The organism is Nocardia sp. NPDC050710, assembly GCF_040654375.1.
Lineage (GTDB): Bacteria > Actinomycetota > Actinomycetes > Mycobacteriales > Mycobacteriaceae > Nocardia.
Genome location: NZ_JBFAHV010000001.1, coordinates 1,256,038 through 1,299,818, shown reverse-complemented (window position 1 = coordinate 1,299,818; position 43,781 = coordinate 1,256,038). Strand labels below are relative to the sequence as shown.

Sequence of the window (43,781 nt, the reverse complement as noted above, 5' to 3'; positions counted from 1 at the left end):
CACATCCGTCGAAGATGATTTCGATCAGGGGCTGCGCATGCTGCTCGACGGGATCGCCGCGCGCGGTGTCAGGCGGCGCCGTCGTTAGCTCACGGTGTGACCGCGCCTTTCTTCCTGGTTGCGGTAATCGTCGGCCATCGGCGAAACCATGGCCCACCGTGGTGCCGAGCGCGATCAGCCGAAGCTCGCTGACTGGGAGACCTACCGCACCGGTGTGCTGGACTCGGAGCTCGCCCACAACGGCCCGCGCGTCGTCGACTACCTCGTCTCGAGCTGAGTCAGTTCTGACCGGCGATCCGGTCCTACCTCCGATGGCGGTATGGCTGGACGACGTCGGTGAGTTTCGGCGACGAACCCTGGAGTCCTTGCCCGCCGCGCAAGCGCGGAAGGCGCGAACCCTCGGCGCCGGTCGTTTCGAGCGGATTCCTGGCCTCTGAACCGCCGATCCAGGAATATCGATTGGTGATACACGTGTTGAGGATCCTGGGTAAATCGTAGAAAAATCGTAGAAAGCAGGGGTGTACCCGAAAAATGCCCAGGTCAGCGGTGGTATAGGCTTTGTCGGTCATGAAGTCGGCTTATTCGGGTCCGGTCAACGGTGCTGCGCCCCAGACGGTCTACCTCGATCATGCGGCTACCACACCGATGCTGCCCGCCGCTGTCGAGGCGATGACCGCTGCATTCCTGCGGCCGGGCAATGCCTCTTCGCTGCACGGATCCGGGCGGGCGGCCAGGCGGTTGTTGGAAGAGGCGCGCGAATCCGTCGCCGCGAATCTGGGTGCGCGACCCTCGGAGGTCCTCTTCACCTCGGGCGGTACCGAGAGCGACAATCTGGCGGTCAAGGGAATCTTCTGGGCGCGTCGCGATGCCGACCCGCGCCGTACCCGGATCGTGGCGAGTGCGGTCGAACATCACGCGGTCATCGACGCGGTGGAGTGGCTGGAGCAGCACGAGGGCGCCCGGGTGACCTGGTTGCCGGTGGACGCCGACGGTGTGGTGTCGCCGCGCACACTGCGCGAAGCGCTGGCCGAGGATCCCGACGAGGTGGCGCTGGTCACCATCATGTGGGCCAATAACGAGGTCGGCACCATCCAGCCGATCGACGAGTTGGTCGCGGTGGCGCAGGAGTTCGGTGTGCCCATGCACAGCGATGCCGTCCAGGCGGCCGCGCAGCTACCGATCGATTTCGGCGCGAGCGGACTGTCGGCGGCCAGCTTCGCCGCGCACAAGGTCGGCGGTCCGCACGGGGTCGGCGTGCTGTTGCTGGGTAGGCAGGTGCCGTGCGTACCGCTGCTGCACGGCGGCGGACACGAACGCGACCTGCGTTCGGGAACCTCCGATACCGCGGGCGCGGTCGGACTGGCGGCCGCATTGCGCCAGACCGTGGCCGAATTGCCCGCGCGCACTATCGAATTGAGTGCGTTGCGCGACGAAATGATCGCGCGGATCCAGGACGCCGTGCCCGATACCGTGCTCAACGGCCCGCTCGGCGCGCGACGGCTGCCCGGGAATGTGCACTTCACATTCCCCGGCTGCGAAGGCGATTCGCTGCTGATGCTGCTGGACGCCGCCGGTATCGAATGCTCGACCGGGTCGGCCTGCAACGCGGGTGTGGCCTCGCCGAGCCATGTACTGATCGCCATGGGCGTCGAGCCGTGGCAGGCGCGGGGTTCACTGCGCTTCTCCTTGGGGCATACGTCGACCCGCGCCGACGTGGACGCCCTGTTGCAGGTCCTACCCCAGGTGGTCGAGCGGGCCAGGGCCGCTGGTCTTGCCGGAGCGAAAGGTGGTGTGTGATGCGGGTACTCGCGGCGATGAGCGGTGGAGTGGATTCCGCCGTGGCGGCGGCCCGCGCCGTCGACGCAGGTCATGAGGTGGTCGGCGTCCATCTCGCGCTGTCCGCGACCCCGGGCACGCTGCGCACGGGTTCGCGCGGCTGCTGCTCGAAGGAGGATGCGGGCGATGCCCGGCGCGCCGCCGACGTGCTCGGAATCCCCTTCTACGTCTGGGATTTCGCGGATCGCTTCAAGGAAGATGTGATCGACGATTTCGTCGCGGCCTATGCGGCGGGCGAGACGCCGAACCCGTGTCTGCGCTGCAACGAGAAGATCAAGTTCTCGGCGCTTGCCGACCGGGCGGTGGCGCTCGGCTTCGACGCCGTGGTCACCGGGCATTACGCGCGGCTGTCGGACGGGGTGCTGCGTCGCGCGGTGGACGCCGACAAGGATCAGTCCTATGTGCTCGCGGTGCTGACCGCGCAACAGCTTTCGCGCGCCATGTTCCCGGTGGGCGATACCCCGAAGCCGGATATTCGCGCCGAGGCCGCCGAACGCGGTCTCGCGGTCGCGAACAAGCCGGACAGCCACGACATCTGCTTCATCCCCTCCGGGGATACCCGCGCCTTCCTCGGCGCGAAGATCGGCATCCGGCCGGGCGCGGTGGTCGACTCCGGCGGTCAGGTGCTCGGGCAGCACGAGGGTGTGCACGGCTTCACCATCGGTCAGCGCAAGGGGCTCGGCCTGCCCGGGCCCGCCGCCGACGGCAAGCCTCGCTATGTGACCGGTATCGACCCGGACTCCGGCACCGTGCGCGTCGGCTCGGCCGAGGACTTGCAGGTGTGGACCATTACGGCGGAGCGCGCGATCTGGACCTCGGGTGTCGCACCCGAAGGGCCGATCGACTGTGTGGCGCAGGTGCGCGCGCACGGCGGCACCGCGCCCGCGGTCGCCGAGGCGGTGGGCGACGGCCTGTCCGTCCGGTTGCGCGAACCGCTGACCGGGGTGGCCCGCGGCCAGGCCGTGGTGCTCTACCGGCCGGACGAGGCGGGCGACGAGGTGATCGGCAGCGGAACGATCAGCGGCACCGGCCGCGAGGTCGACACCGTCGGCAGTGATGTCACCGCCGACACCGCGCACTGAAATCCGCGCGCGAGCCGCGGGGGTCGGGCCTGCCGCGTATCGGCTCGGCCTCCCTCGGCGAGAATCGAGCCGGAATGCTCGAATCGCCGGGCGACCGACCCGCCCGGTCCGGTCCGAACCCGATCAGATGCATGAGCATCCGGTGCTGACCGGCGCGGCCGGGCGAACCGGCACGAGCGAGGAGACCGATAGGGGTTGGACGTGGTGAGCGAAACCGGAACCGACGCGGAGGGCGCCGCCGAAGCGGGCCCGTCGACTCTGTTGCCCGGCGGCATCGCGACGGCCGTCGGATCGTGGCCGGGAGCCGACCCGCGTGAGGCCGCGGGGACCGTCATCGGGGAATTGACCGAGCTGGCGCATCTGGTGGAACTGCCGGGTCGCGGTGCGGGCGCCGATATGATCGGCCGGGTCTCGGCGCTGCTGGTCGATATGCGATTCGACACCACCACCCGCGGATACCGGCTCGCGCCGCGACCGGGTGCGCTGTCGCGGCGCGCCCGAGATCTGCTGCGCGCCGACCTGGATGCCCTCGAAGAAGCCTGGGAGACATCGGGTTCGGCGGGCACCGGACGCGTCGTCAAGGTGCAGGCCACCGGACCGCTCACCCTCGCCGCCCAGGTGGAACTTCCCGGTGGACATCGCATACTCACCGATCGCGGTGCACTACGCGATATTTCGGAGTCGCTGGCCGAGGGACTTGCCCAGCACATCGCCGAGGTGCGCAGGCGTCTCGGCACGGAAGTCGTTCTCCAACTGGACGAACCGTCGCTCACCCGGGTACTCGACGGCTCGCTGCGCGGTGTCAGCGTGCTCGATACGGTGCGCGCGATGCCCGCCCCCGAGGCGCTGGCGGTATTGGACGCGGTGATCGCCGCGCAATCCGCCCCGGTGTTGGTGCACAGCTGCGCCGAACCGCCCGCGCTGGACTTCCTGCGCGGCAGCGCGGCCGCCGCCATCGGCTTCGATATCACCGCCATCGGTACGGCGGATCTCGACAGCATCGGCGAAACCTTGGACTCCGGAAAGCAATTGGTTCTCGGGCTGGTGCCGACCAGCGCCCCGGCGATTCCGGTGACCTGGCGCGAGATCGCCGAACCCGGTGTGCGCCTGATCGATCGACTCGGCTTCCCGCGCGCCGCGCTGGCCGCCGCCGTCCTCGTGAGCCCCGCGTGCGGTCTCGGCTCGGCTCCGCTGGAGTGGGCGCGCAGATCGCTCGGCTTGGCGAACGAGGTGGCTCGCGCCTTCGCCGAGGAGCCGGAGTCGCTGACGTTCGAGTAGCCGCCGCGTCGATGCGGGTGCGGACCGGCACGCGTGGAATCCGCCCGGAATACGGCGGCGACGTGCGGGAACGTCCCGGAAGGTGTCGGTGGGCTGGACTAATGTGCGTGTGGTGAGTGACAGCGAGAGTGCAACGATTCCGGCGACGGCAGAGCAGCGGGTGCGGTGGCAGCAGCTTGCGGACGAGGTTCGCGAGCACCAGTTCCGCTACTACGTGCGGGACGCGCCGATCATCTCCGACGGGGAGTTCGACACGCTGCTGCGACGGCTGGAGGCGATGGAGGAGGAGCATCCGGATCTGCGCACGCCGGATTCACCGACCCAGCTGGTCGGTGGCGGTTTCGCCACCGACTTCACCGCCGTCGACCATCTGGAGCGGATGCTCTCGCTGGACAATGTCTTCGACTTCGACGAGCTACGCACCTGGGCGAGCCGGGTCGAGGCCGAGACCGGGTCGAATCTGCACTACCTGTGCGAGGTGAAGATCGACGGTGTCGCGCTGAATCTCGTCTACGAGAACGGCAAGCTGGTGCGCGGCGCCACCCGCGGCGACGGGCGCACCGGTGAGGACGTCACCCTCAACGCGCGCACCATTGAGGACATCCCCGGTGAACTGACGCCGAACGCCGACTTCCCGATTCCGGCGCTGCTCGAGGTGCGCGGCGAGGTCTACTTCCGGCTGGAGGATTTCGAAACCCTCAACGCCGCCATCGTCGCGGAAGGCAAACCGCCCTACGCGAATCCGCGCAATACCGCGGCGGGTTCGCTGCGGCAGAAGGATCCCGCGGTGACCGCGCGGCGCAGGCTGCGGATGATCTGCCACGGCTTCGGGCGCATCGAGGGCTACACCCCGACCTCGCAGTACGAGGCGTACCAGGCCTTGGCCGCGTGGGGCCTGCCCGTCTCCGAACACACCCGCCGGGTGCAGGGCATCGACGCGGTGATCGAACGGGTCGCCTACTGGGGCGAGCACCGCCACGATATCGAGCACGAGATCGACGGCCAGGTGATCAAGGTCGACGAGATGGCGCTGCAACGCCGCCTCGGCTCCACCTCCCGGGCCCCGCGCTGGGCCATCGCCTACAAATACCCGCCGGAAGAGGCGACCACCAAACTGCTGAATATCGAGGTGAATGTCGGGCGCACCGGCCGGGTCACCCCGTTCGCGGTGATGGAACCGGTCTCCATCGCGGGCTCCACGGTCGCGATGGCGACGCTGCACAACGCCTCGGAGGTCAAGCGCAAGGGCGTGCTCATCGGCGACACCGTCACCATCCGCAAAGCCGGTGACGTGATCCCCGAGGTGCTCGGACCGGTGGTGGACGCGCGCACCGGCGACGAACGCGAATTCGTGATGCCGACGCACTGTCCCGAGTGCGCCACCGAGCTCGCGCCGGAGAAGGAGGGCGACGCCGATATCCGCTGTCCGAATCAGCAGTACTGCCCCGCGCAGCTGCGCGAGCGGGTGTATCACGTCGCGGGCCGTGGCGCGTTCGATATCGAATCGCTCGGCTACGAGGGCGCGATCGATCTGCTGAAATCCGGTGCGATCACGGACGAGGGCGATCTCTTCGACCTCGACGAGGCGCGGTTGCTGACCACATCGCTGTATTCGAACAAGGACGGCAACCTATCGGCCAACGGCAAGCGCTTGCTGGAGAATCTGCGGACCGTCAAGGACCGTCCGCTCTGGCGGGTCCTGGTCGGCCTGTCCATCCGGCACGTCGGCCCGACCGCGGCCCGTGCGCTGGCCGCCGAATTCGGCAGTATGGAACGCATCGAGGCGGCCACCGCGGAGGAATTGGGCGCCGCCGACGGCGTCGGCCCGACCATCGCCGCCGCGGCCGCCGAATGGTTCACCGTCGACTGGCACCGCGCGATCGTGGACAAATGGCGTGCCGCGGGTGTGCGCATGGAGGACGAGCGCGACGAGTCGATCGAGCGCAATCTCGAGGGCCTCTCGATCGTGGTCACCGGTTCCTTGCAGGGCTTCACCCGCGACGGCGCCAAGGAGGCGATCCTGGTACGCGGCGGTAAGGCATCGGGTTCGGTTTCGAAGAAGACCGCGTTCGTAGTGATCGGCGACGCGCCGGGTTCCAAGGCGGCCAAGGCCGAGGAACTCGGTGTGCCGATCCTGGACGAAGACGGTTTCCGACTGCTGCTGGAGGGCGGTCCCGACGCGGTGACTCCGGAAGCGGCGGCCGACGACGCCGCGGAGGATGCGGCCGCGCAGGAGTAGCAGCGTCCGCGATCCCCTCGCCGGTCGAGGGGATCGCTGCCCGAGTCGCGGTAGGCGGCAATCGGTTCGGTCGTCCCGGCGAGGGAATTCGGTGCGACGGATCGGGGGCACGGTGGGATCGGCGGCCGTCCGGGCCCGAAAATTCTCCTTGACCTCAACCTCACTTCAGGTACCACGATCGGTCTTGTAGGCGACTGTCTCGTGGTCCGGTGGGTTGCGGGCGACGGCGGTGGTCGCACCACGGGCGACTATCAGGAGATCGACATGACGCACCGCCGCACCGCCGTGATCACCGGTGCCTCGGCCGGATTCGGCCGGGCCCTCAGCCGCGCGCTGGTCCAGCGCGGCTGGCGGGTGATCGGTACCGCGCGCCGCGCCGACCGGCTCGAGCAGGTACACGCCGAACTCGGCGCGGCCTTTTTGGCCGTCCCCGGCGACATCACCGATCCGGAGCATCGCGCCCGGCTGGCCGCGATCGCACGCGATACCGGATCACTCGACCTGGTCGTGAATAACGCCAGCCGCCTCGGACCGAGTCCGCTGCCGCGACTCGCCGACTATCCGCTCGACGAACTCGAGCGCGTGTACCGCACCAATGTCATTGCGCCACTGGCGGTGCTACAGCGAGTACTGCCGGTGCTGGCACCCGACGGCGTGGTGGTGAATATCAGTTCCGACGCCGGTGTCGAACCCTATCCGCAATGGGGCGGCTACGGCTCGTCCAAGGCCGCACTCGATCAGCTCACCGCCATCCTCGGCGCCGAGCATCCTGACTTGTCGATCTACGCGTTCGACCCCGGGGATATGCGCACCGAGATGCATCAGGCCGCATTCCCGGACGAGGACATCTCCGACCGCCCCGAACCGGAGACCGTCGTCCCCGCGCTGCTCCGGCTGATCGAAGAAAGACCCAAGAACGCCCGCTACACCGCGGCCGACTTCGCCACCCGGATCATGCGATGACCGTTGTCATGGCCGACCGGTCCTTCACCCTGCCGCCGGAGCGCAATGCGACGGCCCCGCCCGAGGCGCGTGGACTGGCGCGCGACGAGGTGCGTCTGCTGGTGGCGGACGAGGGGCTGACGCACGCGCGATTCCGCGAGCTACCGCGGCACCTGCGTGCGGGCGACCTTGTGGTGGTCAACAATTCGGCCACACTGTCGGCGGCGGTGGACGGCCGGATCGGCGAACTGCCCGTCGCGGTGCACTTCTCGACCTGGTTGGACGACGGGAGTTGGGTGGTCGAGGTGCGATCGCCCGGGCGCACGCCCTTCCCGGACCGGGCGCTCGCGCCTGGTACGGTGCTGCGGCTGCCGGACGGCGCGCGAGTCGTCCTGCGTGCACCCTGGCTGCCGCGGGCGCGGCGCCTGTGGATCGCGGATGCGAACATCGACCCGCGTGTGTTGATGACGGCGCACGGCCATCCGATCACCTATTCGTATGTGCCGCACCGTTGGTCGGAGTCGTACTACACCACGGTCTTCGGGCGCATTCCGGGCAGCGCGGAGATGCCGAGCGCCGCACGCCCGTTCACCGATCGTCTGGTGCTGGACCTGCTCACCTCCGGTGTCGGCGTCGCCCCGATCACCCTGCATACCGGTGTCTCCTCACCGGAGGCGGGCGAACCACCGAGTCCAGAACGTTTCGCCGTTCCGGCCGCTACCGCCCGCTCGGTGAACGACACCAGGGCCGCGGGCGGGCGGGTTATCGCCGTCGGCACCACCGTCACCCGGGCGCTGGAGTCCGCCGCGGACCCGTCCGGCCGGATTCGGCCTGCCTCGGGTTGGACCGAACTCGTTCTCGGCGCCGATCACCCCGCCCGCGTGGTCGACGGCTTGATCACCGGCTGGCACGCGCCCGGGGCATCGCACCTGGACCTGCTGGTCGCGGTCGCCGGGGCCGATACCGTGTGCGCGGCCTACGCCGCCGCACTCGACACGGGCTATCTCTGGCACGAATTCGGCGACAGCGCGCTACTGCTGAACCCGCACTGACCCGGATCGACGGCCCGGCTCCTCGTTTCGGCGCGACAGGACCGCCTCGACAGCGCCGCTAGACGGGAATGACCTGGACGGTGGCGCTCTGCTGGCCGTCGAGCTCCAGGCGGGTGCAGTGGCCGGGGTCCAGCTCGATGTGCTTCTTATTGATCCGGCGCTTGCCGGTGGTGTCGATGACGACCTTGGCCGAGCCCATCGAACAGATCTTGCTGGCCCAGGGCTGCGAGTACTCGACGGTGCCCGCGCTCTGGCAGGTATTGGTGGAGTCGTTCAGGAAGACCCGCGCGGTCCCGTCCGGGCAGGGCGCCTCGGCGATCGCCTGCGGCGCGAGGAAAACCACCGAACCCGCGCCGAGTGCGGCAAGGGAGCCGCGGACCACTAGACGACGAACCGTATTTCCCATCGCTACCCTCATCCATTCGACATTCGCGGACCGCGCGGCAAACCTGCCGCGCCCAGCATGCTAACGCTCATCGAAACGCTTGTCCCAGCGTATGGCCGACTCGGCGGTCGGGAGGGGGTGATGTCGCTATCGCGCACCGCAGCCGGAAGTATGGCGGCATGCTGCGGAGTTTTCAGGTGACCAACCACAGATCGCTGGCCGAACGGCAGGAGCTGCGGCTGTACCGGGGGAGTGGGCCGGTCGCGGTACCGGTGACGGCGATTCACGGCGGGCCTGCCGCGGGGAAGACGAGCCTGATCGACGCGCTCGCGCAGATGCGCGACGCGGTGCTGCATTCGGTCACCGGATGGGATCCGTATGCCGGGCCGGTGCGTGCCCCACATCTCGGGTTCCCGGATCGGCCAACGGAATTCGTAGCCGGTTTCGTGGCCGAGGGGGTGCCGTACACCTACGGATTCTCGGTGGACAACGCCGATGTGACGGCGGAATGGCTGCATACGCATCCGCGCTCGCGCAAGCGGATCGTCTTCGAGCGGATCGGCGAACAGATCAAGGTCGGGCCGATGTTCGAGGCCGCGCGCTACGGCATTACCGCGCTGGTTCCGCTGGTACGCCCGAATGCGTTGCTGCTCAGCCTCGCCGGGCAGATGTACGCCGAGGCGCTGGTGCCCGCCTACCGGTGGTTCTCGTCCATGCTCGAGGTGCAGCGAGGCGCGCCGGAGCCGACCGAAGTCGCGCGCCGCCTCGGCGGTCACATCTCTCGTTCGCCGGAGAACGCCGCGCGGCTGTTGCTCTTGCTGCGGGCCGCGGAATTGGGCATCACCGATGTGCTGATCGCCGAGCACGATCCGATGTACGCCGACTATCTGCGCGAACTCGACGCCGATATCGCCGGGACCGCCGAACAGGTCGAGCTGTGCGCCGGTTCGCCCGCCCACGCGGACCGGCTGCTGCGGGACAACGGCCTCACCCCGCTGGTGCTCGAACGCGAGCTCGCCAACCTCCGCGCCGCCCGCGACGCGCTCTACTCCCGCATGGTCGCCCGCCGCGGTGTCGGGCTGAACCTGGTGCATACGGGCATCGACACACCATTCGATATCGCCGACGAGTCCGCCGCCACCGTCGCGCTGCTGCGCCTGCTGCCGACCATGTTGGACGCGCTCGATCAGGGTCTGGTGCTGGTGATCGACGATATCGGCGCGCAACTCCAGGCCGAGCAGACCGATCGCCTGATCCAGCTCTTCCAGAATCCGGAAACCAATACCCATGGCGCCCAACTGGTCTTCACCACCGACAATCGGGCCCTGATCGATCGCGGCAACGGTCGCTCGCAGCGCACCCGCACCGCGGTCTGGCAGGTCCGCCGCACCGAGGCGGGTGTCAGCGAACTCGCGGCGCTGTAGTCCCGGCGCCGCCCAATACAGTGGTGGGCATGCTGGAAATCGCAATGTTGGTGATCATGTCCATGGCGCTGGTCGCCTGGCTCGTGATCTACCTGCGCGGTCGCGGGCTCGGCGGATTCCGGACCGCGCAGCCGGAGAACGGTTCGCTCTACGTCACCGGTGTCAGCCCGCGGCCCGACGCCGAGGGCGAGCAGTACGTGACGATCACCGGAAATCTGACCGGGCCGTCGGTGCCGGGCCAGGTCGTGTACGGCCGCTTCGCGTGGGATGTGAACCAGTGGCCCACCATTGGCGACTACATCCCGGTGATCTATCCCGCGGGTAAACCGGATCGCTGGCAGATCATGCACCCGGGCGGCCGGCCCGGCCTCGGATCCTGATGTCGCACGCCGGGCGAATTGTCGGCCCGGGTCGCCGACCGATATTGGGCTGTGGCGTACGGCTCATCGGCTCTGGGCGCACGGCGAGCGGCGGTGCGGTGGGTGGCAGGATGCGGACATGGGTGAAATGGACTCCGCGGTCGTTGTCCGGACGGCCCGTCCCGAGGAATACGACGCGGTCGGCGAACTGACCGTCGACGTCTACGTGGGCGAAGGATATGTCCGGTCCGGCAGTCCGTACGCGGCGCAACTGGCCGACACCGTGCACCGTGCTTCCGCCGCGCAGGTGCTGGTGGCGGTGCAGGCGGACCGGATTGTCGGGTCGCTCACGGTGGCCCGCGCGGGCGCGCCGTATGCCGAGATCGCCCGCCCCGGTGAGCTCGAATTCCGGATGCTCGCGGTCTCGAAGCGGGCACGCGGTTTCGGCGCCGGAACCACATTGGTGCGCACCGTGATCGAGATGGCCGTTGCCGAAGGGCGCGATGCGGTCGTCCTCACGACGATGTCCGCCATGGTCGATGCCCGCCGCATCTACGACCGCTACGGTTTCGTCCCCGCACCGGACCGCGATTGGATTACCGATGCGGGCGAACTCCTCACCGTGCTGCGCCTGGAGCTGCCGCGCGGCTGACAGGCATGCGAGCTGTCCGATGCGACAACTGATATCGACAGCGCGGCGGTCGGGGCGGGCGCGGTGTTCTCAGCCGAGGACGGTGGCGACGATCCCCGCCAGATAACCCAGGCGCGCCACCTCGGAGGGGCGGAAATCGGGTCCGCCGGGTCGGCCGAGCAAGAGCACCTTGCCGGTGTTGCCGAGGGGTGCGGCGGCGAGCTTGGTGTCCATATCGCGCCAGATCTGCGGGACCCAGTCGGCCTCGGGGTCGAGTACGACGGGCTTCTCGAGCGGCATCCACGGAGCCGAACCGGCCTGGGTCTGCGGGGCGCTCTGACTGCCGACCAACCGGTAGGCGCCCTGCGGACCCATATCGATGACCGTGCTCCAGCCGACACGCAGCACCCGGGGCACGCCATCCACGAGCACCTGTAGGCGGTCGTCACGGGCGCTGGCGACGTGGTCGATCAATTCGAGTTCGCGGTGGGTGTCCAGCACGCCGGAATACGGGCGGATGGAGTCCACATGCACATCACCGAGCGATTCCGCGGCGGTGATCAGGGTATCCGGCAATGCGTTGGGTGGCACCTCCACGACGAGATCGTCGACCGCGAAGCCTGCCCCGCGCTCCACCACATCCAGCGAAAGGATGTCTGCGCCGACGGAGCCCAATGCGAGCGCGAGTGCGCCGAGGCTTCCCGGGCGATCCGGAAGTTGCACGCGGAGCAGGTATGACACGCGCGTTCCTTTCCTCTGGCCGGCCGAGCCTGGTGAACGGATACCCGGGTCTGGCAATATTTACACCCCCCAGCGTCCGTTATCGACTCGAAGGGCGTCCAGTGACGAACGCCACGCGGCGATTTCGCTTCGAAGCGGCGTGTCGCTCTAGTTGCGGGGGTGTGTCGTCGGATTCCGAGCGCGATCGAGGTCGGTCGGGCGTCGCCCGCTAGGCTGTCCGGTGGCCGATTTCTTTACGCTCAACCATGCCGAAAGGGGTCCCGCGGTGCCCGCCATCTCCCGCGACGAGGTCGCACACCTCGCCCGGCTGTCCCGGCTCGCGCTGTCCGATGCCGAACTGGATCAGTTCGCCGGTCAGCTGGATTCGATCCTGAGCCACGTGCGGACCATCTCCGAGGTCGCCGCCGCGGATGTCCCACCCACCTCGTCGCCGAATCCGGCGACCAATGTCACCCGCGCCGACGACGTGCAGCCGTGCTTGACCCCGCGGGAGGCGCTGTCCGGTGCGCCCGCGGTGGACGAACAGCGGTTCATGGTTCCGCAGATCCTGGGAGAGGGCGAATGAGCGCGGCATCGGGTAGTGATTCGACGGGTGGGCAGGACCTGACGCTGCGCACCGCGGCCGAACTCGCCGACCGGATCCATGCCCGCGAGATCTCCTCCGTGGAGGTCACCCAGGCGCATCTGGATCGGATCGCCGAGGCGGATGGCGAGATCCACGCGTTCCTGCACATCTCCGGTGAGCAGGCGCTGTCGGCCGCCGCCGCGGTCGACGCCGCGCTGGCCGCGGGCGAGGCGCCCGCCTCGCCGCTGGCCGGAGTTCCGTTGGCGCTCAAGGACGTCTTCACCACGACGGACGCGCCGACCACCTGCGCTTCGAAAATCCTCGAGGGCTGGGTCTCGCCGTACGACGCCACCGTCACCGCGCGTCTGCGCGCCGCGGGCATCCCGATTCTCGGTAAGACCAATATGGACGAGTTCGCCATGGGCTCCTCCACCGAGAACTCGGCCTACGGCCCCACCCGCAACCCGTGGGACACCAGCCGGATCCCGGGCGGCTCGGGCGGTGGTTCGGCGGCCGCGTTGGCCTCGCACCAGGCGCCGCTGGCCATCGGCACCGATACCGGTGGCTCCATCCGTCAGCCCGCCGCGGTGACGGCGACTGTCGGCACCAAGCCGACCTACGGCACGGTGTCGCGTTTCGGTCTGGTCGCCTGCGCGTCCTCGCTGGATCAGGGTGGTCCGTGCGGTCGCACCGTGCTGGACACCGCGCTGCTGCACGAGGTGATCGCGGGCTACGACCCGCGCGACTCGACCTCCCGCAATGTGCCGGTGCCCCCGGTGGTGGCCGCCGCGCGCTCGGGAGCCGAGGGCGATCTTCGTGGAGTGAAAGTCGGTGTGGTCAAGGAACTGCACTCCGACAGCTATCAGCCGGGCGTGATCGCCTCCTTCGACGCCGCGGTCGCGGTGCTACAGGAGCTGGGCGCCGAGGTGGTCGAGGTCTCCTGCCCGCACTTCGAATACGCGTTGTCGGCGTACTACCTGGTGATGCCGAGCGAGGTGTCCTCGAACCTGGCCCGCTTCGACGCGATGCGCTACGGCCTGCGCGTCGACGACGACGGTCGGCACAGCGCCGAGCAGGTCATGGCGGCCACCCGCGCCGCCGGATTCGGCCCCGAGGTCAAGCGCCGCATCATGATCGGCACCTACGCGCTGTCGGCGGGCTACTACGACGCCTACTACGGCCAGGCGCTCAAGGTCCGCACGCTCATCACCCGGGACTTCGACAAGGCCTACGAGCAGGTCGACGTGCTGGTCTCGCCGACCAGCCCGTTCACCCCGTGGAAGCTGGGTGAGAAGGTCGACGATCCGCTGGCCATGTACCTGTCGGATCTGTGCACCCTGCCCACCAACCTGGCCGGTCATCCGGCCATGTCGGTGCCGTCCGGGCTGAGCGAGGACGACGGTATGCCGGTCGGCTTCCAGATCATGGCCCCCGCGTTGGCGGATGACCGCCTGTACCGGGTGGGCGCGGCCTACGAAGCGGCCCGCGGCGCCATCGCCTGACGCGACGTGCCCACCTGCCCGCGGTGCCGCGGGCAGGTGGGCATACCGGCCGACTCGCCGCGGATATGTCAGTCGGTCGCCGACGCCGCACCCGGGTCCGGCTCGAGGTCGCGGGGAGTCGAACCGGGCCAGGTGAATTCGGGATCGGTCAGATAGTCCTGGCGACGCTGGTCGAGTGCCATGGCCACCATCTGGTGCGCGCCGGGACCGATCACCTTGCGCAGCGGTGGATTCGGCATCTCGATCAGTGCGATCAGGCCCTGGGCCGCGACTTCCGGGGCCGCCTCCTGCCATTCCGGCTCCGCCTCGGTGGATTCGGTGGTGTCCTCGGTGGATTCGAGTAGCGCGGCGAGAATCTCCGGGGTCGGGTAGTCCGGCATGCCGAGGATGGCGGACCGCTGTGGCTCGTAGGCGGGTAATCCGGCGCCGAATTTCATACTCGATTTCGCCCAATCGGTATCGAATCCGCCCATCTGGGCGAGGGTGACGTGGATACCGAAGGGTCGCAGTTCATCCGCGAGTGAGGCACTGAAGCCCTCCAGCGCCCACTTACTCGCGTTGTACATGCCGAACAGCGGCAGGCTGCCGACCGCCCCGACCGTCGAGATCTGCACGATATGCCCCGTGCCCTGCTTGCGCAGATGCGGTGTCGCGGCCTGCGAGACCCAGAGGGCCCCATAGAAATTGGTCTCCATCTGATCGCGGATCTGGGCCTCGGTGAGCTCTTCGATGGCGCCGACCATGCCGTAGCCGGCATTGTTGACGATCACATCGATCGTGCCGGCCTTCTCGAAAGCCGTATTCACGGTGGCGAATGCCTGATCGCGGTCGCGGACATCCAACGGCAGCACCGTCAGCCGGTCGTCGACCAGGTCGGCCATGGTCCGGGGGTCACGGGCCGTCGCGACGACCCGGTCGCCCTGCGCCAGAGCGGCGGTGGTGAAGGCGCGGCCGAGGCCGCGGTTGGCTCCGGTGATGAACCAGGTTCGGGTCATTGCGATGTCCTTTCGTCGCGAGACGCTGCGTCTCGTTTGAAGATGCTGCCAAGCCGTTGCCCTCTTGTCAAGACGAGACGTTTCGTCTTGTTTAAGGTACTGTCGGGATATGCCCGAAACACCCAGCGCGGCCCGGCGCAGCGAACGCGCCCGCGCCGCGATCCTGACCGCCACCGCCGAACTCATTCGCGAGCTTCCGTACGGCAAGCTGAGCGTCGAGGCGATCGCCGCCCGCGCCGGGGTCGGCAAGCAGACGATCTACCGCTGGTGGCCGTCCAAGGGTGCGGTGGTATTCGACGCGATGCTCGAACTCGATTCCGGCCCCGACGGTTTGGCGCTGCCGGATACCGGCGATATCCGCGCCGACCTCCGCGACCTGATGCGTGGTTCGGTCGCCGCGGTCACCGATCCCGGCTTCGAAAGCTTTCTGCGCGCCATGTACATCGAGATCCAGCAGGACCCCGACCTCGGCGCCGCCTACCGGGAACGCCTGCTGCTCCCGCAGCGCGCCGCCATCGCCGAGCGTCTGGCCGCCGGAGTGCGATCCGGCGAGCTGCGCGCGGATCTGGATCTGGAACTGGCTCTGGATCTACTACTGAGCCCGATCCAGAGCCGCTGGTCGCTGGGCCTCGGTGGACTCACCGAGGCCTACGCCGACGCGGCCCTGGATGCCGCACTGGACTACCTGCGTGCCCGGCCCGGGTCGATCAGCGGAGATCGCTGAGGTTCACCGCGGCCGCCATCGCGTGATATCCGGCATCGCTGGGGTGCAGGTGGTCGCCGCTGTCGAAGGCGGGGGCCAAGCTGCGGGGGTCGACGGGGTCGGCCAGTGCGGCGGCGAGGTCGACTACGGCGTCGTATGCGCCGGAGGTGCGGATCCATTCGTTGAGCGCGTCGCGTTTGGCCTCGGCCTCTTCGGAGTAGTAGGGCGAACCCTGGAACGGCAGCAGGGTCGCGCCGATGACGCGCAGACCCTTGGCGCGGGCGCGCTCGATCAGGCTGCGGTGCGCGGCGATGAGCTGCTCGGCCGAAACCGGCACCGCGGGCTCATCCATTTCCGGCGCGCCCGCGCTGAGGCCGATGTCATTGGTGCCCTCCAGGATGATCACCGTGCCGACGCCCGGCTGATCGAGTACGTCGCGCTGGAAGCGGCGCAGTGCGCTCTCACCCAGCCAATCGGAGTCCACGGTCACCCGGTTGCCGCCGATGCCCTGGTTCAGCACCGCGCGGGGGTTGCCGCTCGCGGCCAATCGCTCGGCCAATTCGTCGGGGAATCGGTTGTCGGCGTTGGTCGTCGATCCGACGCCGTCGGTGATGGAGTCGCCGAAGGTCACTACGCTCCGGCGGCGCGGCACCAGATTCAAGACGTCGACACCGGCCAGGTAGTACCACGTCTGGGTGGTCTCGGTGAAGGCGTCGGCGGTCGGGTCCGCGCGGTGATCGCCCTCGGCGCGATAGGTGGTCGCGATGGCCTGTGCGTGCTGGGTGGCCGGGCCGGTCGGCTCGGCCAGGTACAGGGTGATGGTCACCGATTCCATCGGGGCCAGTGCGAGTGCTACCGGATCGGTGGCGATATCGGCGCCGGGTGCGATCCGGAATGTCGGTGACAGCCTGACCGTCAGGTTCCGCACGGACTCCGGACGAATACCGCCGTCCGCGACACTGCGCGCGATGGTCGCGCCCGCCACCGCCAGCGGAGTGGTTCCGTAGCGGTTGGTCAGGCGCACCCGGACGGCGGCGCCCGTCTCGGCGACTCGGATGACCTGCCGCAGTGTCTGATTCGCGAATCCGGTCTGGGACCAGTTCGGGGCGAAACTCTTGCTCGGCAGGTGCGGGGAGGTGGTCCATGCCGCGCTCCATCCGGGCGGCTCCGGTGGGTTCACACCGGCCGTCGCGATGGTGGTGGGCAGCAGGACGAGCAGCAGTGCCAGGAGGGCGCGAAGAGTGCGCACGGCGAAATCCGTTCTCTAGCGGTCGAACCGATCCGGTTGGCACCGGACTCACTCGCCAACCTCGCCGCTGGCTCTCGCATTCCCGGTCGAAGCTGGCTCCTGCCAGGGTTCACCGTCACACGAGATTCGGCTGTTGTCGAGGTCGAAGCGAACAGATCCTGCTCGGCCACTGGCGGTGAGTACCACCCCGTCCTGGAAGACATCCGGACTCATGCTTGTCACTATGGATGTACGGATTTCGCCCAAGACGATGTCGAACTGGTCCGCCAGGCGCTGATAACCGGCAACTTTCTGATCACGCTGCCACCGATCCGATTCGTGCGTCGTTCATTCCCACTGTGGGACTGCGTGGATGCCCATGAGGTACTCGTATTCGAGCCGGTGGTGGGTAATGAATCGCTATGCGTGGGGAGTATCGGGTGCGAACCGATCTTGCCGATGGCCATTCGCCGGATGCGGCGGTTGAGTGTGCTCGACGCTTTCGTTATCGCTGGCCAGTCCCAGGCGGAAGGTTCACCGAGTCGGGGGAGGGTTGCCGCCCATTTCGCGGCACGTGTGGCCGTGTTGTGATCCGTGTGGGTCTGGCACAGCCCTGCTGGCCGCCGTACGGGAGCTGTGTCGGTCCCCAGCCCTCGCAGACGTAGCGAAATTTGGCGTCGCTGATCGTATCCGAGGTGAAATCCATTCGCCTCGCCACGGGTTGCGCCGACCGCTCATGCGCCGCTACGCATCGCCCTGGGCGTCGGTATGCAGAAGCTTGGCGGCGTACGCGGTAGTGATGTCGTCGTCCTCGGCCAGGCCGAGAACTCGCGCTGCGGCGGCGAAGTCCCAGTCGGTCAGGCGCCTCTGCACATCGACGCGGCCGAACATGTTGTGGCGCTCGAAATCGACGAGCACACCCCCGCTGTAGGTCTGTGCGCGCGAGGAATAGTCGTTGTTCCAGAACAGAAAGGTCCCGGGGCATCGGATGGCTTCCACGGCAAGCACCTCGCCCGGGGTCACTCCGTCGCGACAGGCGATGTCGCGGGCGCCGATCATCGAGTAATCCGCCCCTTCGGCAACGAGCGAGCCGGTCACGGTCAGGCGGCCGAGCACGAACACCATGGCCTGGTCCTCCAGGATCAGGTCCCCGTCGATGTGCACGTCGCCGGCGATGACGGGGGCGCCCGATGCGGGCACCACTACACGACCGGCGAGCTGAAGCGCCTCGGTGGACATCGGCTCGTAGGCGTCGACGAGCACGGACAGTGCCGCCCACCGATACTGGTCGGGGCCGTCGAGCCAGGCCCACAGCGACTCGCCGTCGAGGCTGTCGGGTGCGTTGGCCATCCGCCGGTCGAGGTCGTCGAAGGAGAAGCCGACCTCAGCCGCGTCCGTGACGAGCAGCGGACTGCCGGCGAGGGTATCTCTCACGCGCCGATACGCTTCGGTCACCAACGTCCGGTCCAGCGCGAAGTTCGCCTCCGGCCATCGACTCATTTCGGCCTCCAAAGTTGACCAACGGCGTCGCGGCAGCGTACCTGTCGTCAGCAAACGAACGACAACCTTCGGGTACCCGTGGGTGAATCCCGTCGCGACCGAAAAGTGTGCGCTCAGGCCGGAAATGGACGCGGCCTCACCGCGTGCGCAGTGCCTCCGCCTGTCGCTGAATCCCCGCGGTCATCCCTTCGAAGCCGCGGCGCAGGTTCGTGCCGAGGACCGCTGCGACCACCGGATGGAACCATCCGTTCAGTTCGAAATGCGACTCGTACCGCGTGCGGTTGTCATTGACGGGTGTGACGGTGTGTGAGCGCAGACTGTGCAGGGTGCCCAGCGGTACCGGCTTCATCGAGTAGCTGAGTTCCCGCCCCGGGGTGTGGCTGCGGATCCATTCCCGTTGCTTGCGCGGACCGGAGCCGGAGACATTGACGAGCATGTCGATCGGCTCGCCCGGCACCAGGCTGCTCTTACATTCCGGCACGAAGGGGTTCCACTCGCCGTAGCGCGGGAAATCCGTGATCACCTGCCACACCAGGTCGGCGGGGGCGTCGATGTAGACCGCCGCGTCGATGACAAAGCCCATGAGAGCAAACTAGAACAAGTTCTATCCGCGGGCAAGGTGTCAGCAGCCGCCGAGTGCGCTGCCCTGATCGGTGCCGTAGCGATGGCCATGGCCCGGCGGCGCATTCAACGCGGCGAGCAGATCGGCGGTGGTCTGCACGAAGCTCACGACCGGCAGCCACCGGGGGACCGGGGCGTCTACCCGAACGCCGGTCGGATCGGGTGCGCGCCACAGCAGGGCGGGGGACCAATGCACCACTGGGTCGGAGCTATTGGCCAGTACGGTCGCGCCCGCGCGGTGCACCCGGCCCGCGGGCGGTCCCGCCCAGAGCACGGCGCAGGTACGGCGATCCTGGTCCGCGTCGTCGGTGAAGATCGAACTGCCGCCGAGTGCGCCGAGGCTCTGGCCGTAGACGAAGAGCCGGGGCCGATGGTCGAGGGTGGCGATACGGGCCTCGACGGCGGTGAACAGGGCGCGCGCGGCGGCGACCGCGTCATCGCGCCCGAAAACGAAGGTGACCCAGCTGGGCGCGTACGAGTATTGCAGGCCGACCAGTGCGACATCGTCACCGAAGCGTTCCCCGAATCCGATCGCCGCGTCACCGTCGATCCAGCCCGACCCGGTCGGCACCGCGACGACGATATTCGATCGTTCGAAGCCGCCCGAGCGCTCCATCTCTCGGATGGCCAGTGCGACACGGGAATTCAGATCGGGTGCGGAATCCAGCCCGACGTAGACCCGCACCTGGCCCACGGGCGTGCCCGCGATGAACTTGCGGCCCTGCGCGCCCAGCGAGGACCAGCTGACCGCGGACTCCGGACTACCCGATCTGGCATCCGAAACAGGCTGTACCAGACCGGGATCCAGCTGCGCGTTGGCCGCCGCGTAGGCGTTCTGCCGCCAGCCGGTCACGGCGGGCACCAGCACCAGATAGCCCGCCGCCGCGGCCGTCACGGTCAGCGCGACCCCGCGCGTCCGGCCGATCTTGCGACAGATCCACCGCGCGCTCCTGGCCACCCCGGTGCCGCAAGCGAGGATCAACGCGGCGCCGAACGCGCAGCGCAACCAGTACCCCGGACCGATCGGCGGGGTGCCCATGGCGGCGCGCAGCCCGTTCTGCCAGTGGCCCGCCTGCGCGGCCGCGCCGATGATCAGCAGTGCGGTGACCGCCAGCAACGGGCGCCGGTAGGTCGCGAAGCGGTGGTTGACCTCGAAACTCCGGCGTCGCAACACATATCGGAGAATTCCCGCGATCCCCAGCGACACCGCGACGAGCAGACCGGTCAGAATCGCCTGGGCGCCCGCGGTGCGCGGAAGCAGACTCGGCGCCAACGAGATCAGCGCGCCGATGCCGATCGAGAGTGTGGTTCCGATGCGTGGACGCACCGAATCGGCCGGCCAGGTCGACGCCCGTCCGGCTCGCATCGGCTCACGCCGGACGGCGCGGGCGGAATCCGTGGCGGCATCGAGCCGTTCGAGGGCGGTGGTCATCGCGCGCCGCTGGTCTACCGTCGCCTCGCTCATGCCCGGGCCTCGCAGACGCTCGGCTTCGGCGTGCGCGCGGCGCGCTGGGACGTGATTCGTTCACTCATGCCCGGGCTCCGGCCACGCGTGGGGAATTCGGGGTGATACTCCAGCGCCACGTGCCGGTCGCCGCTTGCGCCCCGGGGCCGCGGCGGAGCGATCCGAGCAGGAATGCCAGCAGTGTGGCGAGCCCGGTCACGCCGAGCCCGATGCTGCCGATCAACCATCCGCTCACGCCGGAATCGGCTGCGCCGAAAAGTGATTCGGCCACCGGTGTGCCGTAGTGCTGGCGCCGGGAATTCAGATCCACCACCGTATCGGCGATAGCGGCCATGGTGAAGCAGCCTGCCCGATGGAAGGCGTCGCCGCGAGCGACGCAAGCCTCCTGCATCCGGCGGTCCAAGGTGGCGTCGATGGCTTGGCGGGCCCACGGACCCAGCGGCTCGCCCCGGCGGTCCGCGTAGCGCAGCAGGTCGTAGCCGAGATCGTGCGCCTTGCATGGGGTATCGAACTCGGCGGGTAGCGGCACCGGTGAGGAGCAGTCACCACTCGGATTCACCAGTAGTCCGTCGACGGTGCCGGGCCGGTACCCGAGCACGTCGGCGAAGTCGGCGGGCAGCACCGCGGCCGCACCGGGAACATCCGCGGTGAGCGCGGCGACCGCGCTTGCGGCCGAGGGATTCTCGACACCCGGCTGCTCGACGGTCGCCGCCCGGGTCGTCGGCGCCAGCGTGACGGTAGCCGTCATCACGGTCAACGCCACCGCCGTCGCCGCGGCACAGCGGCGCAGCATCGCGATCCGGGGCGTGGCGGAGGTGGGGCGAACGGGGGAATGCGCGGCCGCTGATCCGGCGCCGGCCTGCCGTGCGGTGATCGGGGTGCTCATGATCGTCGACGCTAGGAATCGGCCGCGCCCACCCGCCTCCCGCCGAGGTCCGGTTTACCCCGCCGTGCCACCGGGGGAGCGGTGGCACGGCCTCACCCCGGGGTACGGGGTGCGAATTCATCCGTGGGTATGAGTGCCGAGACCGACGGGGGTTTCTACTGTCGTAGGCATGGAGCAGAAGAGGCGTGCCTGGTACAGGCGGATGACCGTACGCATGTGGATCGATGTGCTCACGGTGATCACGGCCACAGTGTTCTACTCCGTCGCCTGGCCGACCCTGCATGTCACCCACGTGGTTCCGCCACCGGTGCAGCCGTTCATCGCCGCGCTGGCCGCGTTCCCGATCCTGCTCATCCGGGTCAACCCGGCGCTGGGCTGGGCCATCTCGGCGGGATCGGCGCTGGTCATCGCGCTGGCCATCCCGCATCAGCCGGGCAGCGACCTGCCGTTCCAGGTGGTGCACATCCTGTCGCTGATCGCCCTGCTGTTCGCGGTCGGACTACGCGCCTCGATGCAGATCGTCGCGGTCGCCTGGGTCGCCACCTCGCTGCTGTTCGCCACCACCATCGCGGGTGACGGTGTGAGCGCGGCCTGGGGCTGGCCGATCGGGTTGGCCGCGGTGGTGCTGTTCGCGCTGCTGGTGCGCTGGCTGGTCTCCTCGCGCGTGCAATTGCTGCGCCAGGAGGAGGAGAACGAGCTGGAGCGGGCCCGCCGCGCGATCCTCGAGGAGAAGGCGCGCATCGCCCGCGACCTGCACGATGTGGTGGCCCACCACATGTCGCTGGTGGTCGTGCAGGCGCAGACCGCGCCCTACCGGGTCGACGGCGTCACCCCGGCGGCCCGCGCCGAATTCGACTCCATCGGCGCGACCGCCAGGGAGGCGTTGAACGAGATCCGCGGCATGCTCGGCGTGCTGCGCAGCGACGGGCAGTTGCCCGAGCACGCGCCGCAGCCGAAGGCCGCCGACATATTCGGCCTGTTCGAGGGTGCGCGCCGGGCCGGTGTCGCGATCGAATGGACCGTCGACGGTGATCTCGCCGCCATCCCGGAGACCACCGGCCTCGCCCTGTACCGCATCGCCCAGGAATCCCTGTCGAACGCCTCCCGCCACGCACCCGGTGCACCCGTGCGGGTCCACATCACCTGCGGAATCGAACTGCACCTGCGCGTCGTCAACGGCCCCGGCGCCACCCCCGCCCGGCCCGTCGGCAACGGCGGTCACGGCATCGCGGGCATGCGTGCCCGCGCCCTCGCGGCGGGCGGCGAGGTCACCGCCGATCCGAGCCCCGACGGCGGTTTCGAGGTGCGGGCCCGCCTGCCCCGCACCCCTGGAACACTGGACCCGCTGCTCGCGGCCGGCGACGACGGGCTGCCCGCGGCTCCGCGGTAACCCGGGGCGCGGGGGAGATTACCCTGGGCGCGTGGCTATTACGGTTTTGATCGCCGACGACCAGGCGATGGTGCGCCAGGGGTTCGGCGCGCTGCTCGCCGCCCAACCGGATATCAGCGTGGTAGGGGACGCGCCGGACGGGAAGATCGCGGTGGCGGAAGCCAAGCGGCTGCGCCCGGATGTGGTGCTGATGGATGTCCGGATGCCGGAGATGAACGGACTCGACGCGGCCCGCGCCATCCTGGCCGCCGGATTCGACCCGCCGGTGCGGGTGCTCATGCTCACCACCTTCGATATCGACGACTACGTCTACGAGGCGCTGAGTCTCGGCGCGAGCGGATTCCTGTTGAAGGACGCGCCCGCCGAAGAACTGGTGCGCGCGGTCCGCGTGGTCGCCGACGGGCAGGCGCTACTGGCGCCCACCGTCACCCGTAGGCTCATCGCCGACGTCACCCGCCGCCGCACCGCGACGCGGGCGAAACCCGCACCGGCCCTTGCCTCGTTGACGCCGAGGGAGCGGGAGGTGCTGGAGTTGATCGCCAAGGGCATGTCCAACACCGAAATCGCCGAATCCCTGTTCGTCGCCGAGCAGACCGTGAAAACCCATGTGTCCAAGGTCTTCTCGAAACTCGAGCTGCGTGATCGGGCGCAGGCGGTGGTGCTCGCCTACGAATCCGGGCTCGTCACACCGGGCTGATCGTTGGCGCCGCCGGGCGCCGCGGCGGGCGGATCAGTGCGGGCACTTGCCGCCGCGCAGCTCGTCCAGATGCCGATCCAGCAGCCGGGCCAGCCGGTTCAGCAGCACCGTGGCGTCGTCGTAGGTGCCCGAATCCGCCTGCGCGGCAAGGGCGATGGCGACCTGACCGGAATTGGTCGGCACCAGGCCGAACTGGCGCACCAGGTAGTCGCCGGTCTCATCGTCCGGCCCCCAGCCGCCTTTGAACTCGGCGCCGGAGATGGTGCCCAGGCCCCAGCCCTGTTCCGGTGTGATCTCACCCATCAGCCTGGTCACGGTGTCGGTCTGCGCCAGGCACGGCAGCTTCGAGGCGAACCGGACCTGTTCGGTGAGCGTCCACACGGTCTCGCCGAACGAGTTGTAGTCCAATCGCGTTCGCGGCCCGGCCACACCGGTACTGAGGTCACCGGCCTCGTCCAGCACATCCTGGACCGCCTGCGCCGCTTCGAGGCCGTTGCCCAGCGACTGCCACAGCGCCGCCGCCGCACCATTGTCGGAGACGGTGATCGCCGCCTCCGCATCGCCCATCGCGCCCTCCGGGTCGTGCCGCAGCGCGGCGATGGCCAGCGGCACCTTGATGGTGGACCACGCGATGCCGGTGGTCCAGTCACCGAAAACGGTCATCCGGCCGCCGCCGACCGGCATGATCGCCATACCGACCTGGCCGGGCAGATTAGGCTGCAGCTGGGTGAAGTCGGCCGCCAGCGAATCGGGACGGGCGACCGTCCAGCCCGAACGCCACTTCCCGCCGGTGGCGACGGTGACCGTCGGCGCGCTGGACGGTTCGTGCCGTTGCGGCAGCAGCGCACAGGAGGCCAGCGCGAACAGCGCCACGACGGCGACACCGCGCATCATCGATCTGTACCCCGGAACCGCACCCACAGACTTCACCACCGCGTCCTCCCCACCACCAGCACGTGATCCGCTGCCCGTCGGCGGTGCAAAACTACCTGTTACGCCGATCCGGGCGAACGCCGGGCGGCGGAGACAACCCTCGGTCGCGTCATGGACGGTGGCGCGAGGATGGACGTCTCGGAGATAGTTTCGCCGATTTTCGCGGAGAATTCGAAATCCGGTGGCCAGACGGCCACCGAGTAGGCTCGGAGATGCTGTTGGAGTCGATGAGGAGGCATTGTGCGTGCACCTCACTCGCTAGGCTCATTCCGGGTGCTGGTTCACGGAAGGGGGCGGCGTTGCTGAACAGCGGTGAGGTGTTCGCGGGGTACACCGTCGAGCGCCTGCTCGGGCAGGGCGGCATGGGCTCGGTGTACCTGGCCCGGCATCCGCGCTTCTCCCGGCAGACCGCACTCAAACTGCTGAATCGGGAGCTGTTCGCGGACGCCGAGGTGCGGGCCCGATTCGAGCGGGAGGCCGATCTCGCCGCGCACCTCGACCACCCGAATATCGTCACCGTGTACGACCGCGGCTCCGAACACGATCAGCTGTGGATTGCCATGCAGTACATCGACGGCGTCGACGCGGCGGCCGTGAACCCGATGACGCTGCCGCCGGAGCGGGCCGTGCAGATCATCGAAGGAGTCGCGGAAGCGCTGGATTACGCCCACGGCCAGGGTGTGCTGCACCGCGATGTCAAACCGGCCAACATCATGCTGGCCCGTTCGGTCGGCGGGCAGGGCGAACGCGTCTTCCTCACCGACTTCGGCATCGCACGGCTGCGTGAGGACTCGACCCACCTCACCCAGACCGGCATGTTCACCGCCACCCTGGCCTACGCCTCGCCGGAGCAGATGACCGGCGCCCACCTCGACCACCGCTCCGACCAGTACTCCCTGGCCTGCGCGCTGTACTGGCTGCTCGCCGGTGTCGGGCCGTTCGATGCCGACAACCCCGCCGACATCATCCGCGGCCATCTGCAACTGGCCCTGCCGCCATTGGCCGTCCGCCGCCCCGGCCTGAACCCGGCCCTCGACGCGGTGCTCGCCGCGGGTATGGCCAAGCGCCCCGAACACCGATACAACACCTGCTCCGAGTTCGCCGCGGCCGCCAAACATGCGCTGACCACCACATCCGGCCCGCGCCTACCCGTCCCGCCGCCCCAACCTCCGGCCGCGACGATGGCAGTCAATCCCGCCTATCCGCCGCCGCAAACCGCTCCTTACCCGGGCCCGATTCCACCACCCGCACAACACATTCCGCCGCCTCAGCCCATCCCGGTGCACCCGGTGCCCGGATACGCCGCGCCACACGGACCGGTACCGGTGTCGGCGGCCCCCGGCTACCCCGGGGCAGTTCCGCACGGCCAGGTGGCCGCACAACCCGCATCGGGGTATGCCGGAGGTACGCCGCAGAATCCACCGGTGCGGGGTTATGCCGGTGGCGTACCGGCGAATCCGGTGGCCGCCGGGCACGGAACCGCCGGACCCGACGTGGGACAGCAGGACCCGATCGCCGCGGCCGAACCCGGATCGGGTGGTCCCGATCTCGTGGACGAGCCCGCTCCCGGTCCGGGCGTCGGGCAGCGGCCGTCCGCGGGCGCGGGGACACCCGCGCCTTCACCGCCCGATGCCGTACCCGCGGTCGAGGCCGGTTCGGCGGTCGGCTCGTCCCCGCCGGCTCGGCCCGCCGATGCTCCTCCACTACCGGTCCCCGTCGGGGCGGGGCAACCGCCGGTGGTGCCGCCGCCGGGGTATCCACCGCAGTACGGCCCCAATCACGGTGCGCCGGCACCGAGGCCGTCCCGTGGATACTCGGGGCTGATCGCGGTACTGGTCGTCGGGCTGACCGTCATGGTTGTCGTCGCGGTGGGTTTGATCGCGGTGCTGGTGATCGACTCCGAGCCATCGGCCGATACCGCCGCCTCGCCCGCGACATCGATGCCGCCGGCGGCTTCGCCCGTACCGGACGCGGATTCGTTGGCGGCGAGCCGGCGCGCGTTCCCGAACTTGCTGCCGCAGGATTCCGGGCTCTGGGGCGAGGGGTATCAGGACTCCGAATGCACCGCGCGGCGGCCCGCGGACGGTATCCGGCTGAAAGATGAACCGCTGCGGTCGAGTTCGTGGGTCGTCGCCTGGGAGTGCGAGCGTGAGGTGAACGATGCCGACCACATGAGCTACACCATCCTCGGCTACGAGTCACCGGCCGCCGCACGGGCCGTCGTCGCGAGGCTGCCGCTGAGCACCGCGACCCAGGGCCACAAGGCCGGGGCGCCGCACACACAGCACACCTGGATCGTGGCGGATCCGCTCGGCCCCCTGCAGCCCTATTACTACACGGCGAAGATGGTCGTCAGTTTCGAGAACGACCCCACCCGCGCCAACTATCTGCTCTACGTCAGCCACGCGGGCACCTCGAAGCACCCGCAAGCCGCCCAACCCTCCGCCGATGTCCGGCTCGCGGACTGGTGGTCCCTCGCACCGTTATAAGGTCCACCGCCGCAACCACACTCGAGTTCGTGGGTGCGTCGTTCGGCCCGCGCACCACGCGATGTACGGGCCGAGCGGGCGCTCAGTCGACGGCCAGCGCCTCTACGATCGGCATGCGGGCCGCGCGGAGGGCGGGTGGAATGGATCCGAGCAGTGCCAATCCGAGGGCGGCGGTGCCGTAGATCAGTAGCAGCGGGCCGGGCTCGTAGACGATGTCGATTGTCATGGCGTGGCCGATGGCGACGGTGGCCAGGTATTGGACCGCCGCGCCGATGACGAGACCTATTGCGGCGCCGACGAATCCGATACCCGCGGCCTCGGCGAGCACCGAACGGAGCAGGAATTTGCGGCCGGTGCCCATGGCGCGCAGCACGCCCAGCTCGCGTCGCCGCTCGAGTACCGACAGCATCAGCGTGTTCAGCAAGGCCACGGTGGCCACCAGCACCACGATCCACAGGATGGAGGCGCTCATCGCCGAACCCTGCCGCATGCTGGAGGAGATCGCGACGACCGCGTCCCGCCCGGTGTCGACGTGCATCTCCGGGGGTGAGATCGCGCGAATCGCCGCCTGTACCGTGCTCAGGTCGGCACCCGGTTGGATATCGATCGCGAGGATCGTCTCGCCCGGCCGCTCGTACCACGAGCGCATCAGATTCAGGTCCATGATGACCACACCGGCGATCGCGGTGAAATACGGAATCACTTGCAGCACTTCCACCTTGTGGTCGCCGGTGGGAGTGGGCAGCGTAACCGTCGAGCCAGGGCCGACGTTCAGCGAGCGCGCCACATCGCGGGATATGACCACGCCCTCACCCGCCGCCACGCGCGGCAGCAGCGCGCGGTCCACCGCCTCCAGCCGGACATCACCCTGCGCGGCGGGGAAGCCCTGCACCATCACCCGTCCGGTGCCGAGGGTGGCGAACGCCATCTGCGCGGGGTTGACGCGGGCGACCCCGGGAACCGCGGCGATCTTGTCCGCGAGTCCGGTGGGCAGCAGCGGACCGGTCGGGAACTGCGCCATCGAACTGGGACCGACGTAGATATCGGTCTTGGCCAGATCTTCGAAGGTGACGGTGGCCGAATCGACCATGTTCCGGGACGCGCCGCCCATCGCGACGGTGGCGGCCACCCCGATCATGACGGTCATGGCGGTCGCCCACACCCGCCGTGGCGCTCGTTCCAGGGTGGTGGCGCCGAGCGCGCCGGGTGCGCCGAACCGGCGGGCGATGGCCGCGGCGGTCCGCACGATCGGCCCGGTGGCGGCATAGCAGATCAGTACCGACGCGGTAAAGGACATCGAGATGGCGGCCAGCGATATCCGCCCCAGATCGGCTTCGGCGACGACGATCGCCGCGCCCGTCAGCCCGATGCCGAGCACCACGGCCACCCAGCGCAGGACCGGATTGGCGGCATCGGTGCTGCCCACCCCGACCGGAACCAGTGCCTCGATGGGTTCGACCTTGTACACCTGCCGTGCGGCGATGGCGGCGGCCGCGACGCTGGCCAGCACGCAGGCCGCGATCGCGACCGGAATCGCGTAGCCGGGCACCAGATATTCGGTGCGCGCCTCCACCGACTGCATGATGGCGGCGGGTAGCCGGTCGATCGCGATCTTGCCCATGAAGACACCGATCACCGCGCCCACCGCGCCACCGAGCACACCGAGCAGCGCGGCTTCGGCCAGGAGATCACGCACCATCGGCCCGCGTTTACCGCCGATCGCGCGCAGTAGCGACAGCATCGGTCTGCGCTGGGCGACGGCCATACTCATCGCGTTATAGATGAGAAATCCCGAAACAATCAGCGCCGCGGCCGAAGACATCAGGGTCGAGTACCGCACGATCTGGACCGCGCCGCCGGCCTGTGCGGTGCGCAGATCGGGATCGGCGACCACGGCGCGGCCCTCGACCGCGCTCGTCAACGCCGCACGCAGCGCGGCGATATCGGTGCCTCGGGACGGGATGATCTGCACCGAGTCCAACCGTCCGACGCGATCGGTGAGCTTCTGCGCCAGACCCAGCGGCGCCGCGACGATATGCCCGCCGTTGAGCTTCTCGGAGGTCTGTTCATCGAGAACACCCGCCACGGTGACGGTTCCGGAACCGAGCTGGAACCGCTCGCCTTCGGCGCGCCCCATCGCACTGCCGACGAGCACGCCGTTCGGCACCGTGATCAGCTTGCCGGTCTGCGCGGCCATCGGTCCGGCCAATTCGCTGCCGAGCGCGGCCATGCTCGCGTCGGCGCCGATCAGCAGTGCGCGGTCGGCGCCGCTGCCGAGTTGGGCGCGCAACATCGGCACCGCCTTGTCGACCCCCGATGTGGTCGCGATGCGTTGCAGCAGTTGCTGATCGAAGCCGGCATCGGTGATGCCGGTGATCTCCAGCTCGGCCTTGCCGCCGAGCCCCTTGGTCAGCCGGTCCACCGACCCGGTGACCGAACCGGAGATGCTGAGCACCGCGACCAGCAGAGCGGCCGAGATGCCCATGACGGTGAGGGACATGAGGGAGCGGCCGCGATGGGCGAGAACTTCGCCGATATTGAACAGCCGCAGCCGATCCCAGGCTGCGCCGATCATGCCCGCACCGTCCCCTTGTCGAGCCCGGCCTTGCGGTCGACGGTGTCGTTGGAACCGATCTTCCCGTCGCGCAGGGTGATCACCCGGTCGCAGTACTCCACCGCGCCCATATCGTGGGTCACCATGACCACCGAATTGCCGTTGCCCGCAATGCCGCCGAGCAGTTCGAGGATCGACGCGCCGGTCTTGGAATCGAGATTTCCGGTGGGCTCGTCGGCCAGGATCAGCGGGGGATCCATGATCAGCGCCCGCGCCACCGCGACCCGCTGCATCTGCCCGCCGGAGAGTTCGGCGGGCCGGTGCTCGGCCCGGTCGGCGAGTCCGACCCGTTCCAGCAGTTCCAGGGCGCGCGGCTTGGCCTTGCGTAATCCGGTGCCGTCCAGAAGTTTCGGGATGGCGACGTTCTCCCACGCGGACAGCGTCGGCAGCAGGTTGAAGAACTGGAAGACGAAACCGACACGGTGCCGCCGGAATTCGGACTGCCGCTCCTCGTCCAGCGCGCCGATCTCCTCGCCACGGAAGCGGATCGAACCCGCGTCGGGGCTGTCCAGCGCGCCGAGCAGATGCAGAAGGGTGCTCTTGCCGGACCCGGACGGCCCGATGATCGAGGTGAATTCACCCGCCTCGATCCGCAGATCTATCCCGTCGAGCGCGCGCACCGTCTGGCCCCCGACCCGATACTGCTTGACAATGTCCGACAGTTCCAGCATGGCCGGATCCGACATATATAGTCCCCCACTCTCTTTCATCAGGTGTCAGCGCGCCAGTACCTCGACCGCCGAGTTGCGGTGACGATAATGGGCATCGAGCAGCGCGCGCAGCGCTGGTTGCTCGGCGGCGAGTTCGAGGTAGGCCTCGATACCGGACTGGCCCTGCACCAGCGCCTGATCCATCTTGGCGGCGAGGTGGTTGTTCCAGCGGTAGCGCAGCGCGAGCAATAGTCCTTCGGGTCCGCCGAACAGCCGTTCCAGTTCCGGGATCCCCGAAAAGAGGTCCGGACGGTTCGGGTCGGCTGCCGCACGGGTGAGCACGGTATGCACGATTTCGGTACGAATGTGCTGATCTTCCCAGGACATGGCGTCGGTCCTTCCGTGATACGTCCGCGGCGCCGCCGGTCGTACCGGGGCGGGGCGAGGAGTGCTGCCCACGCTACGTCCGGGCCGGGGGCGGTGTCTTCGTTCCTGGGGCGCGAATCGATCTCCTACCGGGGTAGGAGACCCGGCCCGCTTCCGGGACGATGTGGCCCACTGGACCCGGCGTCTAGCCTTACATCATGGATGTGATCCACGCCATCCCGTCGCCGGTGGGCGCCCGACCGGCGATACCGTTCCGGGAGAGCGGGCGAGTCCGGGACCGATTCGCGGCATTCCTGCGCAATCCCATCGCGGTGGTCCGGCGTAGCCTCGAGGAGTTGCCGTTCGACTACCCGCCCTCGGTGATGATCAGCGCCGACGCGGCGCTGGTGGTGGTCGCCGTCGGCGCGACGATCCAGCGACACGACTACTTCCCGACGGTTCTGCCATTGCTGGCGGTGCTGCTGGTCTTCGCCTCGGTGCCGCTGTTCTGCTTCTTCGGCGTGACCCCGAGCCCGATTCTGCTCGCCGCGTCCGGACTGGGCGCGACGGCGATCTTCCTGACCCAGCCGGTCTCCGCGGACTTCGCCCCGTTCGTCCTGGTGGTGATGGTCGGTGAAGTGGCGGCGATCGTGTCGAAACGCTGGAGCGCGGTCTTCGCAGTCCTCGCCGTGCTCGAATTGATCGCCTTCGATATGGCCGGACACCTGCAATGGAGCGTGAGCGGCCAGCGCCTGCAAGGAATCCAGATGTACACCGTCGGCATCGCGCTGGGCTGGCTGGTCGGCGTGATGCTGCAATACCAGCGCAAATTCCTCTATCAGGAACGCGAGAGCCAGGCGATCCGCGAGGCCCAGGCCGCGGGCGAGGAACGCCGTCGGATCGCCCGCGAGGTGCACGACGTCATCGCGCATTCGCTGAGCATTACCCTGCTGCACCTGACCGCGGCAAGGCACGCGCTGCAAACGGACCGGGACGTCGACGACGCGGTCGAGGCTCTGGTCGATGCCGAGCGGCTCGGCAGGCAGGCCATGGCCGATATTCGTCGCATTATCGGGTTGCTCGACACGGGGCCGTCGAAGACGGTGCCGGAACCGGGCATCGGCGATATCGAGGACCTCGTGGGTGACTTCGTCCGCGCCGGCCTCGACGTCCGCGCCACCTTCGCCGGCGATCTCGATACGGTGTCCGCCGGGGTCGGGCTCGCGCTCTATCGCATCGGGCAGGAATCGCTGGCCAATGTGGTGAAGCATGCGCCGGGTGCGACCGCGACAGTCCGGTTGACGGTCGACGAGGCGGCGGTGCGACTCGATGTCGACAACACGCTTCCCGCGGGTCCCGCCCGGGATCCCGGCGGTGGGATGGGACTGTCCGGCATGCGTCAGCGCGCCGAACTGCTCGGTGGCCGTATCGCGGCCGGACCCTACGACGACGGCTGGTCCGTGCGCGCCGAATTCCCGCTGGCCGCCTCCCGCGCGCGGCTGTCGTGCCCGCTGCCCGGCTTGGTCCACGGTGCCGCGACGACGGCCCGGGAGGGTATGTGACGACAATGTCTTCGGCGAGTGGCGAGGACACCGTCGCCGTGCTGGTGGTCGATGATCAGGAACTGGTGCGCGGCGGGCTGCGGCGCATTCTGCGGCGCCGAGACGGCTTCCTGGTCAGCGAATGCGCCGATGGTGACGAGGTGCCCGCCGCGGTCGCGACCGCGCGCCCGGATGTGGTGCTGATGGATCTGCGGATGAAGCGGGTCGGCGGCATCGACGCGACCCGGTCGCTGCGCGCCGACGAGGGCGCGCCGCCGGTGCTGGTGCTCACCACCTTCGACGACGACCAGTTGCTGTCGGGCGCGCTGCGAGCCGGGGCGGCCGGATTCATCCTCAAGGATTCACCCGCCGAAGACCTGATCCGCGCGGTGCGGACGGTGGCCGCGGGCGGCGCCTGGCTCGATCCGTCCGTCACCGGACGGGTGCTGTCGGCCTATCGCACCGTGCGCCCGGCGCCCGTGCGGGGCGGGGATCGGCTCGGCGAACTGACCGCGCGCGAGTACGAGGTGCTCGAATTGATCGGCCGCGGCCGCAGCAACTCGGAGATCGCCACGGAGCTGGGCATCTCCGAAGTAACCGTGAAAAGCCATGTCGGACACATATTCGGCAAGCTCGACCTGCGAGATCGGGCCGCCGCGATCGTCTTTGCGTTTGACCACGGGGTGGTCGCACCAGGAGAATCCACTGTTTGACGGGTCGGCCCGGTACCTCGAAGCCGCCCGGGAAGCGGAGGTTTCACGGGGTGGACGGACCTGGATGGAGGGTCGGCAGTCGGTTCGGGCCGTACGAGTTGCGCTCGCTGCTGGGCAAAGGCGGCATGGGCGAGGTGTACGAGGCCTATGACACGGTGAAGGACCGGGTGGTAGCGGTCAAGCTGCTGCCCGAGGAACTCGCCAAAGACCCGGTGTACCAGGTACGTTTCCGGCGCGAATCGCAGGCTGCCGCGCGGCTGGCCGAGCCGCACATCATCCCGATCCACGACTGGGGCGTGATCGACGGGGTGCTCTTCATCGACATGCGCCTGGTCCCGGGCGTCGATCTGCGCTCCATCCTGCGCGGCCAAGGACCGATGAGTGCCGAGCGCGCCCTCGGCATCGTCGAGCAGATCGCGGCCGCGCTGGACGCGGCGCACGCCGACGGACTGGTGCATCGCGATGTCAAGCCCGCCAACATCCTGGTCACCGACGCGGATTTCGCGTACCTCGCCGACTTCGGCATCGCCCACACCGAGGGCGACAGCACGGTAACCCAGGTCGGCATGGCCGTCGGCTCCTACATCTATATGGCGCCGGAGCGTTTCGACGTCGGCACGGTGACCGGGCGCGCCGATATCTATTCGCTCGCCTGTGTACTGCACGAATGCCTCACCGGAGCAACACCGTTCCCGGCGGGGAGCATGAATGTGCTGATCCGGTCCCATCTCACCGAGCCGCCGCCGCGACCCAGCGTGCAGCGACCGGGAGTTCCGCCCGGGCTAGACGAGGTGATCGCCCGCGGCATGGCCAAGGATCCGGGTGACCGGTTCCCGACCGCCATCGCGCTGGCCCAGGCGGCCCGGGCCGCGCTGAGCACCGGACCGGCCCCGTCGGCACCGACCTTTGTGGTGCGCGCACCGGACCCGTCTCGCTTCGGGCAGTCCGATTCGGCGACGGCGCAACGGAGCGCGGTGATCCCGCCGGAAGCCACCGGGGAAATTTCGATCATCCATCCGACCGCCCCGACCGTGGTGCGTCCCAGCGATATCCAATTCACGCCGCTGCCGTCGCAGTCGGCACCGGCCGGGCCGACCCCGCCCACCCCGGTGCGGCCGTTCCCCGACGAGCATCTGTATCCGGAGGGGCAGCGGTATTCGGAGGCGACCGAGCCGCCCCGGTACCCGGCGCCGCAGACGCAGCGGTACGGGCAGATTCCGGCCGTCTCCGAGGGTGTCGCGCCGCAGACCCAGCGCTACGGCGAGGTCGCGTCCGTGAGCACGCCGTATGGCCAGGACGTGGAGCGATTCGGCGAGGTCGGGCCCCTGGCGCAGCAGTATGCCCCGGATGTCGAGCAATTCGGTGAGGTCGCCGCGCAGACCCAGCGGTACGGCGCGCCCGAGCGGCGTCCCGGAGCGCCGGGCCATCCGGGGACGCAGGCATATTCGGAGTATCGCCAGGAACCGGCAGCGCAGGGACAACCGTTCCCGGCCGCCGGGGGCTACGACGGCTACGACCCGCACGGCAACCAGGGCTACCGGCCGGGCGAATACGACGAGGACTACGGCCGAGGCGGCTACGAATCGCCGGAGTCGCAGCGTTCGATCGTGCTGCCCATCCTCGTCGCGGTGCTCATCATCGTGGTGATCGCCGTCGGCGGCGCGGTCGGCTGGTCGGTGCTCGGCTCACCCGACCAGGGCTCGGGTGCCGACAACCGGGCGGGCGCGACAGTCACCTCGGCGAGCCCGCGCGGCACCACGCCGGGCGGCGCCGCCGCCACCACCGCCGCACCCACGACGACCTCGTCCGCGCCCACCTCGGTGACTCTGCCCGCGGGCGCCAAGTCGTGTTCGACGGGGCAGCCGGCGCCCGGCACCTTCACCCAGTCGGCAGCGGGTAGCGAGGTGACGAGTTGCCCATTCGCCGAGGCGGTTCGGCAGGCCTACGCCCAATCCGCTGCCGCCGCCTCCTCACGCGCACCCCGGTCGGTGGTAGCGACCAGCCCGGTCACCGGCCGGACGTACACAATGAATTGCGTCGCCGAGGGCCAAATGGTCGTCTGCACCGGCGGCGAGAACGCGGTGGTTTATGTCTATTGACCGTATCCGGAAAGCCTTGGGCGGCGGCGTACTCGCGCTTGCCCTGGTGACGTCGTGCGGAACCGGGGCGGGCTCCGATACCGCCGTGGAACCGACGACCATCACCGAGGCCGCGGCGCGTTCGGAACCAGAGCTATCGATGACCCTGCCCGGCACCCTCGCGGCCGGATTCCAGGAATTGCAGACCGCGCTGGGCGGGCATTTCGGCATGGCCGTGATGGCGGTCGGCAGCGACAAGATGGTGACCTTCGGTGACTGGACCACCGGCCCGGCCTGGTCGACCATGAAGGTGCCGTTGACCATCGCCGCGGTCCGCCGCAGCTCCGCGAACAGCACATATGCCGCGACCGCCGCGATCACCCAGTCCGATAACGCCGCCGCGGACGTGCTGTGGCAGTCGCTCGGGTCCGGTCAGGACGCGGCCAAGGCGGTGGAGGCGGTATTGCGCGAGGGCGGGGACACCAAGACCACCGTGCCCGCCACCCGTTCCCGGGCCGAGCATTCGGCCTTCGGGCAGGCGGAATGGTCACTGGCCGAACAGGTTCGGTTCGCGTCCCGGCTGCCGTGCGTGCCGCAGAGTTCCACGGTGATCAAGCTGATGGAGCAGATCACCCCGAGTCACCGCTGGGGTCTCGGCGCGTTCAGCGGCGCCGAATTCAAGGGCGGGTGGGGGCCGGACACGTCGGGCTCCTACCTCGTGCGCCAGTTCGGGCTGCTCTCCGTTCCGACCGGTCAGATCGCCATCGCCATTGCGGCGCAACCCGAGTCGGGATCATTCGCCGACGGAATGGACGCCCTGGACAAAATGGCGACGCTGATCTCGGAGCACCTCGGCGAACTCGCCGCGGGCAAGTGCAAGCCCTGAGCGGATGTACGGTGTCCGAGCCGTATCCGAATGCGCCGATCGGGCAGCTGATTCGGTGCGTGCGCGGGTAATCCATCGGTGCGCCCACACGCCCGCCGGGGCCCGATGCGCAACGCTCGCGGCGCGCGCGTCGGGCACCGGATATGGGTTGTCGGAACACGAAACGGCGGACGCGCCGAGAGCGAACAATGTAGGTGAGGTCGCGGGGACCCACGCGTGCGGTCCGACCGGCCGCGCCCGCCAGGTGGAGGTAACGGGGTGGATGACGCGGAGTCGCGGGTCGGTTCCCGGTTCGGACCGTACGAGTTGCGCTCACTGCTGGGCCGGGGCGGGATGGGCGAGGTCTACGAGGCGTACGACACGGTGAAGGATCGGGTCGTCGCGGTGAAACTGCTGCCCCCCGACCTCGCCGAAGACCCCGTATTCCAGCAGCGGTTCCGCCTCGAATCGCAGGCCGCCGCGCGGCTGGCCGAACCGCATGTCATCCCGATCCACGACTGGGGCGAGATCGATGGCGTCCTCTACATCGACATGCGGCTGGTCCGCGGCAGTGATCTGCGGTCGGTGCTGCGCCAGAAGGGGCCGCTGAGTCCGGTGCGCGCGGTCGGCATCATCGAACAGATCGCCGCCGCCCTGGACGCCGCGCACGCCGAAGGTCTGGTGCATCGCGATGTGAAGCCGGCCAACATCCTGGTGACCCCCTCGGATTTCGCCTATCTCGCCGACTTCGGCATCGCCCGCTCCACCGGGGATCCGAATGTGACCGCCACCGGTACCGCCGTCGGCTCCTACAACTACATCGCGCCGGAGCGCTTCGATACCGCACCGGTCACCGGCACCGCCGACGTCTACTCCCTGGCCTGCGTCCTCTACGAATGCCTGACCGGCGCACAGCCTTTTCCGGTCGACGCAATGAGCGTGCTGATCCGCTCACATCTGACCGCCCCGCCCCCGCGCCCGACGAGCAAACGCGCGGGTCTACCCGCGGCACTGGACGACGTCATCACCCGCGGCATGGCGAAGGACCCCGCCGACCGCTATCCGAGCGCCAGCGCCCTCGCGGCCGCGGCCCGCGCCGCCGTCACCGCGCCACCCCCGACCCCGGATTCCGAACTCCCGACCCGGCGCATGTCGACCGTGTCCACGCCGCCCGCCCCGCCGACCGTGATCTTTCCGGCCGTGGAAACCACACCGGCACAGCGTGATTCCCGCCCACCCGGGGGTGTGCCGAGCGAAGTCGCCGACCGGCGGATCACCGGCGGCCCCGCGCCTCGGCCACACCCGGTGCCCCATGCCGCCGGAGGCGGTGTGCGGCCGGGCCGAATCGCCGAGTCCGGCAAGCGAACCGGTGGGGGATCGGTCGAACCATCGGAACTCGCGCGGCCGCACTTCGCCGGGATCGGCCCCGCCCGCCCCGGGCCTCAGGGTGCGGCGGCGCCCACCGTCGATCTCGATGCCATGGCGGAGGGACCCGCCGAGCCATCCGGTAGGGGACCAGCCGAGCCGAGCCGGACGCGGTCCGCGGGAGATGTGCTCGCCCGCGAGACTCGTTCCCGTACTTCGGAAGACGATATTCCCGGCGACCCGCAACGCGGTAATGCGGCGACGGTGGACCTCGCCGCGGTGGGGGACGAGCCCACGGTGTCCGGAGCGGTACTTCGAGCGCGGACCGGGCGGTCCGCCGAGCCCGCGACGTCAGATGTTTCCGGCCCGGCGGGTGGTGCGCACCCCTCGGGAGGCGAGGTCCCGGGAGCGCGGCCAGGAGCCGATGCGGCCACGGCCGACCTCGCCGCGGTGGCGCGCGCGGTATCCGGTAAAGGCCCGGATATGACCAAGGTGCCCGGCAAGGGTGTTCGCGCTGGAACGCCGGACGGGGCCGTGACCGGGAGGTCCCCCGGGATCGACGGACGGAGTGGACCGAGGTCCGATCAGCGGTCATCGGGACTCGGTCGGCCTGCCGGGACCGGTTCCGCTCGCCCGGAGGCCGCAGCCACCAAGGCGGCGGCCGGACAGACACCCGGTCCGCGCGGGCCCGCGGGTGCGGTGGGGATCCCGGATGCCGGAATCGCCGCGCCCACCATGGAAATCGGCCGGATCGGCAGCGCACCGATCGACCGGTCGTCGACGGCGCTGTCGTCGCCCGGCGGCGATCGGGCGCGGCCGGATAAGGCGGCCGGACGATCCGGGCTGTCGGGGCACGGCGTCGCCGCACCGGAACCCTCGATCGCCGGATCGGCCGCGGCCACCACCCGGCTCGGCCGCATCGATGACGCCGCCGTCACCGTCCAACGGTCGGCCATCGCCGCACCCGTGCCCGCTGGCGATGACCCGCCGTCGGGCAAAACCGGCAGATCCAGACGTGGCAGGTACTGGTTCGGCGCACTCCTCGTGGTCGCGATTGCCCTCGCCGGTCTCATCGGCTGGCAGGTGCGCAGTGGGTCGCCGGGCGGTGACCCGACCCCGCCGAACATCCCGGCGACATCGGTCGCGCTGCCCGACGGCGCGCAGAGGTGTGCGCAAACAGAGCAGCCGATCGGGCGGTTCACCGCGTCGGCGGCGGGTACCTCGGTGACCAGTTGCCCCTTCGCCGAAGCGCTGCGCACGGCCTACGCCGAGTCGGCCGCAGATGCGGGCGTCGGTGATCAGCGCACCGTGACGGCGACGAGCCCGATCAACGGCCGCGAGTACTCGATGCATTGCACCGCAGGCGCCGAATTCGTCACCTGCACCGGCGGTGTGAACGCCATCGTCTATATCTACTGAGCCGATCCGGAGACCCGCCGTGCGTGCAGCTGGTTACCCAAGGTTCACGGGGGCGCAGGTCGCAGGGTATGCCGCGAGGGGCAAGATATCGGCCATGCGCATCGGAGTCTTGACCGGAGGCGGGGACTGTCCAGGACTGAACGCGGTCATCCGCGCCGTCGTTCGCACCGCGAACGGACGCTACGGAGACGCGGTCGTCGGCTTCGAGGACGGTTGGCGCGGTCTATTGGAGGATCGCAAGATCCAGATCCTCAACGACGACCGCACCGACCGGCTGCTCACCAAGGGCGGCACCATCCTCGGCACCGCTCGCACCAATCCCGACGTGTTGCTCGCGGGTCTGCCCCGGATCAAACAAACCCTCGACGACAACGGCATCGACGCACTCATTCCGATCGGCGGCGAAGGCACCCTGACCGCCGCCAGCTGGCTCTCCGACGAGGGCGTGCCGGTGGTCGGCGTCCCGAAGACCATCGATAACGATATCGACTGCACCGATGTCACTTTCGGCCACGACACCGCGCTGAGCATCGCCAGCGAGGCGATCGACCGCCTGCACACCACCGCCGAATCGCATCAGCGCGTCATGCTGGTCGAGGTGATGGGGCGGCACGCGGGCTGGATCGCCGTCAACGCGGGCATGGCGGCGGGTGCGCACCTCACCCTGGTGCCCGAGGTGCCATTCGAGGTGGATGAGGTCTGCGCCATGATCAAGCGGCGTTTCCAGCGCGGCGATAAGCACTTCATCTGTGTGGTGGCAGAGGGATCGCATCCGGCGCCGGAGTCCGATTTCTCCTTGCGCGAGGGCGGTGTCGACGAATTCGGCCACGAGCGTTTCACCGGTGTCGCCCAGCAGCTCGGGGCCGAGATCGAACGCCGCATCGGCAAGGAGGTGCGGACCACCGTGCTCGGTCACGTGCAGCGCGGCGGCAGCCCGACCCCGTACGACCGGGTTCTCGCCACCCGATTCGGTCTGCACGCCGCGGAAGCCGTGCACGCGGGCCGCTTCGGCCAAATGGTCGCGCTGCATGGCACGAATATCGACCTGGTTCCGCTGTCCGAGGCCACCAAACAACTCAAGCGCGTCCCCGAGGCCCGCTACCGAGAGGCGGAGGCCTTCTTCGGCTGACCTCGGACTTTCGGGGCTATCACCGAGGGCGGTGTCATTCCCGCGGCGTACGGCGGGGCGACTCGCGGTTGATCCGGATCGTGGTGTCCGCTCGGTAGGGTTCGGCTATGCGTACCGGTCGACTGATCGCGTTGACACTGTCCATCGTCGCCGCCGTGATGGTGGCGGCGGGATGTTCGTCGGATTCGAATCCGCCGGATCCGACGACAGGGGACTGGCACGGCGCGATTCAGGTGCCGGGACAGCCGCTCGAGGTCGGCGTGACCTTCGCCGAGGACGGCACCGCCACCATCGATATCCCGGAGCAGGGGGTGCGGGATGCGCAGCTGAAGGATGTGAGGTCGGATCGCGAGGCGGTCGAGTTCCGGCTCGCGGATATACCGGGGGATCCGATGTTCCGCGGCCGGTACGAGTCCGACCGAATCACCGGCGATTTCACCCAGGCCGGGCAGAGCTTCCCGCTGACGCTGGAGCGCGGCGGGATCGCGGGCACCGAACGTCCGCAGGAGCCGAAGCCGCCGTTCCCGTACCAATCCGAGGACATCACGTATCGCAGCGGCGATATCACCGTGGCGGGCACTCTCACTCGGCCCCAGGGCAATGGCCCGTTCCCCGCGGTGCTGATGATCACCGGCAGCGGCGCGCAGAATCGCGACGAAGAACTCATGGCGCACAAGCCCTTCCTGCTGCTGGCCGACACCCTCACCCGCGCGGGTTACGCGGTGCTGCGCACCGACGACCGCGGCGTCGGCGGCACCGGCGGCATACTGGAGACCTCGAACTACAACGATCTGGCGGGTGATGCGGCGGCGGGCGTGAGCTTCCTGCGCGGTCGCCCGGATATCGATCCGGCTCGGGTCGGGCTGTTCGGTCACAGCGAGGGCGGCTACCTGGCCCCGCTGGTCGCGTCCAAGCCCGATAGCGGTGTCGCATTCGCCATTCTGATGGCCGGTCCCTCCGTCCCCGGCAGCGATGTGCTGGTGGAGCAGACCCGGGTGATCATGGCCGCGAACGGCTCGGCGGCCGACGTCATCGACAAGCAAGTGCGCGATACCGCCGAAATGGCCGCGATGCTGAAAGCGGGCGACCTCGCGGGCGCCAAGGAATTCGCCAAGCGCGCCAACGCCGCACTGCCCGAGGACCAGCGGGTCCCGGAGTCCGAGGCGGGCGCGGACATCACACCGTACTTCGCGTCCCTGGTCGCCTACGATCCGGCACCCGCGCTGTCGTCCCTGCGCATCCCGGTTCTCGCTTTCTACGGTGGCAAGGACCTCCAGGTGCTCGCCTACCAGAACGAGCAGCCCGCCCGCGACCTGCTCGCCTCCGATCCGGATGCCACCGTGTACACCTTCCCCGGTCTGAACCACCTGATGCAGCCCACCGAGACCGGCAAACCCAGCGAGTATTCGACCATCGCGACGACGATCTCGCCCGAGGTCCTCACCTACATCACCGGCTGGCTCACCCAGCGCTTCCCGACGAAGTGATCACGGCCTGGCAGGTGCGGCGCCGGTTCGCCTGCCGGGGTCGCATGCACCAGGGACCCTCGACTCCCGGTGGTGATGTTCACCGGGCCGGGTAGTTCAGCCGCCATCGCCTATCGACCGGACCGACAGCGCGCCGTGGCGATCGTTTCGCGGTGCGCGACGGGCTCGGAGGTCGGCGCGGTACACCCTTACATAGACTGATGGTCATGAGTGCACCCACGGTCGAGTTGATGGATTACGCCGATGTCATCTCCCGGTACGAGCCGGTGCTGGGCATGGAGGTCCACGTCGAGCTGTCCACCGCGACGAAGATGTTCTGCGGCTGCCCGACCGAATTCGGTGCGCAACCGAATACCCAGGTGTGCCCGGTCTGCCTCGGTCTGCCCGGCTCGCTGCCGGTGGTGAACGAGAAGGCCGTCGAGTCGGCCATCCGGATCGGCCTGGCGCTGAACTGTTCGATCACCCCGTGGGGCCGTTTCGCGCGCAAGAACTACTTCTACCCGGACCAGCCGAAGAACTACCAGATCAGCCAGTACGACGAGCCGATCGCCGTCAACGGCTACCTCGACGTGGTGCTCGATGACGGCAGCACCTTCCGCGTCGAGATCGAGCGCGCGCATATGGAGGAGGACACCGGCAAGTCGTTGCACGTCGGCGGTGCGACCGGCCGCATCCACGGCGCCAGCCACTCGCTGCTCGACTACAACCGGGCGGGTGTGCCGCTGATCGAGATCGTCACCAAGCCGATCACCGGCGCGGGGGAGCGGGCGCCGGAGGTGGCGCGCGCCTACGTGACCGCGCTGCGCGAGGTACTGAAGTCGCTCAACGTCTCCGATGTGAAGATGGAGCAGGGCTCGCTGCGCTGTGACGCCAATGTCTCGCTGATGCCGGTGGGCGCCGCGGAATTCGGTACCCGCACCGAGACCAAAAATGTGAACTCGCTCAGGAGTGTCGAGGTCGCCGTCCGCTTCGAGATGCGCCGCCAGGGCGCGGTGCTGGCCGACGGCGGCACCGTAGTGCAGGAGACCCGCCACTTCCACGAGGCCGACGGCTCGACCTCGCCGGGCCGGGTCAAGGAGACCGCGGAGGATTACCGCTACTTCCCCGAACCCGACCTGGAACCCGTTGCGCCCGACGCGGACTGGGTGGAGGAACTGCGCGGCACCATCCCCGAATACCCGTGGCTGCGCCGCGCCCGCATCCAGTCCGAGTGGGAGTTGTCGGATGAGGTGATGCGCGACCTGGTGAACGCGGGCGCGCTGGATCTCATCATCGCCACCGTCGACGCGGGCGCCCCCGTCAACGAGGCGCGCTCCTGGTGGGTCGCCTACCTGACCGAGAAAGCCAAGGAGCGCGAGGTTTCCCTGGAAGATCTGCCGATCACGCCCGGTCAGGTGGCCGAGGTGATCAAGCTGGTCGACGCGAAGACGGTGAACAACAAGGTCGCCAAGCAGGTCGTCGACTTCGTGTTGGCGGGTGAGGGTGATCCGGCGCAGATCGTCGAGACCAAGGGACTCGGCATGGTCAGCGACGACAGCGCCCTGCAGGCGGAGGTCGAGAAGGCGCTGGCCGCGAACCCGGATATCGCCGAGAAGATCCGTTCCGGCAAGGTGCAGGCCGCGGGCAAGATCGTCGGTGACGTCATGAAGGCCACCCGCGGCCAGGCGGACGCCGCGCGCGTCCGCGAACTGGTCCTTACCGCCTGCGGGTAGTCACTCCCGAACTCCGGCCGCCCGCCACACCCGTGGCGGGCGGCCGTTCGTGCCATTCGTCCGCGATCAGTCCGGTCCGCCGCCGCCACCGGCCTGCGGCAAGGGAATCCGCACCACCCGATCGTCGTTCGGGCCGGGCTGCCCGTCGGTCTTGTTGACGGTGCCGACCCAGAAAGTGCCGTCCGGACCGATGGTCGCGCCGCCGAGCTGCCCGTACCTGTCCTGGGCGAGCAGGCTGGGCGCGGCGGTGATGGCATGGGTGTTCTCGTCGGCGGCGGCCAATGCCAGTGCCTTCGCGTAGGTCAGCGACACCGCCACGCCGTCGACCGCGGCCGCGCAGCCCGCGACCCCGGGACGGTCCGGCCAGGTCCAGGCGGTGGTGACCGATCCGTCGGGGCCGAGTCGCTGCAACCGGTCCTCGACGGGGGTGCGGTCGGTGAACCAGACGCTGTCCTTGCCGTCGCGGCACAGGTCACCGGCGACGCCGATACCCGAGGACGCGATCTCGGCCGATGCCCCCGGCGCGGGTGCGTTCACTCGCAGCAGCTTGCCCGCCAGCGAGGAAGGGGTGGAGGCGAGGCCGGGATTGCCCGCGTCCCCGGTCAGCACCAGCAGCTGGTCCGGGGTCGCCCATTCGATCGCGCCGTGATTGCCGCTCGGTCCCTTGGGGATTCCGGTCAGGATGTCCTTCTGCGAGCCGTTCTCCGCGATGCGTACCACCCGGTTGTCGCTGGCGGTGGTGATGTAGGCGTATATCAGCCCGTCCTCGCGGAAGGTGGGGGACAGCACGATATCGCTGAGCCCGCCGTCGGACGAGCCGTCGACATTCACCTTCGCGACCTCGACGGGTGGGATGTCCGGATCCACCACCTCGAGGATGCGGCCGGTCCGGCGCTCGG

General features: G+C 69.0%; 36 protein-coding genes and 1 pseudogene (1 of these 37 running past the window's edge). 24 read left to right on the top strand and 13 right to left on the bottom strand.

What is annotated here, in order from left to right; genetic code table 11:
* Positions 1-148: 148 nt before the first annotated feature.
* The 7 genes from AB0H61_RS06075 (at position 149) to AB0H61_RS06045 (ending at position 8,429) form a co-directional block, all read left to right on the top strand.
* The gene (locus AB0H61_RS06075) at positions 149-277 is read left to right on the top strand and encodes a hypothetical protein (protein ID WP_357299747.1); all 129 of its coding nucleotides are present in this window, start codon (positions 149-151) and stop codon (positions 275-277) included.
* 290 nt (positions 278-567) lie between these two features.
* Positions 568-1,797 (top strand): cysteine desulfurase family protein, encoded by a 1,230-nt coding sequence (locus AB0H61_RS06070; RefSeq protein ID WP_357299745.1) that lies wholly within the window; start codon positions 568-570, stop codon positions 1,795-1,797.
* Positions 1,797-2,918, top strand: a complete 1,122-nt coding sequence (gene mnmA / locus AB0H61_RS06065; protein ID WP_357299743.1) for a tRNA 2-thiouridine(34) synthase MnmA — start codon at positions 1,797-1,799, stop codon at positions 2,916-2,918. Before AB0H61_RS06070 ends, mnmA begins: the two co-directional genes overlap by 1 nt.
* A gap of 261 nt (positions 2,919-3,179) precedes the next feature.
* Positions 3,180-4,196, top strand: a complete 1,017-nt coding sequence (locus tag AB0H61_RS06060; protein WP_357299939.1) for a methionine synthase — start codon at positions 3,180-3,182, stop codon at positions 4,194-4,196.
* Between the two features lie 112 nt (positions 4,197-4,308).
* Positions 4,309-6,435 (top strand): NAD-dependent DNA ligase LigA, encoded by a 2,127-nt coding sequence (gene ligA / locus AB0H61_RS06055; protein ID WP_357299741.1) that lies wholly within the window; start codon positions 4,309-4,311, stop codon positions 6,433-6,435.
* 264 nt (positions 6,436-6,699) lie between these two features.
* Positions 6,700-7,398 (top strand): SDR family NAD(P)-dependent oxidoreductase, encoded by a 699-nt coding sequence (locus tag AB0H61_RS06050; protein WP_357299937.1) that lies wholly within the window; start codon positions 6,700-6,702, stop codon positions 7,396-7,398.
* A complete protein-coding gene (locus AB0H61_RS06045; protein WP_357299738.1) occupies positions 7,395-8,429 on the top strand; it encodes an S-adenosylmethionine:tRNA ribosyltransferase-isomerase in 1,035 nt (344 codons plus the stop codon). The genes AB0H61_RS06050 and AB0H61_RS06045 overlap by 4 nt, the downstream gene beginning before the upstream one ends.
* 58 nt (positions 8,430-8,487) lie before the next feature.
* Here AB0H61_RS06045 and AB0H61_RS06040 read toward each other — a convergent pair whose 3' ends face one another.
* Entirely contained in the window at positions 8,488-8,835 is a 348-nt protein-coding gene (locus AB0H61_RS06040) for a hypothetical protein (RefSeq protein WP_357299735.1), read from the bottom strand.
* Positions 8,836-9,011: 176 nt separating this feature from the next.
* Between AB0H61_RS06040 and AB0H61_RS06035 the strand changes: the two genes are divergently transcribed.
* The 3 genes from AB0H61_RS06035 (at position 9,012) to AB0H61_RS06025 (ending at position 11,249) form a co-directional block, all read left to right on the top strand.
* Positions 9,012-10,238 (top strand): ATP-binding protein, encoded by a 1,227-nt coding sequence (locus AB0H61_RS06035; protein ID WP_357299732.1) that lies wholly within the window; start codon positions 9,012-9,014, stop codon positions 10,236-10,238.
* A 29-nt stretch (positions 10,239-10,267) separates the two neighbouring features.
* The gene (locus AB0H61_RS06030; RefSeq protein WP_357299730.1) at positions 10,268-10,618 is read left to right on the top strand and encodes a hypothetical protein; all 351 of its coding nucleotides are present in this window, start codon (positions 10,268-10,270) and stop codon (positions 10,616-10,618) included.
* Positions 10,619-10,736: 118 nt separating this feature from the next.
* Positions 10,737-11,249 (top strand): GNAT family N-acetyltransferase, encoded by a 513-nt coding sequence (locus tag AB0H61_RS06025; RefSeq protein ID WP_357299727.1) that lies wholly within the window; start codon positions 10,737-10,739, stop codon positions 11,247-11,249.
* A gap of 69 nt (positions 11,250-11,318) precedes the next feature.
* Here the strand turns inward: AB0H61_RS06025 and AB0H61_RS06020 are convergent, their stop codons facing one another.
* Positions 11,319-11,969 (bottom strand): amino acid-binding protein, encoded by a 651-nt coding sequence (locus AB0H61_RS06020; protein ID WP_357299724.1) that lies wholly within the window; start codon positions 11,967-11,969, stop codon positions 11,319-11,321.
* 265 nt (positions 11,970-12,234) lie between these two features.
* Between AB0H61_RS06020 and gatC the strand changes: the two genes are divergently transcribed.
* Positions 12,235-12,534: an Asp-tRNA(Asn)/Glu-tRNA(Gln) amidotransferase subunit GatC gene (gatC, locus tag AB0H61_RS06015; protein ID WP_357299935.1), complete on the top strand. Its 300-nt coding sequence runs from the start codon at positions 12,235-12,237 to the stop codon at positions 12,532-12,534.
* Positions 12,531-14,036 (top strand): Asp-tRNA(Asn)/Glu-tRNA(Gln) amidotransferase subunit GatA, encoded by a 1,506-nt coding sequence (gene gatA / locus AB0H61_RS06010; protein WP_357299721.1) that lies wholly within the window; start codon positions 12,531-12,533, stop codon positions 14,034-14,036. Before gatC ends, gatA begins: the two co-directional genes overlap by 4 nt.
* A gap of 68 nt (positions 14,037-14,104) precedes the next feature.
* Here gatA and AB0H61_RS06005 read toward each other — a convergent pair whose 3' ends face one another.
* Positions 14,105-15,031: an SDR family NAD(P)-dependent oxidoreductase gene (locus AB0H61_RS06005; RefSeq protein ID WP_357299718.1), complete on the bottom strand. Its 927-nt coding sequence runs from the start codon at positions 15,029-15,031 to the stop codon at positions 14,105-14,107.
* Positions 15,032-15,140: 109 nt separating this feature from the next.
* Between AB0H61_RS06005 and AB0H61_RS06000 the strand changes: the two genes are divergently transcribed.
* On the top strand, positions 15,141-15,755 hold the full coding sequence (locus tag AB0H61_RS06000) for a TetR/AcrR family transcriptional regulator (RefSeq protein WP_357299715.1): 615 nt from the start codon (positions 15,141-15,143) through the stop codon (positions 15,753-15,755).
* Here the strand turns inward: AB0H61_RS06000 and AB0H61_RS05995 are convergent.
* From AB0H61_RS05995 to AB0H61_RS05975, 5 genes are all read right to left on the bottom strand, one after another.
* Positions 15,739-16,983 (bottom strand): SGNH/GDSL hydrolase family protein, encoded by a 1,245-nt coding sequence (locus AB0H61_RS05995; protein ID WP_357299713.1) that lies wholly within the window; start codon positions 16,981-16,983, stop codon positions 15,739-15,741. The two genes, AB0H61_RS06000 and AB0H61_RS05995, sit on opposite strands and share 17 nt — an antisense overlap.
* A 723-nt stretch (positions 16,984-17,706) precedes the next feature.
* The gene (locus tag AB0H61_RS05990; protein ID WP_357299710.1) at positions 17,707-18,462 is read right to left on the bottom strand and encodes a hypothetical protein; all 756 of its coding nucleotides are present in this window, start codon (positions 18,460-18,462) and stop codon (positions 17,707-17,709) included.
* A gap of 136 nt (positions 18,463-18,598) precedes the next feature.
* Complete coding sequence (locus tag AB0H61_RS05985; RefSeq protein ID WP_357299708.1) at positions 18,599-19,045, bottom strand: SRPBCC domain-containing protein; 447 nt, start codon at positions 19,043-19,045, stop codon at positions 18,599-18,601.
* 39 nt (positions 19,046-19,084) lie between these two features.
* Positions 19,085-20,548: an alpha/beta-hydrolase family protein gene (locus AB0H61_RS05980; protein WP_357299706.1), complete on the bottom strand. Its 1,464-nt coding sequence runs from the start codon at positions 20,546-20,548 to the stop codon at positions 19,085-19,087.
* 64 nt (positions 20,549-20,612) lie between these two features.
* The gene (locus tag AB0H61_RS05975; RefSeq protein WP_357299934.1) at positions 20,613-21,341 is read right to left on the bottom strand and encodes a hypothetical protein; all 729 of its coding nucleotides are present in this window, start codon (positions 21,339-21,341) and stop codon (positions 20,613-20,615) included.
* Positions 21,342-21,636: 295 nt separating this feature from the next.
* On the opposite strand from AB0H61_RS05975, the gene AB0H61_RS05970 reads away from it, so the two are divergent.
* Entirely contained in the window at positions 21,637-22,824 is a 1,188-nt protein-coding gene (locus tag AB0H61_RS05970) for a sensor histidine kinase (protein WP_357299932.1), read from the top strand.
* Between the two features lie 31 nt (positions 22,825-22,855).
* Positions 22,856-23,521 (top strand): response regulator transcription factor, encoded by a 666-nt coding sequence (locus AB0H61_RS05965; RefSeq protein ID WP_357299704.1) that lies wholly within the window; start codon positions 22,856-22,858, stop codon positions 23,519-23,521.
* A gap of 33 nt (positions 23,522-23,554) precedes the next feature.
* Here the strand turns inward: AB0H61_RS05965 and AB0H61_RS05960 are convergent, their stop codons facing one another.
* Positions 23,555-24,451 carry a hypothetical protein gene (locus AB0H61_RS05960; protein ID WP_357299702.1) on the bottom strand — a complete coding sequence of 299 codons (897 nt, stop codon included), beginning with the start codon at positions 24,449-24,451 and terminating at the stop codon, positions 23,555-23,557.
* A gap of 302 nt (positions 24,452-24,753) precedes the next feature.
* On the opposite strand from AB0H61_RS05960, the gene AB0H61_RS05955 reads away from it, so the two are divergent.
* Positions 24,754-26,943 (top strand): protein kinase, encoded by a 2,190-nt coding sequence (locus AB0H61_RS05955; RefSeq protein WP_357299700.1) that lies wholly within the window; start codon positions 24,754-24,756, stop codon positions 26,941-26,943.
* A gap of 82 nt (positions 26,944-27,025) precedes the next feature.
* On the opposite strand, the gene AB0H61_RS05950 is transcribed toward AB0H61_RS05955, so the two are convergent.
* The 3 genes from AB0H61_RS05950 to AB0H61_RS05940 are packed head-to-tail and all read right to left on the bottom strand — an operon-like array spanning position 27,026 to position 30,594.
* Complete coding sequence (locus AB0H61_RS05950) at positions 27,026-29,518, bottom strand: FtsX-like permease family protein (RefSeq protein WP_357299698.1); 2,493 nt, start codon at positions 29,516-29,518, stop codon at positions 27,026-27,028.
* Positions 29,515-30,243 (bottom strand): ABC transporter ATP-binding protein, encoded by a 729-nt coding sequence (locus tag AB0H61_RS05945; RefSeq protein ID WP_357299695.1) that lies wholly within the window; start codon positions 30,241-30,243, stop codon positions 29,515-29,517. The genes AB0H61_RS05950 and AB0H61_RS05945 overlap by 4 nt, the downstream gene beginning before the upstream one ends.
* Before the next feature lie 30 nt (positions 30,244-30,273).
* The gene (locus AB0H61_RS05940; protein WP_357299693.1) at positions 30,274-30,594 is read right to left on the bottom strand and encodes a hypothetical protein; all 321 of its coding nucleotides are present in this window, start codon (positions 30,592-30,594) and stop codon (positions 30,274-30,276) included.
* Between the two features lie 197 nt (positions 30,595-30,791).
* Here AB0H61_RS05940 and AB0H61_RS05935 point away from each other — a divergent pair, with 197 nt between their 5' ends.
* From AB0H61_RS05935 to gatB, 8 genes and pseudogenes are all read left to right on the top strand, one after another.
* Positions 30,792-32,135, top strand: coding sequence for a histidine kinase (locus tag AB0H61_RS05935; protein WP_357299690.1), 1,344 nt, complete (start codon positions 30,792-30,794; stop codon positions 32,133-32,135).
* 5 nt (positions 32,136-32,140) lie between these two features.
* Positions 32,141-32,827: a response regulator transcription factor gene (locus AB0H61_RS05930; RefSeq protein ID WP_357299687.1), complete on the top strand. Its 687-nt coding sequence runs from the start codon at positions 32,141-32,143 to the stop codon at positions 32,825-32,827.
* A 50-nt stretch (positions 32,828-32,877) separates the two neighbouring features.
* Positions 32,878-33,705, top strand: a pseudogene (locus AB0H61_RS05925) (serine/threonine-protein kinase); the annotation flags it as partial.
* A gap of 1,210 nt (positions 33,706-34,915) precedes the next feature.
* Positions 34,916-35,791, top strand: coding sequence for a hypothetical protein (locus AB0H61_RS05920; RefSeq protein ID WP_357299684.1), 876 nt, complete (start codon positions 34,916-34,918; stop codon positions 35,789-35,791).
* A 258-nt stretch (positions 35,792-36,049) separates the two neighbouring features.
* Entirely contained in the window at positions 36,050-38,554 is a 2,505-nt protein-coding gene (locus AB0H61_RS05915; RefSeq protein WP_357299682.1) for a protein kinase, read from the top strand.
* Between the two features lie 94 nt (positions 38,555-38,648).
* A complete protein-coding gene (locus AB0H61_RS05910) occupies positions 38,649-39,683 on the top strand; it encodes an ATP-dependent 6-phosphofructokinase (RefSeq protein ID WP_357299679.1) in 1,035 nt (344 codons plus the stop codon).
* Between the two features lie 107 nt (positions 39,684-39,790).
* Positions 39,791-41,170 carry an alpha/beta fold hydrolase gene (locus tag AB0H61_RS05905; RefSeq protein ID WP_357299677.1) on the top strand — a complete coding sequence of 460 codons (1,380 nt, stop codon included), beginning with the start codon at positions 39,791-39,793 and terminating at the stop codon, positions 41,168-41,170.
* Positions 41,171-41,370: 200 nt separating this feature from the next.
* Complete coding sequence (gatB, locus tag AB0H61_RS05900; protein ID WP_357299675.1) at positions 41,371-42,882, top strand: Asp-tRNA(Asn)/Glu-tRNA(Gln) amidotransferase subunit GatB; 1,512 nt, start codon at positions 41,371-41,373, stop codon at positions 42,880-42,882.
* Between the two features lie 66 nt (positions 42,883-42,948).
* On the opposite strand, the gene AB0H61_RS05895 is transcribed toward gatB, so the two are convergent.
* A protein-coding gene (locus AB0H61_RS05895) for a PQQ-dependent sugar dehydrogenase (RefSeq protein WP_357299672.1) crosses the window boundary here: on the bottom strand, positions 42,949-43,781 show its 3' portion. Its footprint extends 268 nt past the window's final position; the window shows 833 of its 1,101 coding nt (coding positions 269-1,101); its start codon lies off the right edge, out of view; it ends in the stop codon at positions 42,949-42,951.

Bases quoted from the DNA above. Each gene is read 5' to 3' on its own strand.
- gatB (WP_357299675.1), top strand. From the start codon at position 41,371: ATGGTCATGAGTGCACCCACGGTCGAGTTGATGGATTACGCCGATGTC.
- AB0H61_RS05970 (WP_357299932.1), top strand. From the start codon at position 21,637: ATGACCGTACGCATGTGGATCGATGTGCTCACGGTGATCACGGCCACA.
- AB0H61_RS05905 (WP_357299677.1), top strand. From the start codon at position 39,791: ATGCGTACCGGTCGACTGATCGCGTTGACACTGTCCATCGTCGCCGCC.
- AB0H61_RS05990 (WP_357299710.1), bottom strand. From the start codon at position 18,462: ATGAGTCGATGGCCGGAGGCGAACTTCGCGCTGGACCGGACGTTGGTG.
- AB0H61_RS06040 (WP_357299735.1), bottom strand. From the start codon at position 8,835: ATGGGAAATACGGTTCGTCGTCTAGTGGTCCGCGGCTCCCTTGCCGCA.
- AB0H61_RS06000 (WP_357299715.1), top strand. From the start codon at position 15,141: ATGCCCGAAACACCCAGCGCGGCCCGGCGCAGCGAACGCGCCCGCGCC.
- AB0H61_RS05910 (WP_357299679.1), top strand. From the start codon at position 38,649: ATGCGCATCGGAGTCTTGACCGGAGGCGGGGACTGTCCAGGACTGAAC.
- AB0H61_RS05920 (WP_357299684.1), top strand. From the start codon at position 34,916: ATGTCTATTGACCGTATCCGGAAAGCCTTGGGCGGCGGCGTACTCGCG.
- AB0H61_RS05935 (WP_357299690.1), top strand. From the start codon at position 30,792: ATGGATGTGATCCACGCCATCCCGTCGCCGGTGGGCGCCCGACCGGCG.
- gatA (WP_357299721.1), top strand. From the start codon at position 12,531: ATGAGCGCGGCATCGGGTAGTGATTCGACGGGTGGGCAGGACCTGACG.
- AB0H61_RS05940 (WP_357299693.1), bottom strand. From the start codon at position 30,594: ATGTCCTGGGAAGATCAGCACATTCGTACCGAAATCGTGCATACCGTG.
- AB0H61_RS05945 (WP_357299695.1), bottom strand. From the start codon at position 30,243: ATGTCGGATCCGGCCATGCTGGAACTGTCGGACATTGTCAAGCAGTAT.
- AB0H61_RS06050 (WP_357299937.1), top strand. From the start codon at position 6,700: ATGACGCACCGCCGCACCGCCGTGATCACCGGTGCCTCGGCCGGATTC.
- AB0H61_RS06025 (WP_357299727.1), top strand. From the start codon at position 10,737: ATGGGTGAAATGGACTCCGCGGTCGTTGTCCGGACGGCCCGTCCCGAG.
- AB0H61_RS05930 (WP_357299687.1), top strand. From the start codon at position 32,141: ATGTCTTCGGCGAGTGGCGAGGACACCGTCGCCGTGCTGGTGGTCGAT.
- AB0H61_RS05975 (WP_357299934.1), bottom strand. From the start codon at position 21,341: ATGCTGCGCCGCTGTGCCGCGGCGACGGCGGTGGCGTTGACCGTGATG.
- AB0H61_RS06045 (WP_357299738.1), top strand. From the start codon at position 7,395: ATGACCGTTGTCATGGCCGACCGGTCCTTCACCCTGCCGCCGGAGCGC.
- AB0H61_RS06075 (WP_357299747.1), top strand. From the start codon at position 149: ATGGCCCACCGTGGTGCCGAGCGCGATCAGCCGAAGCTCGCTGACTGG.
- AB0H61_RS05950 (WP_357299698.1), bottom strand. From the start codon at position 29,518: ATGATCGGCGCAGCCTGGGATCGGCTGCGGCTGTTCAATATCGGCGAA.
- mnmA (WP_357299743.1), top strand. From the start codon at position 1,797: ATGCGGGTACTCGCGGCGATGAGCGGTGGAGTGGATTCCGCCGTGGCG.
- AB0H61_RS05985 (WP_357299708.1), bottom strand. From the start codon at position 19,045: ATGGGCTTTGTCATCGACGCGGCGGTCTACATCGACGCCCCCGCCGAC.
- AB0H61_RS06005 (WP_357299718.1), bottom strand. From the start codon at position 15,031: ATGACCCGAACCTGGTTCATCACCGGAGCCAACCGCGGCCTCGGCCGC.
- AB0H61_RS06070 (WP_357299745.1), top strand. From the start codon at position 568: ATGAAGTCGGCTTATTCGGGTCCGGTCAACGGTGCTGCGCCCCAGACG.
- AB0H61_RS06030 (WP_357299730.1), top strand. From the start codon at position 10,268: ATGCTGGAAATCGCAATGTTGGTGATCATGTCCATGGCGCTGGTCGCC.
- AB0H61_RS05980 (WP_357299706.1), bottom strand. From the start codon at position 20,548: ATGAGCGAGGCGACGGTAGACCAGCGGCGCGCGATGACCACCGCCCTC.